The 55,827-nt window shown below is 57.2% G+C and carries 57 protein-coding genes (1 of these 57 only partly in view); 26 read left to right on the top strand and 31 right to left on the bottom strand.

From position 1 onward, the window contains the following. Positions 1–85: 85 nt before the first annotated feature. Positions 86–1,243 carry an acyl-CoA dehydrogenase family protein gene (locus ACR0DH_RS08560; RefSeq protein ID WP_480499590.1) on the bottom strand — a complete coding sequence of 386 codons (1,158 nt, stop codon included), beginning with the start codon at positions 1,241–1,243 and terminating at the stop codon, positions 86–88. Positions 1,244–1,458: 215 nt separating this feature from the next. Between ACR0DH_RS08560 and ACR0DH_RS08565 the strand changes: the two genes are divergently transcribed. The 4 genes from ACR0DH_RS08565 to ACR0DH_RS08580 all read left to right on the top strand — a co-directional run bounded on the left by ACR0DH_RS08565 (position 1,459) and on the right by ACR0DH_RS08580 (position 8,467). Continuing rightward, complete coding sequence (locus tag ACR0DH_RS08565) at positions 1,459–3,930, top strand: heavy metal translocating P-type ATPase (protein WP_480548920.1); 2,472 nt, start codon at positions 1,459–1,461, stop codon at positions 3,928–3,930. Beyond that, positions 3,927–4,316 carry a Cu(I)-responsive transcriptional regulator gene (gene cueR / locus ACR0DH_RS08570; RefSeq protein WP_480548918.1) on the top strand — a complete coding sequence of 130 codons (390 nt, stop codon included), beginning with the start codon at positions 3,927–3,929 and terminating at the stop codon, positions 4,314–4,316. Before ACR0DH_RS08565 ends, cueR begins: the two co-directional genes overlap by 4 nt. Before the next feature lie 105 nt (positions 4,317–4,421). After that, positions 4,422–5,294 carry an NAD(P)-dependent oxidoreductase gene (locus ACR0DH_RS08575; protein WP_480548916.1) on the top strand — a complete coding sequence of 291 codons (873 nt, stop codon included), beginning with the start codon at positions 4,422–4,424 and terminating at the stop codon, positions 5,292–5,294. Positions 5,295–5,401: 107 nt separating this feature from the next. Further along, on the top strand, positions 5,402–8,467 hold the full coding sequence (locus ACR0DH_RS08580) for an aminotransferase class III-fold pyridoxal phosphate-dependent enzyme (protein ID WP_480548914.1): 3,066 nt from the start codon (positions 5,402–5,404) through the stop codon (positions 8,465–8,467). A gap of 5 nt (positions 8,468–8,472) precedes the next feature. On the opposite strand, the gene ACR0DH_RS08585 is transcribed toward ACR0DH_RS08580, so the two are convergent. Both ACR0DH_RS08585 and hemP read right to left on the bottom strand, forming a co-directional pair. After that, on the bottom strand, positions 8,473–8,949 hold the full coding sequence (locus ACR0DH_RS08585; RefSeq protein ID WP_480548912.1) for a hypothetical protein: 477 nt from the start codon (positions 8,947–8,949) through the stop codon (positions 8,473–8,475). Further along, on the bottom strand, positions 8,946–9,113 hold the full coding sequence (gene hemP, locus ACR0DH_RS08590; RefSeq protein WP_170536364.1) for a hemin uptake protein HemP: 168 nt from the start codon (positions 9,111–9,113) through the stop codon (positions 8,946–8,948). Before hemP ends, ACR0DH_RS08585 begins: the two co-directional genes overlap by 4 nt. A gap of 221 nt (positions 9,114–9,334) precedes the next feature. Here hemP and gph point away from each other — a divergent pair, with 221 nt between their 5' ends. Together gph and ACR0DH_RS08600 are read left to right on the top strand one after the other, a co-directional pair. Then, entirely contained in the window at positions 9,335–9,997 is a 663-nt protein-coding gene (gph, locus tag ACR0DH_RS08595) for a phosphoglycolate phosphatase (protein WP_480548910.1), read from the top strand. Between the two features lie 299 nt (positions 9,998–10,296). Next, positions 10,297–11,112 carry an IclR family transcriptional regulator gene (locus ACR0DH_RS08600; RefSeq protein WP_480548908.1) on the top strand — a complete coding sequence of 272 codons (816 nt, stop codon included), beginning with the start codon at positions 10,297–10,299 and terminating at the stop codon, positions 11,110–11,112. 1 nt (position 11,113) lies between these two features. On the opposite strand, the gene ACR0DH_RS08605 is transcribed toward ACR0DH_RS08600, so the two are convergent. Continuing rightward, positions 11,114–11,680, bottom strand: coding sequence for a tetratricopeptide repeat protein (locus ACR0DH_RS08605; protein ID WP_480548906.1), 567 nt, complete (start codon positions 11,678–11,680; stop codon positions 11,114–11,116). 106 nt (positions 11,681–11,786) lie between these two features. On the opposite strand from ACR0DH_RS08605, the gene ACR0DH_RS08610 reads away from it, so the two are divergent. Further along, positions 11,787–12,530, top strand: coding sequence for a rhomboid family intramembrane serine protease (locus ACR0DH_RS08610; RefSeq protein ID WP_480548904.1), 744 nt, complete (start codon positions 11,787–11,789; stop codon positions 12,528–12,530). Positions 12,531–12,536: 6 nt separating this feature from the next. Here the strand turns inward: ACR0DH_RS08610 and ACR0DH_RS08615 are convergent, their stop codons facing one another. Together ACR0DH_RS08615 and ACR0DH_RS08620 are read right to left on the bottom strand one after the other, a co-directional pair. Next, positions 12,537–13,322, bottom strand: a complete 786-nt coding sequence (locus ACR0DH_RS08615; protein WP_353010537.1) for an inositol monophosphatase family protein — start codon at positions 13,320–13,322, stop codon at positions 12,537–12,539. 98 nt (positions 13,323–13,420) lie between these two features. Continuing rightward, a complete protein-coding gene (locus ACR0DH_RS08620; RefSeq protein ID WP_170536356.1) occupies positions 13,421–14,326 on the bottom strand; it encodes a LysR family transcriptional regulator in 906 nt (301 codons plus the stop codon). A gap of 94 nt (positions 14,327–14,420) precedes the next feature. Between ACR0DH_RS08620 and metF the strand changes: the two genes are divergently transcribed. Together metF and ACR0DH_RS08630 are read left to right on the top strand one after the other, a co-directional pair. Continuing rightward, entirely contained in the window at positions 14,421–15,287 is an 867-nt protein-coding gene (gene metF, locus ACR0DH_RS08625) for a methylenetetrahydrofolate reductase [NAD(P)H] (protein WP_480548901.1), read from the top strand. Between the two features lie 235 nt (positions 15,288–15,522). Beyond that, positions 15,523–16,188 (top strand): J domain-containing protein, encoded by a 666-nt coding sequence (locus ACR0DH_RS08630; RefSeq protein WP_480548899.1) that lies wholly within the window; start codon positions 15,523–15,525, stop codon positions 16,186–16,188. A 56-nt stretch (positions 16,189–16,244) separates the two neighbouring features. On the opposite strand, the gene ACR0DH_RS08635 is transcribed toward ACR0DH_RS08630, so the two are convergent. Next, positions 16,245–16,763: a YHS domain-containing (seleno)protein gene (locus ACR0DH_RS08635; RefSeq protein WP_170536350.1), complete on the bottom strand. Its 519-nt coding sequence runs from the start codon at positions 16,761–16,763 to the stop codon at positions 16,245–16,247. A 249-nt stretch (positions 16,764–17,012) separates the two neighbouring features. On the opposite strand from ACR0DH_RS08635, the gene yghU reads away from it, so the two are divergent. Beyond that, entirely contained in the window at positions 17,013–17,891 is an 879-nt protein-coding gene (gene yghU / locus ACR0DH_RS08640; RefSeq protein WP_480548897.1) for a glutathione-dependent disulfide-bond oxidoreductase, read from the top strand. 54 nt (positions 17,892–17,945) lie between these two features. Here yghU and ACR0DH_RS08645 read toward each other — a convergent pair whose 3' ends face one another. After that, the gene (locus ACR0DH_RS08645; protein WP_480548895.1) at positions 17,946–18,734 is read right to left on the bottom strand and encodes an SseB family protein; all 789 of its coding nucleotides are present in this window, start codon (positions 18,732–18,734) and stop codon (positions 17,946–17,948) included. Continuing rightward, complete coding sequence (locus ACR0DH_RS08650) at positions 18,727–19,314, bottom strand: uracil-DNA glycosylase family protein (RefSeq protein ID WP_480548894.1); 588 nt, start codon at positions 19,312–19,314, stop codon at positions 18,727–18,729. The genes ACR0DH_RS08645 and ACR0DH_RS08650 overlap by 8 nt, the downstream gene beginning before the upstream one ends. 150 nt (positions 19,315–19,464) lie before the next feature. Here ACR0DH_RS08650 and ACR0DH_RS08655 point away from each other — a divergent pair, with 150 nt between their 5' ends. Genes ACR0DH_RS08655 through ACR0DH_RS08670 form a run of 4 tightly spaced genes read left to right on the top strand, consistent with a single transcriptional unit; the run spans position 19,465 to position 24,039 of the window. Then, a complete protein-coding gene (locus ACR0DH_RS08655; RefSeq protein ID WP_353010523.1) occupies positions 19,465–20,124 on the top strand; it encodes an ABC transporter ATP-binding protein in 660 nt (219 codons plus the stop codon). After that, positions 20,102–21,688, top strand: coding sequence for a KpsE/RkpR family capsule polysaccharide export protein (locus ACR0DH_RS08660; protein ID WP_480548891.1), 1,587 nt, complete (start codon positions 20,102–20,104; stop codon positions 21,686–21,688). Before ACR0DH_RS08655 ends, ACR0DH_RS08660 begins: the two co-directional genes overlap by 23 nt. Before the next feature lie 5 nt (positions 21,689–21,693). Beyond that, complete coding sequence (gene kdsA, locus ACR0DH_RS08665; protein WP_480548889.1) at positions 21,694–22,527, top strand: 3-deoxy-8-phosphooctulonate synthase; 834 nt, start codon at positions 21,694–21,696, stop codon at positions 22,525–22,527. Positions 22,528–22,542: 15 nt separating this feature from the next. Continuing rightward, a complete protein-coding gene (locus tag ACR0DH_RS08670) occupies positions 22,543–24,039 on the top strand; it encodes a phosphomannomutase/phosphoglucomutase (protein ID WP_480548887.1) in 1,497 nt (498 codons plus the stop codon). 34 nt (positions 24,040–24,073) lie between these two features. Here ACR0DH_RS08670 and ACR0DH_RS08675 read toward each other — a convergent pair whose 3' ends face one another. Next, positions 24,074–26,026 carry an AsmA family protein gene (locus tag ACR0DH_RS08675; protein ID WP_480548885.1) on the bottom strand — a complete coding sequence of 651 codons (1,953 nt, stop codon included), beginning with the start codon at positions 26,024–26,026 and terminating at the stop codon, positions 24,074–24,076. 94 nt (positions 26,027–26,120) lie between these two features. On the opposite strand from ACR0DH_RS08675, the gene rimO reads away from it, so the two are divergent. Continuing rightward, entirely contained in the window at positions 26,121–27,509 is a 1,389-nt protein-coding gene (rimO, locus tag ACR0DH_RS08680) for a 30S ribosomal protein S12 methylthiotransferase RimO (RefSeq protein WP_480548883.1), read from the top strand. 123 nt (positions 27,510–27,632) lie between these two features. Here rimO and ACR0DH_RS08685 read toward each other — a convergent pair whose 3' ends face one another. Then, positions 27,633–27,821 (bottom strand): hypothetical protein, encoded by a 189-nt coding sequence (locus ACR0DH_RS08685; protein WP_170536329.1) that lies wholly within the window; start codon positions 27,819–27,821, stop codon positions 27,633–27,635. A 227-nt stretch (positions 27,822–28,048) separates the two neighbouring features. Here ACR0DH_RS08685 and ACR0DH_RS08690 point away from each other — a divergent pair, with 227 nt between their 5' ends. Further along, positions 28,049–28,291, top strand: a complete 243-nt coding sequence (locus ACR0DH_RS08690; RefSeq protein ID WP_480499616.1) for a CDGSH iron-sulfur domain-containing protein — start codon at positions 28,049–28,051, stop codon at positions 28,289–28,291. Positions 28,292–28,294: 3 nt separating this feature from the next. Here ACR0DH_RS08690 and ACR0DH_RS08695 read toward each other — a convergent pair whose 3' ends face one another. The 5 genes from ACR0DH_RS08695 to ACR0DH_RS08715 form a co-directional block, all read right to left on the bottom strand. Next, the gene (locus tag ACR0DH_RS08695; protein WP_480548881.1) at positions 28,295–28,552 is read right to left on the bottom strand and encodes a DUF6455 family protein; all 258 of its coding nucleotides are present in this window, start codon (positions 28,550–28,552) and stop codon (positions 28,295–28,297) included. Continuing rightward, the gene (locus ACR0DH_RS08700) at positions 28,552–28,800 is read right to left on the bottom strand and encodes a DUF6455 family protein (protein ID WP_480548879.1); all 249 of its coding nucleotides are present in this window, start codon (positions 28,798–28,800) and stop codon (positions 28,552–28,554) included. Before ACR0DH_RS08700 ends, ACR0DH_RS08695 begins: the two co-directional genes overlap by 1 nt. 34 nt (positions 28,801–28,834) lie before the next feature. After that, a complete protein-coding gene (locus tag ACR0DH_RS08705; protein ID WP_480548878.1) occupies positions 28,835–29,086 on the bottom strand; it encodes a DUF6455 family protein in 252 nt (83 codons plus the stop codon). Positions 29,087–29,155: 69 nt separating this feature from the next. Continuing rightward, positions 29,156–29,524: a YigZ family protein gene (locus tag ACR0DH_RS08710; RefSeq protein WP_480544173.1), complete on the bottom strand. Its 369-nt coding sequence runs from the start codon at positions 29,522–29,524 to the stop codon at positions 29,156–29,158. Further along, positions 29,521–30,228, bottom strand: a complete 708-nt coding sequence (locus ACR0DH_RS08715; RefSeq protein ID WP_480544174.1) for a M48 family metallopeptidase — start codon at positions 30,226–30,228, stop codon at positions 29,521–29,523. The genes ACR0DH_RS08710 and ACR0DH_RS08715 overlap by 4 nt, the downstream gene beginning before the upstream one ends. A 121-nt stretch (positions 30,229–30,349) precedes the next feature. Here ACR0DH_RS08715 and ACR0DH_RS08720 point away from each other — a divergent pair, with 121 nt between their 5' ends. The 3 genes from ACR0DH_RS08720 (at position 30,350) to ACR0DH_RS08730 (ending at position 32,063) form a co-directional block, all read left to right on the top strand. Next, entirely contained in the window at positions 30,350–30,598 is a 249-nt protein-coding gene (locus tag ACR0DH_RS08720) for a hypothetical protein (RefSeq protein ID WP_353010497.1), read from the top strand. 191 nt (positions 30,599–30,789) lie between these two features. Then, positions 30,790–31,368 (top strand): nitroreductase family protein, encoded by a 579-nt coding sequence (locus ACR0DH_RS08725; RefSeq protein ID WP_480548876.1) that lies wholly within the window; start codon positions 30,790–30,792, stop codon positions 31,366–31,368. Further along, positions 31,365–32,063, top strand: a complete 699-nt coding sequence (locus ACR0DH_RS08730; protein ID WP_480548874.1) for an EI24 domain-containing protein — start codon at positions 31,365–31,367, stop codon at positions 32,061–32,063. The genes ACR0DH_RS08725 and ACR0DH_RS08730 overlap by 4 nt, the downstream gene beginning before the upstream one ends. Before the next feature lie 6 nt (positions 32,064–32,069). Here ACR0DH_RS08730 and ACR0DH_RS08735 read toward each other — a convergent pair whose 3' ends face one another. Further along, positions 32,070–32,342, bottom strand: coding sequence for a DUF1467 family protein (locus tag ACR0DH_RS08735; protein ID WP_480548872.1), 273 nt, complete (start codon positions 32,340–32,342; stop codon positions 32,070–32,072). Positions 32,343–32,367: 25 nt separating this feature from the next. Further along, positions 32,368–32,772, bottom strand: coding sequence for a methylmalonyl-CoA epimerase (gene mce, locus ACR0DH_RS08740; protein ID WP_170536308.1), 405 nt, complete (start codon positions 32,770–32,772; stop codon positions 32,368–32,370). Between the two features lie 135 nt (positions 32,773–32,907). Here mce and ACR0DH_RS08745 point away from each other — a divergent pair, with 135 nt between their 5' ends. Further along, positions 32,908–33,627, top strand: a complete 720-nt coding sequence (locus tag ACR0DH_RS08745; RefSeq protein ID WP_480548870.1) for a response regulator — start codon at positions 32,908–32,910, stop codon at positions 33,625–33,627. Positions 33,628–33,899: 272 nt separating this feature from the next. Here the strand turns inward: ACR0DH_RS08745 and aspS are convergent, their stop codons facing one another. The 4 genes from aspS to ACR0DH_RS08765 all read right to left on the bottom strand — a co-directional run bounded on the left by aspS (position 33,900) and on the right by ACR0DH_RS08765 (position 38,147). Further along, entirely contained in the window at positions 33,900–35,675 is a 1,776-nt protein-coding gene (gene aspS, locus ACR0DH_RS08750; protein ID WP_480548869.1) for an aspartate--tRNA ligase, read from the bottom strand. A gap of 77 nt (positions 35,676–35,752) precedes the next feature. Further along, positions 35,753–36,424, bottom strand: coding sequence for a CPBP family intramembrane glutamic endopeptidase (locus ACR0DH_RS08755; protein ID WP_480548867.1), 672 nt, complete (start codon positions 36,422–36,424; stop codon positions 35,753–35,755). Then, positions 36,421–37,065, bottom strand: coding sequence for an aminotransferase class IV family protein (locus ACR0DH_RS08760; protein ID WP_480548865.1), 645 nt, complete (start codon positions 37,063–37,065; stop codon positions 36,421–36,423). Before ACR0DH_RS08760 ends, ACR0DH_RS08755 begins: the two co-directional genes overlap by 4 nt. After that, a complete protein-coding gene (locus tag ACR0DH_RS08765; RefSeq protein ID WP_480544489.1) occupies positions 37,020–38,147 on the bottom strand; it encodes an aminodeoxychorismate synthase component I in 1,128 nt (375 codons plus the stop codon). The genes ACR0DH_RS08760 and ACR0DH_RS08765 overlap by 46 nt, the downstream gene beginning before the upstream one ends. 177 nt (positions 38,148–38,324) lie before the next feature. On the opposite strand from ACR0DH_RS08765, the gene carB reads away from it, so the two are divergent. Then, the gene (gene carB, locus ACR0DH_RS08770; protein WP_480548863.1) at positions 38,325–41,669 is read left to right on the top strand and encodes a carbamoyl-phosphate synthase large subunit; all 3,345 of its coding nucleotides are present in this window, start codon (positions 38,325–38,327) and stop codon (positions 41,667–41,669) included. A gap of 52 nt (positions 41,670–41,721) precedes the next feature. Here carB and ACR0DH_RS08775 read toward each other — a convergent pair whose 3' ends face one another. From ACR0DH_RS08775 to ACR0DH_RS08785, 3 genes are read right to left on the bottom strand one after another with little or no spacing between them, the layout of a single operon-like run. Then, on the bottom strand, positions 41,722–44,772 hold the full coding sequence (locus ACR0DH_RS08775) for an efflux RND transporter permease subunit (protein ID WP_480548861.1): 3,051 nt from the start codon (positions 44,770–44,772) through the stop codon (positions 41,722–41,724). Positions 44,773–44,783: 11 nt separating this feature from the next. Further along, a complete protein-coding gene (locus tag ACR0DH_RS08780) occupies positions 44,784–45,821 on the bottom strand; it encodes an efflux RND transporter periplasmic adaptor subunit (RefSeq protein ID WP_480548859.1) in 1,038 nt (345 codons plus the stop codon). Next, the gene (locus tag ACR0DH_RS08785) at positions 45,818–46,228 is read right to left on the bottom strand and encodes a MarR family winged helix-turn-helix transcriptional regulator (protein ID WP_480499634.1); all 411 of its coding nucleotides are present in this window, start codon (positions 46,226–46,228) and stop codon (positions 45,818–45,820) included. The genes ACR0DH_RS08780 and ACR0DH_RS08785 overlap by 4 nt, the downstream gene beginning before the upstream one ends. Before the next feature lie 222 nt (positions 46,229–46,450). Here ACR0DH_RS08785 and ACR0DH_RS08790 point away from each other — a divergent pair, with 222 nt between their 5' ends. After that, the gene (locus ACR0DH_RS08790; protein WP_480548857.1) at positions 46,451–47,575 is read left to right on the top strand and encodes a beta-ketoacyl-ACP synthase III; all 1,125 of its coding nucleotides are present in this window, start codon (positions 46,451–46,453) and stop codon (positions 47,573–47,575) included. A gap of 1 nt (position 47,576) precedes the next feature. On the opposite strand, the gene ACR0DH_RS08795 is transcribed toward ACR0DH_RS08790, so the two are convergent. Both ACR0DH_RS08795 and ACR0DH_RS08800 read right to left on the bottom strand, forming a co-directional pair. Next, positions 47,577–49,370 (bottom strand): hypothetical protein, encoded by a 1,794-nt coding sequence (locus tag ACR0DH_RS08795; protein ID WP_480548855.1) that lies wholly within the window; start codon positions 49,368–49,370, stop codon positions 47,577–47,579. A 118-nt stretch (positions 49,371–49,488) separates the two neighbouring features. Beyond that, positions 49,489–49,950 (bottom strand): hypothetical protein, encoded by a 462-nt coding sequence (locus tag ACR0DH_RS08800; protein ID WP_170536584.1) that lies wholly within the window; start codon positions 49,948–49,950, stop codon positions 49,489–49,491. Between the two features lie 360 nt (positions 49,951–50,310). Between ACR0DH_RS08800 and ACR0DH_RS08805 the strand changes: the two genes are divergently transcribed. After that, a complete protein-coding gene (locus tag ACR0DH_RS08805) occupies positions 50,311–50,889 on the top strand; it encodes a thymidine kinase (RefSeq protein WP_480544189.1) in 579 nt (192 codons plus the stop codon). A gap of 25 nt (positions 50,890–50,914) precedes the next feature. Here ACR0DH_RS08805 and ACR0DH_RS08810 read toward each other — a convergent pair whose 3' ends face one another. The 4 genes from ACR0DH_RS08810 to ACR0DH_RS08825 form a co-directional block, all read right to left on the bottom strand. After that, positions 50,915–51,253, bottom strand: a complete 339-nt coding sequence (locus ACR0DH_RS08810) for a tRNA-binding protein (RefSeq protein WP_353010469.1) — start codon at positions 51,251–51,253, stop codon at positions 50,915–50,917. Next, entirely contained in the window at positions 51,246–52,061 is an 816-nt protein-coding gene (gene proC / locus ACR0DH_RS08815) for a pyrroline-5-carboxylate reductase (RefSeq protein ID WP_480548853.1), read from the bottom strand. The genes ACR0DH_RS08810 and proC overlap by 8 nt, the downstream gene beginning before the upstream one ends. Positions 52,062–52,100: 39 nt before the next feature. Further along, on the bottom strand, positions 52,101–52,601 hold the full coding sequence (locus ACR0DH_RS08820) for a type III secretion system chaperone family protein (RefSeq protein ID WP_170536283.1): 501 nt from the start codon (positions 52,599–52,601) through the stop codon (positions 52,101–52,103). Positions 52,602–52,912: 311 nt separating this feature from the next. Continuing rightward, positions 52,913–53,161 carry an accessory factor UbiK family protein gene (locus ACR0DH_RS08825; RefSeq protein ID WP_353010465.1) on the bottom strand — a complete coding sequence of 83 codons (249 nt, stop codon included), beginning with the start codon at positions 53,159–53,161 and terminating at the stop codon, positions 52,913–52,915. Between the two features lie 97 nt (positions 53,162–53,258). Between ACR0DH_RS08825 and lgt the strand changes: the two genes are divergently transcribed. The 3 genes in view from lgt to pgeF are tightly spaced (each overlapping or abutting the next) and all read left to right on the top strand, a layout consistent with a single transcriptional unit that may run on beyond the window. Continuing rightward, positions 53,259–54,146 carry a prolipoprotein diacylglyceryl transferase gene (gene lgt, locus ACR0DH_RS08830; protein ID WP_480544191.1) on the top strand — a complete coding sequence of 296 codons (888 nt, stop codon included), beginning with the start codon at positions 53,259–53,261 and terminating at the stop codon, positions 54,144–54,146. Beyond that, on the top strand, positions 54,143–55,210 hold the full coding sequence (locus ACR0DH_RS08835; RefSeq protein WP_480548851.1) for a class I SAM-dependent methyltransferase: 1,068 nt from the start codon (positions 54,143–54,145) through the stop codon (positions 55,208–55,210). The genes lgt and ACR0DH_RS08835 overlap by 4 nt, the downstream gene beginning before the upstream one ends. Continuing rightward, on the top strand, positions 55,207–55,827 hold the 5' portion of the coding sequence (gene pgeF / locus ACR0DH_RS08840) for a peptidoglycan editing factor PgeF (RefSeq protein WP_480544193.1). Its footprint extends 138 nt past the window's final position; the window shows 621 of its 759 coding nt (coding positions 1–621); the start codon lies at positions 55,207–55,209; its stop codon lies off the right edge, out of view. The genes ACR0DH_RS08835 and pgeF overlap by 4 nt, the downstream gene beginning before the upstream one ends.

Raw genomic sequence — 55,827 nt, forward strand, 5'->3', positions numbered from 1 at the left:
GTCGGCGCGGGCACCGCCCGCGCCGACCCGGCCCAACCATCACAGTCGTTTCGCCAGAAACGGCGAAGATGGGCGGGAGCCTTCCCTACACATCCAAAGACCGTGCAATGAGCTCCTTCATGACCTCATTGGTGCCGCCATAGATCATTTGCACACGCGCATCGGCATAGAGACGCGCAATCGGGTATTCCATCATGAATCCATAGCCGCCAAACAACTGAAGGCATTCGTGCATGATCTCGTTCTGCACCTCAGAACCCCAGTATTTGACCATCGAAGCGGTGGCAGCGTCTAACTCACCAGCTTCCAGCTTGGCGATGCAATCGTTTACAAAACTGCGCAGCACTTCGGCCTTAGTCTTGCATTCTGCCAGCTTGAAGCGCGTGTTCTGGAAATCCATGACGCGCTGCCCAAAGGCTTTGCGCTCTTGCACATATTTCACTGTTTCAGCGATGGCGAAGTCGATCGCACCCAAGGCCATCAAACCAATCGTCAACCGCTCCCATGGCAGCTGCTTCATCAGCTGATAGAACCCCTGACCTTCTTCCGCACCCAGCAGATTGGTCATTGGCACCTTGACGTCTTCAAAGAACAGCTCGGCGGTATCGTTGCCCTTCATGCCAAGTTTCTTGAGGTTCCGACCGCGGCGGAACCCTTCGGCCCCTTCGGTCTCAACCGCGATCAGAGAAACACCCTTGGCGCCCAGAGATTTATCCGTCTTCGCTGCAACGATCACCAGATCCGCCGACTGACCATTTGTGATGAAGATTTTTGAGCCATTGAGCTTGTAGGAATTGCCGTCCTTCTCTGCCAACGTCCGCACGGCCTGAACATCAGATCCGGTGCTGGGTTCTGTCATAGCCAAAGCCCCAACCATCTCACCTGATGCCAACTTGGGCAGCCACTTCTGTTTCTGGTCTTCGCTGCCATAAGCCGTGATGTAGTGCGTCACAATGGATTGGATGCCATAGCCCCAACCCGCATCACCCCTTGCGGTTTGTTCGTAGATGGTAACGGCATCAAACCCCATGCCACCGCCAACGCCACCATATTCCTCGGGGATTGCGCCAGCCATCAGGCCCGCTTGCCCTGCTTTGTGCCAGAACGCGCGATCTACTACGCCATTGTCGACCCAGGTCTCAATATTGGGAACAAGTTCATCGTCCATGAAACGGCCTGCCATATCGGCAAACATGCGGTGTTCATCAGTGACCCAGGCGGCGGATGAAGAAAAAAGCGACATCTTAAGCTCTCCGATAAGTAGTTATCCAAAAGCTACAGGTCTGCGTGCGTCCCGCCAATCCATGTGACGCGGCGTTTCTGGCAGTTTCAACGCTGCGTTCCTGCTTAAACCAAGTCAGATCTTGTCGTGTTTCCAAAGAAATGCCACACGCGCCCTTGACCTTCCCGTCACTGGAACCCCCAACTAAGCAGCAACATAGGACCGGGATGAGTCGGATGGCGAACGCTCAGCAGATACAGATCAAAATCACAGGTATGAACTGCGCCTCTTGCGTTGCGCGGGTCGAAGCCGCGCTATCCGGCACCGAAGGTGTCAGAACCGCGACGGTCAACTTTGCGACCCAGTCGGCGCAGGTGGCCAGCGACACGCCTGTTTCTGTGTTGACCGACGCGTTGGAACAGGCCGGTTATCCTGCCGTCCTCAATGAGATTGTTCTCAAGATCGACGGCATGAATTGCGCATCATGCGTTTCCAAGATCGAACGGTCGCTGGCTAAAGCGCCCGGCGTTATCCGCGCCGATGTCAATCTGGCCACCCAAACAGCGCGTGTTACCTATGCCGAGGGGAACGCCACGCCCACCGTTCTCGCAGGGATCGTCACAGATATTGGCTATCCAGCGCAGGTGAGTACATCGTCAGAGACGACCATCGGTTCGAACACTAGCGAGGCGACGGGCTTGGGCCGTGCCACGCTTCTTGCAGCAGTCCTAGCACTGCCGGTGTTTATCCTTGAGATGGGTGGTCACTTGGTCCCCGCCTTTCATCATTGGGTTCACGGAACCATCGGGGTACAGACCAGCCAGCTGATTCAGTTTGCACTAACCTCTGCCCTGCTGATCGGACCGGGGCGCATATTCTATCAAAAGGGTATCCCAGCGCTGCTGCGCGGCGCGCCCGACATGAATGCCTTGGTCGCGTTAGGAACGGGTGCCGCCTATCTGTATTCGTTCACGGCCGTTTTTGCGCCCGAGGTGTTGCCTCAGGGGTCGGCCAATATCTATTTCGAGTCCGCCGCCGTGATCGTGGTTTTGATCCTTCTGGGTCGCTGGCTCGAGGCGCGGGCAAAAGGCAAGACCGGCGCGGCAATTCACAGGCTGGTCGGGTTACAGCCCAAAACCGCTCGGGTTGAGATCGAGGGCGAGACCCAAGACCTCCCAATAGCTGATATAGCCGCCGGCAACATCCTGCATATCCGCCCGGGAGAGCGCATACCGGTCGACGGGCAGATACTGGAAGGCAGCGCTTATGTCGACGAAAGCATGATCACGGGTGAGCCGATCCCCGTGGGCAAAACCGCAGGTGACCCGGTTGTTGGCGGAACCGTCAACGGAACCGGTGCTTTGCGGGTCAAGGCCACACATGTGGGGGCTGATACCGTGTTGGCGCAGGTCATTCGGATGGTAGAACAGGCGCAGGGGGCCAAACTACCAATTCAAGGTTTAGTCGACCAAATCACCTATCGGTTTGTTCCTGCAGTTATGGTCATTGCGGTTGTCACCGTTGTCGCTTGGCTGTTGCTGGGTCCGGCACCCGCCCTGTCACATGCCTTGGTCGCGGGGGTGTCGGTCCTGATTATCGCCTGTCCCTGCGCGATGGGTCTGGCCACGCCAACCTCGATCATGGTGGGAACGGGCCGCGCGGCTGAGCTGGGCGTGCTGTTCCGCAAAGGCGCTGCCTTGCAGCAATTGCAGCAGGCGAAGGTGATTGCGTTGGACAAAACCGGGACACTGACCCTTGGACGTCCCGAACTGGACAGCATGACCCCCGTCAATGGCTTTGACGCGGCTGATATTCTGCGCATCGCTGCGGCTTTGGAGGCGCGGTCTGAGCATCCTGTTGCAACTGCAATCACTCGTGCTGGACCTGCCAATTTGCCGGAGGCCTCAGAGGTTCAATCACTCACCGGCCTTGGCCTGCAAGGGCGGGTCGAAGGTCAATCCGTTTCAATTGGCTCGCAATCGCTCATGGATCAGCTTGGGATTTCGGTAAGTGACCTCACACCCGAGGCCAATACCCGTGCTGCCGAAGGCGCAACACCCTTGTACGTGGCCATTGACGGGCAATTGGCGGCGGCGATCTATGTCTCGGACCCGATCAAACCCGGCACGCCCGAGGCCCTGAAGCGCTTAGGAGGAACAGGTGTAACCTTGGCCATGGTCACGGGCGACAACGCGCGCACGGCTCAGGCACTGGCGGATCGTTTGGGCATCAATCACGTCACGGCGGAGGTTCTGCCCGACGGAAAAAGAGACGCGATTGATGAGTTGCGCGACAAGTTTGGCACGGTGGCTTTTGTCGGTGACGGTATCAACGATGCGCCCGCCCTCGCAGCCGCAGATATTGGCCTTGCGATTGGTACCGGCACAGATGTGGCAATCGAAACTGCTGATGTCGTCTTGATGTCAGGTGATCTGCGCGGAGTGGCGAATGCCGTCGAAATCAGCCGCCAGACATTGCGCAACATCCGCCAGAATCTGGGCTGGGCTTTCGGATACAACATCCTTCTGATCCCGGTGGCTGCGGGCGTGCTCTATCCTTTCGGTGGACCCTTGCTGTCACCAGCACTGGCCGCCGGGGCCATGGCCCTGTCGAGCGTCTTTGTCGTTTCCAACGCCCTGCGCCTGCGCCGGGTGAGGGCCGACTTGCTGAATGCCGCGTCCGGCATATCCAAGGAGGCCCTCGCATGAATATCGGAGATGTCTCCACCCGCACAGGGTTACCTGCAAAGACCATCCGCTATTACGAAGAGATCGATCTGATCAAACCGCTGCGCGACGATAATGGGTATCGTGTTTTTCGCGCTCAGGATTTACATAAGCTGAATTTCCTGGGACGTACCCGCGCATTGGGCTTCACGATTGAGGATTGCCGGACGTTGCTTGCCTTGTATGAGGATGAAACCCGCGCCAGCGCAGATGTGAAACGCGTGGCCCGAGATCATCTGGCGCAGATCGATGCGAAAATCGCGGATTTGAAAGCCATGCGGGATACGCTTGGTCATCTGATCGATGCATGTGCTGGGGATGATCGGCCCGATTGTCCGATCTTGCAGGATCTTGGCGGCAAGTCCTGACGCGGGGTTGCCCTTTGGGCGCAGCTTTGCTTTGTCTCTGCCCAACCGGTCTTGCCTGCGGAACGTCGCCGGCCTCAAGGCCCGATATCAGAGAGGTTATTCAAAATGGCAAAAGTCGCTTTTCTAGGCCTTGGCGTCATGGGTTACCCCATGGCGGGGCATTTGCAGGCTGCCGGTCATGACGTAACCGTCTACAATCGCACCGCTACAAAGGCCCAAGCCTGGGTGGACCAACATGGTGGGTCAATGGCGACCACTCCGCAAGCTGCCACGCAGGGGGCCGAGTTTGTCATGGCCTGTGTCGGCAATGATGATGACCTGCGCATGGTCTGCACAGGCAATGATGGCGCCTTTCACGGTATGGCCTCAGGCACGACCTTTGTCGATCACACCACAGTTTCCGCCAAAGTGACCCGCGAGTTGTATGCGGCAGGTCAAAGCAAAGGTATCGCTTTTGTAGATGCCCCAATTTCGGGCGGTCAGGCCGGTGCCGAGAATGGCGTTCTGTCCATTATGTGTGGCGGGGATCAGGCTGCTTACGAGGCTGCCGAGCCCATCATGCAGGTCTATTCGAAAATCTGCCGTCGGATCGGTGACAGTGGCGCGGGGCAGATGACCAAGATGTGCAATCAGATCGCCATCGCCGGTCTGGTTCAGGGTCTCAGCGAAGCGCTGCATTTTGCCGAAAAGGCCGGGCTAGACGGCCGTTCGGTAGTCGAGGTGATCAGCCAGGGTGCGGCGGGCAGCTGGCAAATGGCCAACCGGTATGAAACCATGCTGGACGACCACTTTGAGCATGGATTCGCAGTGGACTGGATGCGCAAGGATCTGGGGATTTGTCTGGATACCGCCAATGAGACAGGGGCGTCATTGCCTGTCACGGCGCTGGTCGATCAGTTCTATAAGGATGTGCAAAAGCTGGGCGGTGGGCGATGGGATACGTCTTCTCTGTTCAAACGTTTGCGCGCCTTGGATTGAGGTTGAAGGGGGCTGTCTGCCCCCCGCCGCGCCTGTTGGCGCGCCTCCCCCCCGAGGATATTTTTTGGCCAGATGAAGGATGGATCCTTCGGTCAGAAGGATAAGGTATGAGCGATACAGCTGCTTTCTGGACAACAGCGTTGCGCGCGCAATGGGGGCTTGAGGCGCGTTTGACGCGCTTGGATGGCGAGTATGATCTGAACTTTCTGGTCGAGGCCAAAAACGGGCAGGATTATGTGCTCAAGGTCATGCGTGCAGGATGTGAAACCGGCCTTGTGGATCTGCAAATCAAGGCATTGGCGCATATCGCCACCGCTGCGCCAGGGCTGCCCTTTCCAAAGGTTTTTGCCGATCTGAATGGGGACCTTTTGCCCGAAGTTCAGGACGAAGCAGGCACCCCCCGGCTTGTTTGGTTGCTGGAGCGCTTGCCCGGTCAATGCTACGCCAAGACCGCGCCCAAAAGTGAGGAGCTGATCCTTAAACTGGGACGCGTTCTGGGCGCGACAGATCGTGCGCTGGAGGGTTTCACCCATGCCGCCTTGGAGCGGCCAAATTTCAAATGGGACCTCATGCAAGCGGGTTGGATTGAAGCGCATTTGGATGCTGTTTCAGACCCGGATCGGCGTAGGTTGCTCGCCGAGATAACACAGGGATTCAGGGCGCTTTCTGATCAGCTTATCCGCTTGCCAAAGCAGGCCATTCACAATGACGCAAATGACTACAATATTTTGGTCGATGGCGATTTTAGGCAACGTCATACGGTTTCGGGCATGATTGATCTGGGCGACATGTGCGCTGCCCCTCGGATTTGCGATCTCGCGATCGCGGGCGCCTATGTCGTTCTGGATCATCCCAAACCCGAACGCGCGCTGACCGCCTTGGTGCGCGGCTATCACGCGGCAAACCGACTGAGCGCGCAGGAGATCGATCTGGTCTGGCCGCTGCTGCGCATGCGCTTGGCGGTGTCGGTTGTGAACTCGACCCTAGTGGCTGTGGATAACCCAGACGATCCCTATGTCACGATTTCGCAGGCGCCCGCATGGCGGTTCCTGGAGAACGTATCTGTCAACGGCGGCCTGATGTCTGCGCGCCTACGCGCAGCCTGCGGCCTGCCCGTGACTGATGGAGCTGATCGTGTTCGCGCCTTCCTCGCCGATAATCGCGGTGGGTTCGCACCGATGTTCGGGGAAGACCTGAGCAATGCCCCTATGGGGTCCCTATCTGTTGAAAACTCGGTCTGGCCGCAGAACCCGTTCCACATGCCGCTGGAAGAAGCCGCTCGCGTGGGAGAGGAGTTCGGGGAAGGGCTCTGGCTGGGCTACTACAACGAACCGCGTCTGATCTATGCAGAGCCAGGGTTTCGCAAGGGTCCTTGGAAAGCCTCGGACCGGCGGACTGTGCATCTGGCCGTGGATGTGTTCGCCCCGGCCGGTACTGCACTGCATACGCCACTGAGCGGGCGGGTTGAGGTCGCAGAGAACCGCAACATGCATCTGGACTATGGCGGCATTGTAATCCTGCGTCATGAAACACCCGAGGGCGATCCGTTTTACACGCTCTACGGTCATCTGGACCCTGAGGTTTGTGAGCGGCTGCAACCCGGCGACCCGGTGGCGCAAGGGGCGGCTTTTGCCCAGCTTGGGGATGCCAGCCAGAATGGCGGATGGGCCCCGCATGTCCATTTCCAGCTGGCACTGACCACGGATGGGATGGAGAGCGACTGGCCCGGCGTTGGTGATCCCGACGAAATGTTCCTATGGCACAAGCTCTGCCCAAATCCTGCCGCGCTGCTGAACCTGCCAGACGAAAAGGTTTTCTATCAGCCTACCGACAAAACCACTGTTTTGAAGGGTCGACATGATCATTTCGGCGGCAACCTCAGCCTGACTTACGATGACCCTGTCATGCTAGTGCGGGGCTGGAAACATCATTTGTTCGATGAATGGGGCCGCCCCTATCTGGACGCGTACAACAACGTCCCACATGTGGGGCATGCACATCCTCGGATACAGGCCGTTGCTGCGGATCAGCTGAAACGGATGAATTCAAACACGCGCTATCTGCATCCGGCACAAACGGCATTTGCAGATAAGATATTGTCCAAACTGCCTGATCATTTGCAGGTCTGTTTCTTCGTCAATTCCGGCACCGAAGCCAATGAACTTGCCCTGCGACTGGCCCGTGCCCATACCGGCGCCAAAGGGATCGTGACACCGGATCATGGGTATCACGGCAACACCAACGCTGCCGTTGCAGTTTCAGCCTATAAGTTCAACAAACCCGGCGGTGTTGGGCAGGCCGATTGGGTCGAACTGGTTGAGGTGGCTGACGACTTTCGCGGATCTTTCAAGCGGGACGACCCCGACCGCTCCGCTAAATTCGCCGAGCTTGTGGTCTCTGCCATTGCAGCACTGAGTGACAGAGGCCATGGGATAGCCGGCTTTATCGCTGAAACCTTTCCATCGGTTGGGGGGCAAATCGTCCCTCCGAAAGGATATCTGCCTGCGGTTTATGAGAAAATCCGGGCAGCCGGGGGAGTTTGTATCGCTGATGAAGTACAAACGGGACTTGGCCGTTTGGGGGAATACTACTTCGGCTTCGAACATCAGAGGGCTTTGCCCGATATTGTCGTGTTAGGCAAACCCATTGGCAACGGCCACCCCCTTGGCATTGTGGTCACCACCAAGGAAATCGCCCGAAGCTTCGATAACGGGATCGAGTTCTTTTCGACCTTCGGCGGCTCAACCCTTTCCTGCCGAATCGGGAAAGAGGTGTTGGATATCGTCGATGACGAAGGCCTTCAGGGCAACGCACGAGACATGGGCGCACGGTTGATCGAAGGGCTGAAACAGATCGAATCTGATTTCGCATGCGTCGGGGATGTACGTGGTATGGGGCTGTTCCTGGGGGTTGAGCTGATCAACCCTGATGGCTCGGAAAGCACAGAGATCTGCCAATATGTCAAAAATCGAATGCGCGATCACCGCATCCTGATCGGCAGTGAGGGGCCCAAGGACAACATCCTGAAAATTCGCCCACCCCTGACAATCGAGGCCGAAGATGTGGATATGATCCTATGGGCTCTGCGGGATGTGTTGTCAGAGGTTGGAGATTATACCCCTGAACCGGCGTGCGATCATGATCACCATCACGCCGGATGCGGGTGTTGTTAGCGGGGCTAGTGCAAAACGGTTGACGGTGTCTGATGACCGGTGCTTGGCAGCGGTACAGACTTCGTCATCCGGCGCAGGGCAAACCCCAAATCCTCGGACAATGACGCCAAGGCCGGGGCAAAATCCGGACGCACGATCAAAGACGCGATCATCATCGCATCCTCGCGTGCACCATCAGCAGCCGCACCGATCATCTGCGCGAAACAGTTCTCATCGGCACCAAGGCACGCGCATCCAAGGCCATGCCGTACCAACTGGCGGCGACCGTGAGTGGCGCAAAGCGAGCATAACCGGTCCAGCGTCAGCATCGCGGCCTGTCCGTGATCCACGCCCAGCGCGATATCAAAGTCGCTTGCGGCGTCTGCACGGCCTGCGGGACCATCACCCCACAGCCGCAAATACATCACCGCGCCTGCTTCTATTGGGCTCAGGTCGGATAGCCTGCCAACGGCTGCACCGCCACGGGCTGATGCGCTGCTCATTTCGTGAGGATCAGCTTACCTGCGCGGGTGATCCGCAGCGTATACAGTTGATCCCCCAGCTCGATATGCGCAAGATTGCCGCCTTTGGTCAGATCATCGGCTTTGTAGGATGGCAAGATGGACATTGAATAAGATTGGCTGGGATTCGGGTTCTGCACATTCATCGGTCAACTCCAGAAGGGTCAAGGCAAACGCCTGATCTGTTCGCGTTTCTCAAGTTCTGGCTGACCCGAAACCGGGTTGGCTCATTGTCTTAACCCTTAATCTGATTAATTTAGTAAGGTATGTCAAGCGCCCAATACATCGTTCCCAAAGATTGACGGTTTACCGCCTAAGTTCTGGCGCGCTAGACAGTAAATCAAATGGCAAGGAAGGAATGTGACCTATGGCAGCGGCAATCATTTTCGACCTTGATGGAACGCTTGTCGACAGCCTTGGTGATATCGCAGCAGCGGCCAACCGAACGCTGGAAGACATCGAATTGCCGCCGCTACCGAAAGAGATCATTGCCTCTTTCGTAGGAAATGGGTTGCCTAAACTGGTAGAACGAATGATCCGGCATGTGGGACTTCCTGCGGAACGACACACCGAATTGACCAAACGCATGCGCGCCCATTACGACGACGCCGCCAGCAGCATGACAGTTCCTTATCCGGGCATCCCTGGTGCGTTGGAAAAGTTGCTAGCCAAGGGCTATACCTTCGGAGTGTGTACGAACAAACCCGAAGCCCCTGCACGCCACATTCTCCATGCGCTGGGTCTGTCGCGATTCTTCGATGTGGTTCTGGGTGGAGACAGCATGGCTATGCGCAAACCGGATCCTCGGCATCTGCTGGCCAGCTTCGACGCCTTAGACAGCGCAGGGCCGCGCCTTTTTGTCGGCGACAGCGAGGTTGATGCGGAAACAGCGGTCCGTGCTGACGTTCCATTTCTATTGTTCACGCAGGGCTATCGAAAAACACCCGTTGTCAACATCCCACACACAGCGGCCTATGATCACGCAGAAGAGTTGCCATCGCGGGTCGCCCAACTGCTTAAGATGAGTTGACCCCAAACTAAGTGAGGGGCCGGCCAGAAGGGGGTATAGGCCAGCCCCTCATCGGGGAAAAACTATTTGGTCGCGAAGGACCTGATAGACTTCACCCTGATACAGCATCCCAAACTGACGCGATATTGGGGGTTTCCCGTAGGGAAACAAAAAACTTAAAAAATGTTGGATTGGGGCGCCGTGTCAGGGCCTAAGTTCCATTTGATCGCACATCAACGGAGCTACTAAAAATATTTTTCGCCATATGAAAAATCCTGAATTCCACGTACCGTTCTCGCAAGACGCAGGAGGACCCGAATTTGGACATTCAGAAACGACCGCGCGGCAGGCCCAAATCGTTGTTCAAGGAAAGTTCCGCTGGGACGCTGCAATCTCTCGATCGCGCTCTGGAAGCGCTCAGCACCCTTGCACGGCTTGAACGCAGCACCCTCAGCGATCTCAGCCGCGAAACGGGAATACCCACCGCAACCACACACCGCATCCTGACCACACTCGCCAAGCACAGCTTTGTCAGGTTCGACGAAATCCGCCAGGAATGGATGATCGGGATCGAGGCCTATCGCGCCGGTGCCTCGTTCCTCAAGCGCAACAGCGTGATCGAGGTGTCGCAACCCATCATGCACCGGCTGATGAACGATACCGGAGAAACGGCGAATCTGGCAGTACCCGATGCGAGTGACGTTGTATTTGTAGGCCAGATCGAAACCAAAAATCCGATCCGCGCGTTCTTTCCGCCCGGTGCACGGTCACCGATGTATGCCTCGGGCATCGGTAAGGCCATCCTGTCAGCGATGGAGCCTGAGGCCGTTTCAAGGATACTAACCGCGAGTGAACCCGAGGCATTTACCGACCGTACGCTAAGTGATCCCAAGGCGCTGATGGTTGATCTTGAAACCACACGGCAGCGTGGGTGGTCCTATGACATAGAAGAACGCTATTTAGGGATGTCCTGCATCGGCGCGGTGATCTTCAACGAACAGAACAGTCCATGCGCCGGAATTTCTGTGTCTGGCCCGACCGCCCGCTTTAACCGTGATACGGTTGAGAACCTTGGCAGGCTGGTTGCCGAAGCCGCGCGCGATATCACCTTGGCGGTCGGCGGGCGCCCCCGATAGTTCAGATGTCCTGTCCCGGAGGGTCCAGCAAGCCACCGGGCTGCAACAAGGCGCGTTCTGACAACCATGGATTAAGCTCCAGCGCTTGTTTCAGTGTGGCCCTGGCCTCGTCCAACCGTTTCAAACCCATCAAAGACAACGCCCGCCCACTGATTGCGGCAACATGGTTCGGCGACAATTCAATGGCCACATCAAGGTCTTGCAAGGCCGATCCGAAATCCTGCTTGAGGTAGTTCACAAAAGCCCGCTGGTTATAGCCTTCGGCAAATTCCGGGCAATATTCTACCAGCTGATTAAGCTCCTCCAAAGCTCCGACCAGATCCCATGCTTCGCGCCGTGCCATGCCACGATCTAGCAGGGTCTGTGACTTTGCGTCAGGCGCATCTGTCCAAAGCTCCCACATCTGGTTGGAATACGTGCGCGCCACAACCTCAGACTCGGCTTGTTGAAGCTGTGAAATCAGATCGCTCACTCCCTGCGCATGATCCGGAGCATCCGGGCAGGTTTGCGCGGCTGCGGATGTGGTCAGAGCGACGCCAATGATCAGACCGTGAAGCATATGTGTCATACTGCAAGGATGACCCTGTTCCGCCTTCTGTCAAGTTGCAGGGAAATGACCCGGTGCGGCATAAGCTGTTCTTGACGCCGCGCCTGGAAAAGCCCAGCGTCGCGCCATGTTTCCGATCCGCGATCATAACCCCTCGGGGCGTACACCCTATGTCGTTTACGCACTCATGGCCGCCAATATCCTGATCTTTGTCAGCTATGTGGGGATCATGAATGACGCGTCGCTGATCAACCGGTTTTACTACGACTACGCGATCATTCCCGCGCGGATCACGGATGGCTATGCGTTCGAAACCTTCGTGACCTCCATGTTCCTGCATGGCGGCTGGATGCACCTGGCAGGCAACATGCTGTTTTTATGGATTTTCGGCGACAATCTGGAAGATGAGATGGGTCATCTGCCCTTTCTCCTGTTCTACCTTGTGGCCGGAGCCGGCGCCGGGTTGATCCATGTCATCACCGCGCCAGACTCGGTGGTGCCAACGATCGGCGCGTCTGGCGCAATTGCCGGGGTGATGGGTGGCTATCTTCTGCTGTTCCCAAAGGCCCGCGTCGATATTCTGCTGATCCTGATCGTCTATTTCAGGGTCTTTTCGATCCCGGCTTTTGTGATGCTGGGCGTCTGGCTGGCCATGCAGTTCGCGGGCAGTATCTACAGCAACCCCGACGAAGGCGGCGTTGCCTACTGGGCCCATACCGGAGGGTTCGTCGTCGGGTTGATCCTGTGCATTCCACTGTGGTTGAAACGCGGTGGCGCGGCATATTGGGATCGCACCCAAGGCCATCCGCCTCATCCCGAGGCAAAGTACAAGCTGTCGCAATCCCGCATCCCGCGCGTGCCTCGCAGGTAGAGGCGTTTAGCCCCGGATCACCTTGGCAAAGCTGTCAAAGATCGGCTCGTTGGCGCAGATCACTTCGCCATCGTCCAGAACGCTGCCTTCGGGATTGAGGGGCTGCACAAAGCCACCGGCCTCTTTCACGATGATGATGCCTGCGGCCAGATCCCAAGCATTCAGGCGGCGCTCCCAGAAGCCTTCGTAGCGACCGGCAGCCACATAGGCCATATCGAGCGCAGCAGCGCCCCAGCGGCGCACACCGGCACAAGCGGGCATCAGGCGCGCAAGGTCTTGCAGGGTCGCCGGCAGATCGGACCGGCCACCGAAAGGCAAACCTGTCGAGAAGATCGATTCAATCATGCGATGACGACCGGAAACGCGAATCCGCATGTCGTTCATCCAGGCGCCCTCACCTTTCTCAGCGAAAAACATCTCATCCTTGGCCGCATCATAGATTACACCGGCAACGATCTTGCCTTTGTGCTCCAGCGCGATCGAGACCGCCCAATGCGGCAGCCCGTGCAGAAAGTTGGTTGTGCCATCCAGCGGATCGACAATCCAGCGGCGGGTCGGGTCTTCACCATCTATCGAACCGCCCTCTTCAGCCAGCCAGCCATAGGTTGGACGCGCGCCCAGCAGTTCCTCTTTCAGGATGGCTTCGGCGGCGATATCGGCCTTGGACACGAAATCGCCCGCGCCCTTCATCGACACCTGCAGGTTCTCGACTTCACGAAAATCCTTGACCAGAGACCGCCCCGCCTTGCGCGCGGCTTTGATCATGATGTTGAGATTTGCACTGCCAACCATTGTGAAAAGGCTCCTGTCCGGTCAAACCGCGCGTATACTGATGCAATGCGCCCTTGCCAAGAGGAATGATGCGCATAGCAGCCCCGCCGAAAATGCTGCTACTGCGCCTGCAACTTCCGCGCCTCGTCGCGCGCCAGTTTGACCAATTCCTGCACGAAGGGTTTTTCCAGGTCTTCCGAGCGGACAGCGGCATATAGACGGCGGGTAATTCCCTCTTTCGTCAATGGTCGGGTAACGTAGTCCGAGTTGTATTTGACTTCGCGCACGACCCAATCGGGCAAGACGGAAATACCCCGGTTCGAGGCAACCAGCAGCAGGATTACAGCGGTCAGTTCAACCTGCCGAATAGCCGCCGGTTCAACCCGCGCCGGGATCAACAATTGGCTGAAAACATCCAGGCGTGTGCGCTCAACCGGATAAGTAATCAGTGTCTGACCCCGAAAATCCTCAGCCTCGATATAGTCCTTCTCGGCCAGCGGATGCGACGAGGCGGCGACAAATACAGCATTGTAATCAAAGAGTTCGACAAATTCGACACCCGGCAGATCTTCGGGGTCGGAAGAGACGACCAGATCAACCTCTTCCTTCTGCAACGCGGGCAAGGCATCAAAGGCCAGACCGGGGCGAATGTCGACATCCACATCGCCCCAGGATTTCCGAAACGATTCCAGCACCGGAAACAGCCATTCGAAACAGGCGTGGCATTCGATTGCGATATGCATGCGGCCCGTGCGCCCGTCGCGCAGCGACGTGAATTCTTGCTGCGCGGCTTCGACCTGCGGCAGGATCTGTTCGGCCAACCGCAGCAGTCGCAGACCGGCAGCAGACAGTTTCATCGGCTTCGACCGGCGCAGGAACAGCTCGACCCCGGCCTGATCCTCCAACCCTTTGATCTGATGACTCAGCGCAGATTGTGTGATGTTCAGCTGGTCGGCCGCACGCGCCAGGCCACCGCATTCATGGATGGCTTTGATGGTCCGCAGGTGCCGGAACTCGATATGCATATGTCGCGCAACTCATGTTGTTCTTGAAGAATATGAGTTTGTCTCACATCGCTTCACATGGCACAAGAGGCTCAATTGATCCTGCGAGGCCGTGATGACCAGACCTGAAATTTCATTTGAGTTCTTTCCGCCAAAAACACTTGAGGCGTCATTTCGTCTTTGGGACACGGTGCAGACACTGGCCCCGTTAGAACCCCGCTTTGTCTCGGTTACTTATGGCGCCGGGGGCACCACACGAGAGCTAACACGGGATGCGGTTGCGACGTTACACAAGTCGTCTGGCTTGCCGGTTGCGGCGCATCTGACTTGCGTTGATGCGTCGCGTCAGGAAACGCTGGAGATCGCAGACAGGTTCGCCCGAGCGGGCGTCGAGAACATTGTGGCCTTGCGCGGTGATCCACCAAAAGGGCAGAACACGTTCGTCGCTCATTCCGAGGGCTTTGCCCATTCCGTCGAACTGATCGAAGCGCTGGCCGAGACCGAGATGTTCAGCATCCGCGTTGGTGCCTATCCCGACAAACACCCTGAAGCCCGCGATATGCAGGCAGATGTAGACTGGTTAAAGGCAAAGCTGGATGCAGGCGCGGATGAGGCTTTGACCCAGTTCTTTTTCGAAGCAGAAACCTTTTTCCGCTTCCGCGATGCCTGCGTGAAGTCCGGGATCGACAAGCCCATCGTGCCGGGCATTCTGCCAATCGAAAACTGGAAAGGCGCGCGCAGCTTTGCCCAGCGTTGCGGAGCCCATATCCCGGACTGGGTCGATCAGGCATTTGAGAAAGCCGTGCGCGACGACCGCGAGGATCTGTTGGCCACAGCTCTTTGCACCGAGCTGTGTTCTGACCTGATCGAAGGTGGTGTGGACAAGCTGCATTTCTACACGCTGAACCGCCCGGAACTGACCCGCGATGTCTGCTTTGCATTGGGGATCACCCCGAAAACCGAGCTTCAGAACGTCGCCTAACAAAACCATTTCTTTTGGATTTCTGCCCGGACTGCATCGCGGTCTGGGCTTTCCATATTACAAGGCTCAGTTGTTGCCGCATTGTGGTTCTGCCCAAGGTGAGCATTGAATTCAAAAACAATCCGCAAACCATGCGCACATTGTCATCCCTGACCACCCCAATACTCTGTAAAAATTGACAAAAATGTGACGATGCCGAAACTCGGATCATGTGTTTGTAAAGAGTGTATTGAGTATGGAGACTGTTGACAAAGTTAAGGCACGCACCGACGCATTGGCGGACCTCGGGTTGGACCCAAATGCCGCTCCGGATGATATCCGGGATGCGTGGCGGCGCATTGCCTTTCACGCCCATCCCGATCACACGGGTGGGGATTCTGCAAACTTCGCAAGGGCCAAAGCGGCCTATGATTATCTGCGCAAAGAAGGCTTGACCGTCAAAGGGGACAACAACGGGCCCAGCCAACCGCGGCGACCACGTCTGCGGCGGCGCATTATCGAGCTGGAGCCCGAAGATATCGCCAATTGTGTGGCCATGTTGGACCCGAGCCGTGCCTTGCCAAGTGCGGAATCGCATAGTGCCACTGACCCTGACGCGGTCATGCTTGCGGAATCGGATCACGTTCCTGACGCAGTTGGATGCTATGGGCGCGATCTAACTTATTTTGTGCCAACGCCGGTGTGTGAAGGCGCAAATCGTATTGCTCTGCCGACCTCGGTTCTGAGCTCGTCGAGAAACAGCGAAACCGAGGTTCTGAGCTTTCAGTCAAACGACCAGGGCGCTGGTGAGGTCGTCATTCCGGATAAGATCTGCGAAAGCAAATTCCCCGGCGCGAAAAGTGTGCGCATTCGGTTCGAAGCTGATCAGGCGATCCGGAACGAGTATTGGCTCGCCAGCTGATCAGCATAAGGCCCGGCTTATGGGGGTAAGCCGGGCCTTGTTTCGTGAGTGGTCGGTTAGTTGCTAACCGGGCCTTCCGAGGTGAATTTGGGGATAACACTGGTCGACGCATCACCGGTTTCAATGCCCGGCCAGTTGCCTTCGGCCAGATTGATATTGCCCGGCACATCTTCTTCCCAGAAGCCAACCACGACATCCGTGATGTTCAGATACAGTTTGTCATCAACGATGCGCCACAGGTTCGGGTTCGCCGGAACCTTGCCACCTTTTGAGACACCATAAGCGCAGTGGCCATCGTACTGGGGCGCATAGTAGGCCGGGTTTTCCAGAAACTTGTCGCGGTTTTCTTCGGTCGAAAACGCCCAGGTCGCACCGTTGTATTCAGCGGTGATATCCGCATTTCCACGAACGCCCGAGGGCTGACTTTGGCCAACAGGAACCTGATCCAGGTTGCGATAGGCAACCACGTCATAGCCCGAGACGGCAAATCCGGTGCCGTCAACATATTGCGGGCCGGCGAAGGCCGGAACAGCCAGTGTCATGGCCGCAGCGAAAGTCAAAGCAAAGCGTTTCATATGGTCATTCCTTTTCTAGGTCATGTGCCCAAGGGCGCCGTGTTGGCGGGACTGCGCTAACAATAAGCGAATTTGTTTCCCGTCGTAGCCCTGCTCGCGCCGCTGTGACCCAGAACGAGAAATCGTGAGATGTTCTCCGGGGAATATTACAGGAAGCACCGATAGGCGGGGTTGGACTCGGAAGATTGCAACATTAGCTGTAGGAAGATCGGGCGCGCGTGCACCCGGATTTGGTAAGAAAGGCACCAGATGAGCGATCAATCCACATATACTCCCCCAAAGGTCTGGACATGGGACAGCGAAAGCGGCGGGCGATTTGCTAACATCAACCGGCCTATCGCGGGCGCGACCCATGACAAGGATCTTCCCGTTGGACGCCATCCTTTGCAGCTGTATTCGCTGGCCACGCCCAATGGCGTCAAAGTTACCGTGATGCTGGAAGAGCTGTTGGCCCTGGGTCACGAAGGTGCCGAATATAATGCCTGGTTGATCAACATAGGAGAAGGTGATCAGTTCAGCTCGGGCTTTGTTGGGGCCAACCCAAACTCGAAAATCCCTGCGCTTTGGGATCGATCCGGCGACCAACCGCTCCGCGTTTTCGAAAGCGCCTCGATCCTGTTTCATCTGGCCGAGAAATTCGACGCCTTCCTGCCCAAGTCCAGCCCAGAACGGACCGAGGTGATGAACTGGGTCTTCTGGCAAATGGGCAGTGCACCGTATCTAGGCGGCGGTTTTGGCCATTTCTATGCTTATGCACCTGAAAAATGGGAATACCCGATCGACCGTTTCGCAATGGAAACCAAGCGCCAGTTGGACGTTCTGGACCGAGAGCTCGCCGAGAAAACCTATATCGCGGGCGAAGACTACACCATTGCAGACATGGCCATCTGGCCCTGGTATGGGCAACTGGTTCTGGGCCGCCTCTATGACGCTGCAGAGTTTCTGGATGTCGAATCCTACAAAAACGTCATGCGTTGGGCCAAAGCGATTGATGCGCGTCCGGCGGTTCAACGGGGTCGCATGGTCAACCGCCCGTTCGGCGAGCTGCACACACAATTGCACGAACGCCACGAGGCCAGCGATTTCGAAACGCGCACGCAGGACAAGCTGGAAACAGCATCCGAATAAGACAGATCATATCCTTCCGCGGTGTCGCTTTGGCGCCGCGTAAAGGGTAGGTCGTCACTTCAGGATCGGTGGCTTTTCAGGGTCACTCCCCGGAGCTGGGCGTATAGTATCCGGTTTTTCCGGCTGTGGCAGGTCGAACCGTAAGCCTGTTTTCGCCAGCAGCCCAGCCGCGACATCATCCATCGCGAAGAACCCAACATCCATCGCACCCGCTTCGACACCTGAAAAGGTCAACGCCTCGGATGCGGCTTTGGCTAGAGCCGCCTCGGCCCCTTCAATCGCACCTACAAACCCCAGCAGATGTCCTGATGCACCGTGTGCTGATTTCGTCGCGACCAAATAGGCCGATTGGGCCAGCCCACCGGCAGTTGCGAGTTTTGTATCAAGTGCAGTCAGCAGGTTGTCGGGCAGCCCTTTCGGTGGCAGAAACTCAGCGATCCTTTCCTGCACTTCTTCCGGGCCGTGCTGCAAGGTCGTCGCCAACCAGCCCAGCGCCTCGGCCGGGATCAACATCGAAGACGGGGCCACCTCCAGGTTCAGACCCAGGCCGATCCCCTGCCCCGCAAGCAACGATGACAGCACCCGACCGGACAACGCAACGTAAGGCACCGGGCGGTCCGCGAACTGCGCCAGCCTGTCTTCGCGATCAAACGCCAACACAAACTGCCCGTCCGCCACGTCGAACACCTCGGGCGAGATGTTGTCGCCCTGGACCTCTTCGGTCAGCATCAGGAACAGTTCACTATCTGCTAAACGCTCGAAGAACTTCAACCGAGCTTTGTCATCGTTCGGGGCGGCGTGCATCGCGGCGTGAGCCGTATCCAATGCCGTTGTTTCAGTCATCCAGTACCTCTTGCACCCTGGCCCGCAAAACTGGCAGCAGCTCGGCTTCGAACCACGGGTTTTTCTTTAACCATGCCGTATTGCGCCAGGACGGATGAGGCAAGGGGAAGACATGTGGTGCGTGGGACTTCCAACCTTTGACCGTATCCGTAACCGAACCACGCGCGCCAAGATGGTATTTATGCGCATGGCCACCCACAAGAACCGTCAGCGGCACCCTGCCAAGCGCCTCAACCACGCGGTCATGCCATGTCTTTCGGCAAATCGCAGGAGGCGGCAAGTCCGCGCCCTTGGCGTCATATCCGGGAAAACAAAATGCCATGGGCACAATGGACAGCTTGGCCCGGTCGTAGAAGACGGAATCACCAATGCCCAACCAAGCGCGCAATCGATCCCCTGAGGGATCCGTGAACGGGCGGCCCGACTCATGTACGCGCGCGCCCGGCGCCTGCCCAGCAATCAGGATAGGTGTGTCCGGCTTAAACCAAACGACCGGGCGCGGTGAATGGGCCGTCTCAGTTTGCGCGAATTGATCGGCGCAAAGGCGGCAAGCTTGAATCTCATCGATCAGATTGACCATCGAATGTTACCTGCCCCTTCCAATCGCTGGTGCATATTGATGATTTGTTTCATAATTCGACATAATGTAGCCAACATGGACCGATAGGAAATGCACCTCATCGCCATGTGATAAGAGCGACACAATACTGGATTGAGCAGCAGAGAGCAGATGCTTGAGTTCGAGAATGTCAGCAAATCCTTCTGGACCGGGACCAGCCGAAAGGTGATCCTGGATCAGGTCTCATTCCGGGTTGAACTGGGAAAATCTCTTGGGGTCCTCGCCCCCAATGGAACCGGAAAAACCACACTTATCAATATGATGGCGGGGCTGGAAAAGCCGGATGAAGGAGTCATACGCCGCGATTGCAAAGTGTCCTTTCCAATGGGATTTACCGGGGGTGTGTCCAGCAAGATGTCGGCGCTGGAAAATGCGCGCTACATCGCCAAAATATACGGCATGGACCCCGATTATGTTGAGGCCTATTGCAGTTGGCTTTGCGGTTTGGGTGAATATTTCAACCAGCCACTTGCGACCTATTCCTCGGGGATGCGGGCGCGATTCACCTTTTCGCTGCTGCTGGCGCTGGATTTCGACATGTATCTGATCGATGAGGGGATGCCCTCTTCCACGGATGTTGAGTTCAACAAGAAAGCCGGGGACATCCTGCAGGAACGTCTGCGCACGACGACCTTGGTGATTGTATCGCACAGCCCCGAAACACTAGAGAAGTTTGCCCAACAGGCGGCGGTTCTGTTGGACGGGCAGCTTTACATGTTTGAAACCTTGGAAGAGGCAAAACAGCTATATGACTACGAAACCCAAGGTTAGAAAGTACAATCTGGGCCGCAAGCGGCAGGTCGATGCCTCGGCCGAGGCGCGCGCGGATGCTATTGCGCGCATCCGAAACGCCACGCAAAGCCCCGCCGCCGCCAATGAAACCCAGCCCGGAACGGAATTGGGCGATATCAAGCGCGAAGGTCTGACCGGGCGCCAATTGCGCATCGCAAGACGTCTTGCCCAAAAGCACGGGCTTGCCGCGTCCTCGGACTATGACGCTGTGCGCCTGCTGCGCAAAAAGGGCATTGATCCGTTCGAGCGGACAAATCTGCTGGAGCTTGCCGCCGCAAAAGAGCCGAGTGCAGATGCACAGCACGGCAGGCCCAACGACAAGGTCCGGGTTCAGCTGCCCCAAACCGCGCAGGAAAAACAGTACAGTGTTCCGGGCCCTGAAATGAGCCCTGCCGAACGGCGCAACCTGGAAATCGGGCAAATTCAGAAAGAGATCGCGCGCAGGCGGCGCATCAAACTGTTCACCCTATTCGCCAGATTGGCCGCGTTTGTTTTGCTGCCGACCTTTGTCGTGGGGTTCTATTTCTACCGCATCGCGACGCCGATGTATGCCAGCAACTCCTCCTTCTCAATCCTGCAAGCGGATGGTGCAGGCGCGGCAGTTGGTGGCCTGTTGTCTGGCACACCGTTTGCCACCGGGCCGGACTCAGTCTCAGTCCAGGACTTTCTGGAGTCAAAAGAAGCATTGCTGCTGCTGGACCGGGATGCCGGGTTTTCAGAGGTGTTCAAGCAGGATTGGATCGATCCGGTCCAACGTTTGGCCCCAGACGCAACACTGGAAGAGGCTTATAAGCTTTATAAGCGCATCGTAACGATCGGATACGATCCTACCGACGGAATCATCCGGATGGAAATCATCGCCCCGGACCCGCAGACCTCGACCGAGTTTTCCGAGCGTTTGATTTCATATGCGGAAAGCCGCGTGAACACGCTGTCTGGTAAAAAGCGTGATGACCAGATGCGCGACGCGCTTGAAAGCTTCGAAGCGGCGCAAGCGGCGCGCAGGCAAGCTCAGGAAGACCTGATCGAACTGCAGCTTCAAGGCGCGGTTCTTGACCCCGAAAACGTTCTTGCAGGTCTGCGTGGTCGGATTAACGAGATCGAGATTTTGCTGCAAGACAAACGCCTTGAGCTGGCTGCCTTGCTGGACAATCTGCGCCCCAACCAGGCCAAGGTCGACGGGGTGAACGCAGATATTACCCGACTGGAAAACGTGCTGGACGAGCTGAATGCCGAGATGCTGGATGTCTCGGCAGGCGAAAACTCGCTGGCCCGCCTGAGCGTTCGGATTCAAATGGCACAGGCTGATTTGGTCGCACGGGATATGTTGCTGCAAACCGCGATGCAGTACATGGAAACCACACGAACCGAGGCCAACCGGCAGGTGCGGTATCTGACCGTCTCGGTCAATCCTGTGCCAAGCCAAGATCCCAGCTATCCGCGCAAGTTCGAAAATACGATTTTGGCTTTCCTGTTGTTTGCTGGTATCTACCTGATGATCTCGCTTACCGCGTCGGTCCTTCGTGAACAGGTATCCTCGTAAAACACATGAAACATGTCAAAATCTCCGACCTGACGGTTGGCAACGATCTTCCGCTGACCATTATTGCCGGTCCGTGCCAGCTTGAAACAGCCGATCATGCCCAGATGATTGCGGGCAAGATGAAAGAAGCCTGTGAGGCCGCGGGCGCTCAATACGTGTTCAAGGCCTCATATGACAAGGCCAACAGGACCTCGCTGTCAGGCAAACGCGGCATGGGTATTGATGCGGGGCTGAAGGTTCTGGACGACATCCGCAAAACCATCGGCGTGCCGGTGCTGACAGACGTCCACACCGAAGCCCAATGCGCCATCGCCGCAGAGGCGGTGGATGTTTTGCAGATCCCGGCCTTCTTGTGCCGCCAAACGGATATGCTGTTGGCTGCCGGAAACACTGGTGCTGTGGTCAATGTTAAAAAGGGGCAATTTTTGGCCCCGTGGGAAATGCCGAATATCATCTCGAAGATCGAAAGCACCGGCAATCAGAACATCTTGTTGACCGAGCGTGGCACATCCTTTGGCTACAACACTCTGGTGGCCGATATGCGGTCGCTGCCTCACATGGCTAAAACCGGTTACCCCGTGGTCATGGATGCGACCCACTCGGTACAGCAACCGGGCGGCCAAGGCGGGTCATCTGGCGGCCAGCGTGAATTTGCGCCGGTGATGGCGCGCGCAGCCGTGGCAGTCGGTGCAGCGGCAGTTTTCATGGAAACGCACCAGGACCCGGACAATGCGCCTTGCGATGGTCCGAACATGATTTATCTGGACCAAATGCCAAAACTCATCGACACATTGATGCGTTTTGATGCGCTGGCCAAAGCGAACCCCATCCAGATTTAACGATTGAGTGCTGTTGTGACCAAACCTATCCCCGAGGTGTCCCCTAACACCTGGAGCTTTCTGCGCGACGCAATGATCAAGCCCACAGGGTTTCGGGAATATGACGCGCGCTGGAAATACCCAGAAGAGATCAACCTGCCCGGGATGACGGCGCTTGGCCTGGGTTTGGGCACACAAATTCAGCGGCGCGGGATCGAGCCTGTCATAGCGGTTGGAAACGATTACCGCGACTATTCCCTATCGATCAAAAACGCGCTGATCCTGGGGCTGATGCAAGCGGGCATTCAGGTCAAGGATATTGGCCCCGCGCTTAGCCCAATGGCCTATTTCGCGCAGTTCCATCTGGATGTTCCGGCTGTCGCCATGGTCACGGCCAGCCACAATCCAAACGGCTGGACTGGTGTGAAAATGGGATTCGAGCGCCCCCTGACCCATGGCCCTGACGAAATGGCCGAACTGCGTGACATCGTTCTGGGCGGCGAAGGGCAGCTCCAATCAGGTGGGTCATATGAATTCGTCGATGGCGTGAAAGAGGCCTATATCGACGATCTGGTTGGCGATTTCAAAATGACTCGCCCGCTGAAAGTGGTTTGCGCCACCGGCAACGGCACAGCCTCAGCGTTCGCGCCCGAAGTCCTTGAACGGATCGGTGTTGAAGTCGTGCCCAGCCACACCCGGCTGGACTACACGTTCCCCAACTACAACCCCAATCCAGAAGCCATGGAGATGCTGCACGACATGGCCGATACCGTTAAATCAAGCGGTGCCGATCTGGCGCTTGGCTTTGACGGGGACGGCGACCGCTGCGGTGTTGTCGATGATGAAGGCGAAGAGATATTCGCCGACAAGGTCGGTGTTATAATGGCCCGCGATCTTGCCAAACTACATCCAGGGGCGACCTTTGTTGCGGATGTGAAATCCACTGGCCTATTCGCCAGCGACCCAAAGCTACAGGCCCTGGGCGTCAAAGCCGACTATTGGAAAACCGGGCACAGCCACATGAAACGGCGCGTCAAAGAGATTGGCGCTTTAGCAGGGTTCGAGAAATCCGGGCACTACTTTCTGGCCGAACCGGTCGGGCGTGGTTACGACTGCGGCATGCGCGTCGCCGTTGAGATTTGCAAGCTGATGGATCGTAGTCCGGACCAAAGCATGTCGGACCTGCGCAAGGCCTTGCCTAAGACATGGTCCACACCAACCATGTCGCCCTACGCGGCGGATACAGAAAAATACGATATTCTGAACCGGCTGGTCGACAAGCTGGTCGCCAAAGCAGAAGCGGGCGAAAGCCTTGCGGGCCGCGCGATCAAAGAGGTGGTGACCGTCAACGGCGTCCGCGTCATTCTGGACAATGGCAGCTGGGGATTGGTGCGTGCGTCTTCGAACACACCCAACTTGGTGGTTGTTTGCGAAAGCAGCGAAAGCGAGGCCGAAATGCGCGCCATCTTCTCGGATATCGATGCCGTGATCCGCTCGGAGCCCGGAGTCGGTGACTACGATCAGACTATCTAAGGACAAGGGGCGCTGAGGCCCCAGCCCAGTCAGCTCAATCGCCGCCGAACAATTTCAACAGGCCTTTCTTGGCCTCTTCCTCCAGCTTGTTCTTCAGCGCGTCTTCAATCTGATCGCTATCAGTGACTGTTGTGTCCAGCTCTTGCCCGATCTTGTCGAACACCTTCTGTTTGGCGCTGTCTTCCAGTTCCTTGACCTTCCCTTCGGCCGCAGCCTCGATGACCTTCGTGAGATCGGGTTTGATCGAGGGGTTGCTCCACGGCCCTTCAATGCGCACCGGCACCGAAATACCATCGCCAGAATTGGCCCGAAGCGCGGTTGGCGTGAACAGATAGTCAATACTGCGCGCACCCAGATTGACGCTGCCTTTGCCATCGGCGCGGAAGTTCTTAAGCGACATCAACAGGTCATTGTTGGTCAGCACACCTTTGTCGATCACATAGCTGGCGGTCAGGCTGTTAAACACCGTTGTGCCGCCTGATCCCGTGCCGCGGCCCATAAGCCGATCCAGATCAAAGCCTGAGATCACACCGCTCTCAACATCTACGTTGCCCTTACCACTAAGTGAGCGCATGATCTGATCTTCGGTTTGCCCTACCCCCAGAAACTCGACAGCCCCTGATGCGGTACCGGACAGGCGCTCTACCCCCGCCAGTGTCGTTAACGCCTGTTGCAGATTGAGGCCGCTGGCTTTCAGGTTGCCGCCCACGGACAAGCCGTTTCGATTGTTCGCGACCACCTGCCCGTTCAGCTGACCGGAAAACAACGTCGCGGGCTGCATTTCCAACACCGCGCGTGCGCGATCCAAACTGAGTGTAAGGTCCGACGCGCCAAACTCCATGCCCGGAACCGCAATAGACTTCGCGGTCAGGCGAATTTGGCCATTCGCCAGAGACAAGGCCGATGCATCAATCGGGTCTTTGGACCAGCCCTCACTGGCTGATGGCGCGGAATCGCCGCTCGATCCTTCGACCTTGCCAGTTGCTTTGGTCAGGTCCAACGCCCCCGCGTCCAACCGGGCGACGATGTTCGGCGTCGTGGCAATCGTGATATCGGCTTCGCCCGCAAAACGGTTGTTATCAAGCTGGGCCACCATATCACGCAGTGACACCTTGCCGTCTTTTGTGTAGGTCATCTGGGTCGAGATATCCGCCGTCTGGCCCAAGCCATAGGGAACGCCGACACCTCCCTGCCCAAAAGCGGCTAACATCTTTTCAGTGCTTTGGGTGGTGATTAGTGTTTTGCCGTCCATCTCTCCGGACAGGTTGACCCGACCGTCGAACCCTATCTCGCCACCAGGCGCTTTCAATGACAGTTCCAGGGGCGTCACCTTACCAGCGGAAAACGCAGGTAGATCGGGGATCTTCAGGTCCACCTGCACCGCACCGCCCGGCACACCCATGTTGGCCTGCATGACCATAGGGGCCGACACATCAGGCCAGCTGGCCGACAGCGTCACACCCGAGAAATCCATCTGGGTTTCGCCGTTTTCAATGTAGATGAGGCGCGCATCCGTAAGCTCTAACCGTTCCAGCGTCACCGCTGCACTCGATTCAGTTGGCACTGTGCCAGAGGCGCTACCACCTCCGGACGATGCAGAAGAAGGCGCGCCCAACACCCAGTTTCCCCGCCCCTCTGACAGTTCGAGGCGCAGAACAGGATTATCTGCAAAGACACGTTTGATCTTCAAATCACCTGCCAGCAAAGCGGCGGCATCAACACCCACGGCAAGGCTTTGCGCGCTTAGCATCGGTTCGGGACCGGCCCAGTCGGCGTTGCCGAATGTCACAGGACCGGTTTCCATCCCCAGAACCGGCCAGAACGACAGGTTTACGTCACCTGTCAGGGTCAGATCACGGCCTGTTTGGGCCTTCACCTGCTCAGACAGGATTGCCGCAAGCTTGTCGCCAGGCATCAGCAGCAAGGCACCAAAGACCAGCCCAACAACAGCGACAAGAATGAACACGATGCGTATTAGCCATTTCATGTGTCTGCTCTCCACCTGCTGGCCTGTTTGATTTCATCATCCAAATGCATCGCGATATTTGCAAGGGGAAGCTTTCCCCACTATATGCCGCGCCATGACCACGAACCCGCCAAATCTACGCCCCGACCTGGCGCCCACCGCCCGGATGCCCGAGTCGTCCCGTTCAAACCAGCCAACCATTGGCATGGTCTCTTTGGGATGCCCCAAAGCCTTGGTCGACAGCGAGCGTATCCTGACCCGTTTAAGGGCCGAAGGATATGGTATTTCACCCGATTATGCGGGGGCCGATGCTGTCATCGTGAACACCTGTGGGTTTCTGGACAGTGCCAAGGCCGAGTCGCTGGATGCGATTGGCGAAGCACTGGTTGAAAACGGCAAGGTGATCGTTACCGGCTGCCTTGGTGCGGAACCGGATTATATCCGCGAACATCACCCGCGCATCATGGCAGTCACCGGACCCCATCAATACGAACAGGTTCTGGATGCGGTGCACGCAGCGGTTCCGCCGGACCCGGACCCGTTCGTCGACCTGCTACCTGCAAGCAGCGTGCAACTAACCCCGCGCCACTACAGCTATTTGAAAATTTCGGAAGGCTGTAACCACAAATGCAAGTTCTGCATCATCCCCGACATGCGTGGGAAGCTGGCCAGCCGTCCGGCCCATGCGGTGCTGCGGGAGGCAGAAAAATTAGTCGATAACGGCGTGCGCGAGTTGCTGGTGATCTCGCAGGATACCTCGGCTTATGGTTTGGATCGGAAGTACGATGTGAATCCCTGGAAAGATCGCGAGATCCGTAGCCATATCACCGATCTGGCGCGTGAGTTGGGACATCTCGATGCCTGGGTGCGTCTGCACTATGTCTACCCCTACCCGCATGTTCGCGAGCTGATCCCGTTGATGGCGGATGCCGGATGCAACGTGTTGCCTTATCTGGATATCCCGTTCCAACACGCGCACCCGAATGTTCTGAAACGCATGGCGCGCCCTGCGGCAGCTGCAAAAACCCTGGATGAGATCCGGGCGTGGCGCGCCATATGCCCTGACATCACCCTGCGTTCGACCTTTATCGTTGGCTACCCGGGCGAGTCAGAGGCCGAGTTCCAGACCTTGCTGGACTGGATGGATGAGGCGCAGCTAGATCGCGTTGGCTGTTTTCAATACGAAAACGTCGCTGGCGCACGCTCGAACGACTTGCCGGATCATGTTCCCGACGAGGTCAAACAAGACCGGTGGGAGCGCTTTATGGAGAAAGCACAGGCGATTTCCGAGGCGAAGCTACAGGCCAAGGTCGGGCAAACGATCCAGGTGATCGTAGACGAAGTGGATGCCGAGGCCGCCACCTGCCGCACCAAAGCCGATGCACCGGAAATTGATGGGAACCTTTTCATTGACGAGCGGTTCGAAGACCTTAAACCGGGCGACATTGTCCAGGTAACGGTTGACGAAGCCGGTGAATATGACCTGTGGGGCAAGATCAACTGAGCAGTGTCATTCGTGACCGGGCCGCTCGTATGTCCAAATTAAGCACAAAACAAAAAACCGCCTAGCAGGCGGCTTCATTCGCTTGGGGGACAGGCGGCCCAGACTGGACCGCCTGCAGAAAGCTTATTGTGTAACCGGGTTACAGACGGTCTCACCTGCTTCGGTCGTCGCCAGGTCATACCCGCCCGGGCAGCTTGGTGTGCCAGCCTTGTCATAGCTTGGCTGTACGTAGACAGGCGTAGGTTCTTCCTGCTGCGCGCAGGCAGTCAGGATCAGTGCGAAGGCGCCAACAGCAGCGAGTTTCAGTTTCATGTCCGTCTTTCCTCTATTACTTTTCTGATATTGCCCAGTTTTTCGGGGCCATTTTCAGGATAAAGTCAGAAAAACACTCTGGCAACAGAATCGATCACGAACCGGTGACCGGCAGCGAACCTATGCCTGTGTAACCGTCTATCTGAACGCGATTTGTATTTGCCCTACCCTTTCCAGGGCATTGCCTTACTCTTCCAGGTGACATCAGCCAAGATCGGAGAAGCCACATGTCAGACGCACCAATCATTGCCAAAAAAGAACCCGTTCCCATCGATGTTGTTGAGGGCAAGACCTATTTCTGGTGCGCATGCGGCCGATCAGCGAAGCAGCCATTTTGCGATGGATCGCATAAGGGTACGGACTTTGAACCCCTGAAATACACGGCTGAATCCAACAAAAAGGTGTTTTTCTGCTGCTGCAAGCACAGCCAGAAAGCCCCTTTGTGCGATGGATCACATTCGAAGATTTGACCGTTAGCGCAAGGCAACAAGCTGATCGGCATTTGCACAAAACTCGGGCGCCGACGTTGCGATACCTCGGTTTTTAGCCAACCAGATCGCGCATTCCTTGCTGCAGCCCGCTGCCCTGCAACGCGTCACCAATGCCGCATATCCTTCGGCGGAAAGTCGCCCTTCGGCAATCACTTCAGTGAAAGAAATGCCCATTGAACGCGCTACAGAACGTGTCAACCAGAAGTGCTTTTCAATCTGGCCCAGCATTTGACGGGGCATCAGGCGTCTTCCATCTGCGCGCGTTTCAGCGCCGCGAACCGTGCTCGATTTGGACATCTGTTAGGGACGGCTGCAGCGACTTCGCGCTCGTTCAGCCATTCAGGGCATTGCTTTGCCCACATGCAGCCACGGCAACACCGGATCATCTCGGCCCAGTCTGCCTGACTGAGATGACCTGTGCGATGCGCAGCAACAAGATCGGTGCCGGTCGCCTGACCCATCCGTAAGACCAAACGGAGGTGGGTCATGATATCTCCGAGCCGTGGCATCAGATCACCGTTGTTAGGGTCTTAGCTTGTGCAGCAACTCCTGGTTGCGGCAATATTCCGGCGCACGATCCAGCGCGTCGGCATTCTGCAACAGGTTTTGGCAGTGTATCGGGTTTGGGCAATCGGCACACCGGACAACAGCATCCGAAATCTGATCAATCGATATGCCGCCTTCGATAGCGGCCTCCTGCAGGTCGATATCCAGCATCCGCGCCATGTCGTCGACCAATCCGGCGTGCAATCGCAAAGTCTCTCGGCTGGGCATGTCCTGTCCTTTCCCTGTCGCGCCACGAGGGAAAGGTATCCGCTGGCCAAGGCAAAACCTTGATTCAGGTCAAGCAGAAGCCGCGATATGGTCCAAATAGGCGCGCGTTGCATCTTGAACACGCCGAAAACGATCACCGCCCAGCTTTTTCCCGCCGTACCAACGGGTGACGATGATCACGTGATTCTGCAGTTCTTCGCGCTCCATCATCCGCAGGATGACCATGCCCGCGCCGCTTTCCCCGTCATCGGCCTTGAGTGACCCCGTCGGTAGGGTCGCGGCCCAGGTATTGTGAGTGGCTTTGGAGTAGGACTTATCACGTTTCAACGCAGTCAGTACCGCATCGACCTGTGTACGTGACGACACCGCCGCACCTGAGACCGCGTATTTTGATCCGCGATCCGTCAGGATCACACCCAGCCGCACCAGTTCTGTCACGGCGACAGCCCTAGTTTGCGAGAGGTTTCCAGAACAATCTGAACCCGCTCGGCATTCGGGGGGTGGGTTCCCAGAAAGCTGTCTCCGGGATCTGGGATGCGATCAAAGTATTTTGCGCCAACCAACGGGTTGTAACCAGCGTTGAAGGTTATGATCGTTCCTAGTTGGTCTGCTTCAAGCTCAAAGTCCTGAACATAGGCCTGCACCCCAACCTTCGCCCCCAGCTTCTGCGCCCGCTCCACAGCGGCGTCCCCCTTACCCCGTATACGTTCCGCCTCACCAAATTTCGCAGCACCTATGCTGGCGTTCTTACTTTGTCGGGCAATGTGGTTCAGTACGTGGTGCGCCGCTTCATGTCCCATCACGAAGGCCAGTTCATCAGTGTTCCGGGTCGATTCGATCATCGACCGGGTAAAGATGATGGCAGGCCGCTTTTGATCATCCAAAGTTTGAAATGCATTTGGTGGGGCAGACGGATTCAAATCGACAAAAATGCCAAAATCACAATTCTCTGCGCTGGCGGACCGCTTGCATTGCGTACGCGCCTCCTGACCAACTTCTCGGCTCACAGCCCGAAAGGCCGCAGCACTGGCAGCCTCGTCGGGTGTCAGCCCGCGCCACTCCTCAGCAGGAACCAAACGCAACTCACCTGTTGAGCACGCCGCAAGAAACACGGCCGACATAAGCAGAGCAAAGCGATGCATGGATTGTTCCTTTTGCCGATCAGGCTTTCAGCCCAACATAGTCATACCCGACGGTCAGTACCACTGCGGTTTCGATCAGTTGCGGGTTGCATTGAGAGGCTGTGGGCTGCACTCTGACTTCATGTTTTCGATTGAGCATGAATTCGACTCGACAGTCATTACTCTGGTGGATGAAGGCCCCAAGCCTTTGCACGAGGATGTCGTCATCAACAGTTTTGCCGAATGTGTGACTCTGGAACAACTGGACCCCCGGACCGAACAAATTCAGAAGATTACCCTGTCGCCCGAACAAGTGCGTGATCTGGCGGCCGCCCTGGATTTGCCCGAAGGTGTTTACCAGATCCGAGAAACACTGGATCAGCGCGAATAAACCCTCAAACCAAACTGCCCAGCCCTAAAAAACCGCCCCGCGTTTGGGCGGCGCAGCCGGAATATTGTGCACTATTTCACTTGCACGGCACAGGTTGAGGTGAAATTGATCCGCCAAATACATTAGCACGCCCTTGAAACGCCAGCTACGCCGCCCAAGATAGACAGAGCTGATGTAAAGGAAGTTAACATATGTCCTTGAAGAACCCCGCCGCACTAGAGTTTCTGTTGTCGCGCAGGTCTCGACCTGCAAAGACGCTGGTCGCTCCGGCGCCTACGCGGGATCAGCTATTGCCTTTGCTGACGGCCGCTGCACGCAGCCCGGATCATGGCAAGCTGGAGCCCTGGCGCTTTATCGTGATCGAGAAAGGTGCGATGGCTCGTCTGGCCGCGTTGACCGAAACATGTGGTCAGGCACTCGGGAAAACTCCGGAAGATATCGCCAAGGCCCGCAATCAGTTCGACCTTGGGCATCTGGCCGTCGCCGTTGTCGAGGTTCAAAAACCTTCGGAAAAAATCCCTGCGATTGAGCAGACTTATTCCGCAGGGGCGGTTTGCCTTGCCTTGTTGAACGCCGCATTGGCGGCAGGTTGGGGGGCGAACTGGTTGTCCGGCTGGCAATCTCATGACCCCGCGTTTTGCAAGGCCGCCTTTGGATTGGATCAGAACGAACGTCTGGCCGGTCTGATTCATATCGCCACCGAAGGCCCCACTCCGCCCGAGCGCCCGCGCCCTGATGTTGATGCACTGACCGAATGGGTTTCTGAATGATCATCCTCAACGCGTTTTTTGCCGCGCTCGGTCAGATTGGTGACTCCAAGTTTCGGTCGGTCTTGCTGCGTGGAATTGGCCTGACGATCCTTTTGCTGTTCCTCGCTTGCGCGGGTGCGATCTGGATCATCAATTCTCTGTCCGGAAACGAGATATCACTACCTTTCGTTGGCGAGGTGTCTTGGCTGAATGATGTGCTGAACTATTCGGGCATCTTTTTGGTTATGATTCTGCCCGTATTCCTGATGGTGCCTGTCGCCTCGGCCATCACCTCGATCTTTCTGGAAGAGGTGGCACAAGCGGTCGAAGACAAGCATTACCCCCACCTGCCGCCCGTCCCTCGCATCCCGTTCAGCGAGGCGGTCATGGACGGTCTCAGCTTTATGGGTGTGTTGATCCTGGCGAACATTCTGGCGCTGGTCCTTTATGCCATGTTCCCCCCTTTTGCGCCCTTCATCTTCTGGGCGATGAACGGATTCCTGCTGGGACGCGAGTACTTCACTCTTGCTGCGATGCGTCGACTGGGGCGTGATGGGGCGCGTCAACTGCGTGCGAAGCATGCCTCGACGATCTGGCTGGCGGGCACGCTGATGGCTATCCCGCTCTCCGTCCCGCTGGTGAATTTGGTGATCCCGATTATCGGGGCCGCGACCTTCACTCATATCTATCATGCAGTGTCGGCCCGTACAGCCTGACACCGTTCAGCGGGGTTCCAGCTGGTTCAGCCAGTCGAAATCGCGCACAGAAATCCAACCGGACAAGATGATCCCCGCGATGATCGCCCACAAAACGAACGTGATACCGGTCGTGATCCACATCTTTTTCTTCATATGATGCACTTCCGGCGCACCTGCATGGGTGCCCGGAACGATATCGCCCAGATCGCCCTGCGTTTTTATGCGAATGGGTAGCACAACAAGCAGCGTCAAAAACCAGATGACTGCAAACAGCACCAGCGCAGCGGTGATGGTCATTTCGGGCCCTCCAGGCTAGGGGTTGTTATACCTGCTCTAGCTCGACCAGGCAGCCGTTGAAATCCTTGGGATGCAGGAACAAAACGGGCTTGCCATGCGCGCCGATTTTCGGCTCGCCGCTGCCCAATACACGCGCACCGGTTTCTTTCAGGTGATCGCGGGCGGCGATGATATCTTCGACCTCGTAGCACACATGGTGAATGCCTCCTGCGGGGTTTTTCTCGAGGAACCCGTTAATCGGACTGTCATCGCCCAGCGGAAACAGAAGTTCGATCTTTGTATTGGGCAGTTCAATGAACACGACCGTGACACCATGATCCGGCTCATCCTGCGGTGCACCCACCTTGGCACCCAGCGCAGAACGGTACTGCTCGGATGCGGCTTCAAGGTCGGGTACGGCGATGGCGACGTGGTTCAGGCGTCCTATCATAATAGTCTCCTCAGGCTTGCGTTAACTGGGTTATGGGGGCAGCCCCCGCAAAGAACAAGTGCGCCAAATCGCCCGTTAACCCTGTGTTAGCCAGAAGTTCCTAGCGTGAACCAACTGTTGGATAGGAGAGCTGCCATGGACGATTCGGTCCCCTTCGCCACCACCATCGCCGCGCCCACGGCAACGCGGCCACTGCTGGGGCAAACCATTTTGGTCGTCGAAGACAGTCGCTACGCCTGCGATGCCATTCGTTTGATGTGCCTGCACAGTGGGGCAAGGATCAGGCGCGCGGACTGTCTGAAATCCGCACGCCGCCATCTGCAGATCTATCGCCCGTCTGTCATTCTGGTGGATATGGGATTGCCGGACGGATCGGGCGCCGATTTGATCGCTGAACTCAGCGCGGCATCCCCACGGATCAGCGTGATTCTGGGCATGTCAGGCGATGATGAGAACCAGACTGTAGCTCAGAGCGTCGGGGCGGATGGCTTCCTGCCCAAGCCTTTAAAATCCATGTCTTATTTTCAGAAATCCATCCTTGAATGCCTGCCCGAAGATCGACGCCCCAGTGGCCTGCATTCGGTCCGGGATGAGGTCATTCAGCCGGACCCTCTGGCTTATCAGGATGACATGGCCCATATCGCAGATGTTCTGGCAGGACCCACCGATCCACGCACCTTGGATTATGCCGCCCAGTTTCTGCAGGGCGTTGCGCGCGAGGCCGAAGATACTGTCCTTGCGGAAGCCGCGCGCAAGCTTGCCCAATCGCGCGTTCAAGGCACCCCGATCACGGCACTGGCTGCGCAGGTTGCGGGCCTTGTTCAAACACGGCTGGAACAGCGAGAGGCGATTTGAAATGGCAACCGCGTATTTTATCACTGCATCATTACTGTTTGTCTGGATGTACCGCCACACCCGCCAAACCGCCCGATCCATTCGGGTCAACCGAAAGGGGTTGGAAAAGCTGATCGACTAGCCGCGGGTTTTCGCGCCAGTTCTATCGGCGTCGCCGCACCCTCGTCCGCAATGCGCGGAGGAGGGAATTGTGATTGCGGTTACCTGCCAGGGGCAAGTCGATCTGGGTTTCACGCTCTGCCAGCGGGTCTAAGCGATCTGACTAAAGCACCTTAATCCTGCGGAATGATCCGCAGACCTAGTTCCATCATCTGATCCGAGCTCGGATCAGACGGTGCATCCATCATCAGGTCTTCGGCCCGCTGATTCATCGGGAACATCATGACCTCACGGATGTTGGCCTCATCGGCCAGCAGCATCACGATCCGGTCGATACCCGCAGCACAACCACCGTGTGGCGGCGCGCCGTAGTGGAACGCGTTGAACAGGGCGCCAAAGCGGGATTTCACTTCGTCCTCGCCATAGCCTGCCAGCTCAAAAGCTTTCAGCATGATTTCCGGCTTGTGGTTCCGGATCGCGCCCGAAACCAGCTCATACCCGTTACAGGCCAGATCGTACTGATAGCCGCGCACGTCCAGCGGGTTGCCCTGCAACGCCTCCATGCCGCCCTGCGGCATCGAGAACGGGTTGTGTTCGAAATCGATCGCGCCGGTTTCCTCGTCCTGTTCATAGATCGGGAAATCGACGATCCAGGCAAAGGCAAAACGGTTTTTTTCTGTCAGGTTCAGTTCTTCACCGATGACATCGCGTGCCTTGCCAGCCACCTTCTCAAAGGCCTTCGGCTTGCCGCCCAGGAAGAACGCCGCGTCACCGACGCCCAGACCCAATTGTTGACGGATTGCCTCGGTTCGCTCTGGGCCGATGTTCTTGGCGAGCGGGCCAGCAGCCTCCATCCCTTCGCCCTGATCCCGCCAGAAGATATACCCCATCCCCGGCAGACCCTCTTTCTGGGCGAAAGCGTTCATACGATCACAGAACTTGCGGCTGCCGCCAGTCGGAGCCGGGATGGCGCGGATTTCAGTGCCGTCCTGCTCCAACAGCTTCGCGAAAATCGCGAAGCCAGACCCGCGGAAGTGGTCGGAGACCACTTGCATTTTAATAGGGTTCCGCAGGTCGGGCTTGTCGCTGCCGTACCACAGGGCCGCATCCTTGTAGGAAATCTGCGGCCATTCCTGATCGACCTTAAGGCCACCGCCGAACTCTTCGAACACACCGGTCAAAACGGGTTGGATTGTGTCGAACACATCCTGCTGCTCGACAAACGACATCTCAAGGTCAAGCTGGTAGAAATCGGTCGGCGAGCGATCCGCGCGCGGGTCTTCGTCACGGAAGCACGGCGCGATCTGGAAATATTTGTCGAAACCCGACACCATAATCAGCTGTTTGAACTGCTGAGGCGCTTGCGGCAGCGCGTAAAACTTGCCCGGGTGCAGACGCGAAGGCACCAGGAAGTCGCGCGCGCCTTCGGGCGAAGAGGCGGTGATGATCGGTGTCTGGTATTCACGGAAGCCTTGATCCCACATCCGGCGGCGCATCGAGGCCACGACGTCCGAGCGCAGGGTCATGTTCTGCTGCATCGCCTCGCGGCGCAGGTCCAGATAGCGATAGCGCAAGCGGGTTTCCTCGGGGTATTCCTGATCGCCAAACACCATCAGCGGCAGCTCGTCGGCTGCGCCCAGAACTTCTAGTTCGCGCACATAAACCTCGATCTCACCAGTTGGCAGTTTCGGGTTCACCAGATCGGCGTCGCGCGCTTTGACGGTGCCATCGATGCGGATACACCATTCGGACCGAACCTTCTCCAGTTCGGCAAAGGCCGCGCTGTCGCCATCGCACAGAACTTGTGTCACACCGAAATGGTCGCGCAGGTCGATGAACAGCACGCCACCGTGATCTCGGACCCGATGCACCCATCCAGAAATACGGACGGTTTCACCGACATTGGCGGCGGTCAGAGCGGCGCAGGTGTGGCTGCGATAGGCGTGCATGGAATATCCCTTCGGGCGCTGAATTCGTCGCGCCGATACACCCCGTCAGGCCCGGAAAGTCAAGGCAAGTCGCGCGGTCAGAACGGCCTTTGCACGTTGCCCGAATAGAAATAGATGCCAAGACCAACTGCAAAGATGATGTTCCCGGCAACCGCGTGCAGCAAAACCGCATAGAAAAACGAGCCGCGCTTGCGATAGGCCCAGCTAAAGAGCAGCCCACCAACAAAGGTCATGATGGCTACAATCCAGCTCCAATACATCAGATGCGCGAAGGAAAAGATGGCTGCGTTCAGCAAGTCGGCCCGGCGCCCTTCGGGTAGCAAGGCGTGATACCGGCGGAAGAATAGCGGGCGAAACAGCAATTCCTGTGGTAACGCAGATAGCAACGGATAGCCAACCCAGATGAAGGCCAGCAACTCGGGCCGGTACCGTAGAAGCGCAAAAGCCGCGTCAGGGCGTGTGACATAGATCAGCGTGATACAGAACGCAGCGGTCGCCCCTGCAAACAGCGCCAGTTCACGCAGCGACCAATTCGCCCAGCCGTATCTCAGTTCGGCCCAGCGAAACCCCGGTGTCGCGTGCAGCAGAAGGATACCCAGACCGGTGAAGGCGAATAGCGCCGGAAACATCCAGTTGGGCGGCAGGAAAACCGCGATGGCCAAAGGGGCTGCGATAAAAAACAGGCAAAACTCAAACCTTAAGCGCGTCAGCGCGACCGGAGGGGTTGTTAATGTCGCGTTTCTATTCACAGGCTCACCAACTCAGCCGGGATCAGGCCGCGCAGGGAATTCCCCATATAAACCGCCTTCGCATCCTTCAAGTCGTTCAACGTCAGTACTGCCTCAGCAAAATCCTGTTCCAGCAACTCTTCTCGCAAGATACCGGGCAACAACCCGCTCGACAGTTTCGGAGTTAAGTGACGACCGTCGGGTGTTTCAAGGAACAGATTGGTGATTGACCCCTCGCACAGCTCGCCCCGCTCGTTCAGAAACAACAACTCATCCACAGCTCTGGGCATCGACGCGCGCGCAGTATCATAGATCACACGACGGGTTGTTTTGTGGCGGAGCCAGATGTCGTCGGAACTCAACTTGATGTTAGAGACGGCAAGTCGCCAGAGTGGGGGATTGTCCGCCAGGAGGGCGGCCGTCAGATCGAACTGACCAGCGACATCCATCGTCAGCCTGCACCGAAGGGCGACATCACACTCCACCTCGGACAACATCGCCTGCGCCGCGGCATGGTCAAACGGCAAGGCCAGAGCCGATGCTGTTTGGCTCATACGGTTCAGGTGCCGATCCTCCCGCTCGAACCCTTGCCCGGGCCGAAAGCCGAGCGTTTCGATCAGACGGAAGTCAGGCTCAACTGGTGGGCAAAGCGGGCTTTCCATAATGCCTCCTCGTATTCCGATGGGGCCGTGCTGTCCCAGACCACGCCGCCGCCGACATTCAGGGTCGCTTTGCCACCCTCCGTCATAAGCGTACGGATGGCGACGTTGAACTCGGACCGGCCATCCGGCGCGGCCCAGCCAATTGTGCCGCAATAGATGTCGCGCGGCCAAGGCTCCAACTCAGACAATATCTCCATCGCGCGGATTTTGGGGGCACCGGTGATTGACCCACACGGGAAGAGAGCCGTTAGGATGTCCGACAGCCCAGCACCAATCTGCAATTTTGCCCGCACCAGCGAAACCATCTGGTGCACAGTCGCGTAGGTTTCGACTTTGAACAGTTCAGGCACATGAACCGACCCCGGCAGGGCAACCCGGCTGATATCGTTGCGCAGCAGATCAACGATCATCAGGTTCTCGGCCCGGTTCTTCTCATCGCTGGACAAGAAGTTTCGGCGGCGGGCATCCTCGGCCATATCCTCGCTTCGCGGCTGTGTGCCTTTCATCGGACGCGTTTCGATCTGCCCGACCTCATCTGTACGCATAAACAACTCGGGCGAGCGGCTGAGCAGATCGGGCAATCCGTCTTGCTGAACCAACGCCCCGTGTCCGACCGGCTGGCCCGAGGTCAGCGCCGCATAAAGCGAGGCGCTGTCGCCGTCGATTTCCAGATCAATCGGGAATGTCAGATTGGCCTGATAAATATCGCCCGCGCCGATTGCGTCATGCACGGATTTGAACGCCCGGCTGTATCGCGCCTCGTCCCAACGCGGCTGAAACTTTGATACACCGCCCGAGGCTTTGGGCAATTCGCTTTGCTTTGGCAGGTCATAGACGCCAAAGCACAGCAAAGGCAGCTTTCGCCCCTCTGGTAGTCGCGCAGCCAGACGGGGCTCAAGCGTGTAGCCAAGCTCATAGCTGGCATAGCCGGCCAGCCACCCGCCCGATGCGCGCGCCTCATCCAAGGTCGCCAGCGCATGCGGCACCTGATCCGCTCTGTCCGCGCGGATGATGTGGGATGGCCGGTCAAACCGGGTTCCCGGACCGGCAGGGCCCTGATCGAAACGAATACGCAAGTGCATCCTCATCAACAGTGCTGCGCGATATAGAGAATACGCCGCCAAAGGAAAGAGAATAAAGCGGCATTTTAGCTCCGATTTCCGATACCTCTTGCACCTTTCGGCGCGGACCCTATAACGCAGAACAATTTGGGCACTGGGGCGGTGCCGGTGACTCGTACATTGTGAAGGGGCAAAGCCATGCCGAGAAGAACCGACATCCAGTCGATTATGATCATCGGGGCGGGCCCCATTGTCATCGGGCAGGCGTGCGAGTTCGACTATTCCGGCGCTCAGGCCTGTAAGGCGCTGCGCGAGGAAGGTTATCGGGTCATTCTGGTCAACTCGAACCCCGCCACGATCATGACCGATCCTGGTCTAGCCGATGCCACCTATATCGAACCGATCACACCCGAAGTTGTCGCCAAGATTATCGAAAAAGAACGCCCCGACGCCTTGCTGCCCACGATGGGCGGACAAACCGGCCTGAACACCTCGCTCGCATTGGAAGAGATGGGCGTGCTTGAAGAATTCGGTGTCGAGATGATCGGCGCGAAACGAGACGCGATCGAGATGGCCGAAGACCGCAAGCTGTTCCGCGAGGCGATGGACAGGCTGGGAATCGAGAATCCCAAGGCTGAGATCGTGACCGCCCCCAAGAACGCAGAGGGCAAGAAAGATCTGGAGGCCGGTGTGGCGCTGGCTCTGGACACTTTGGAAACGGTTGGCCTACCCGCCATCATCCGCCCCGCCTTTACCCTGGGCGGCACCGGCGGTGGCGTGGCCTATAACCGTGAGGATTATATCCACATTTGCCGCTCGGGGATGGATGCCTCGCCCGTGGGTCAGATTCTGATCGACGAAAGCCTGCTGGGCTGGAAAGAGTATGAGATGGAGGTGGTGCGCGACACCGCCGACAACGCCATCATCGTGTGTTCCATTGAAAACGTCGATCCGATGGGGGTGCATACGGGAGACTCGATCACCGTGGCCCCGGCGCTCACGTTGACCGACAAAGAATACCAGATCATGCGCAATCACTCGATTGCCGTGCTGCGCGAGATCGGCGTCGAAACCGGTGGGTCGAACGTGCAATGGGCGATCAACCCGGTTGATGGCCGCATGGTCGTGATCGAGATGAATCCGCGCGTGTCACGGTCCTCGGCGCTGGCGTCCAAAGCGACCGGGTTCCCGATTGCCAAGATCGCCGCAAAGTTGGCCGTAGGCTACACGCTAGATGAATTGGACAATGACATCACCAAGGTCACGCCCGCCTCATTCGAGCCGACCATCGACTATGTCGTCACCAAGATCCCGAAATTCGCCTTCGAAAAGTTCCCCGGCTCTGAACCTCACCTAACCACCGCGATGAAATCGGTGGGTGAGGCTATGTCCATTGGCCGCACAATCCACGAATCAATGCAAAAAGCACTGGCTTCAATGGAATCGGGCCTGACCGGCTTTGATGAGATCGAAATCCCCGGTTTGAATGTGGGTGTCTGGGACGCAGCTGACGACAAGGCTGCCGTGATCAAGGCGATCAGCCAGCAAACGCCGGATCGTCTGCGTACCATCGCACAAGCGATGCGCCATGGCCTGAGCGACGACGAGATTTTCGGCGTTACAAAGTTTGACCCCTGGTTCCTGTCCCGTATCCGCGAGATCGTCGAGGCCGAGCAAGAGGTCCGCAAAAACGGTTTGCCAATAACCGAGGAAGGCATTCGCAGGCTGAAGATGCTGGGCTTCACCGATGCGCGTCTGGGCAATCTGAGCGGCCGGGACGAGGACAACGTCCGCCGTGCCCGTCGCAATCTGGGCGTAACCGCTGTCTTCAAACGCATCGACACCTGCGCCGCCGAATTCGAAGCGCAGACACCCTATATGTATTCGACTTATGAGGCCCCAATGATGGGCGAGGTTGAGTGCGAAGCACGCCCCAGCGACCGCAAGAAGGTCGTTATCCTTGGCGGTGGCCCAAACCGGATCGGTCAGGGGATCGAGTTCGACTATTGCTGCTGCCACGCCTGTTTCGCGCTGACCGACGCGGGGTATGAAACCATCATGGTCAACTGCAACCCCGAGACGGTCTCGACCGACTATGACACTTCAGACCGCCTGTATTTCGAGCCACTGACGTTCGAGCACGTCATGGAAATTCTGATGAAGGAACAGGAAAACGGCACATTGCATGGCGTCATCGTTCAATTCGGCGGGCAAACGCCGCTGAAACTGGCCAACGCGCTAGAGGCCGAAGGCATTCCGATCCTCGGCACCACACCGGACGCGATTGACCTGGCCGAAGACCGCGAGCGGTTCCAGGCTCTGGTGAACGATCTGGGTCTGAAACAGCCGAAGAACGGCATTGCTTCGACCGATGCCGAAGCATTGACCATTGCGGATGAAATTGGCTTCCCACTGGTGATCCGCCCCTCTTACGTTCTGGGTGGCCGCGCGATGGAAATCGTGCGTGATATGGACCAGCTGAAACGCTATATCAACGAGGCCGTGGTAGTTTCGGGTGACAGCCCCGTTCTGCTGGACAGTTACCTGGCAGGTGCGGTTGAGCTGGATGTGGATGCCTTGTGTGACGGTACCGACGTTCACGTCGCGGGCATCATGCAGCATATCGAAGAGGCAGGTGTGCATTCCGGCGACTCGGCCTGCTCTCTGCCGCCCTATTCGCTATCGAAAGAGATCATCGCGCAGATCAAGGATCAGACGTTCAAACTGGCCAAGGCGCTGAACGTCGTGGGCCTGATGAACGTTCAGTTCGCGATCAAAGATGATGAGATCTACCTGATCGAAGTAAACCCACGCGCCTCGCGGACCGTGCCTTTCGTTGCCAAGGCGACAGACAGTGCCATCGCATCCATCGCCGCGCGGTTGATGGCGGGAGAGAAGCTTTCGAACTTCCCGCAACGCCCGCCGTATCAGGAAGGTCAGGACACCAAGATCGCTGATCAGATGACACTGGCCGACCCGGACATGCCGTGGTTCTCGGTGAAAGAGGCCGTTCTGCCCTTCGCCCGGTTCCCCGGTGTCGACACCATTCTGGGCCCCGAAATGCGCTCGACCGGTGAGGTCATGGGTTGGGATCGTGACTTCCCACGCGCATTCCTCAAGGCTCAGATGGGCGCTGGCATGGTTCTGCCGGCATCGGGCCGCGCGTTCATTTCGATCAAGGATGCCGACAAAACCCCCGCGATGCTCGAAGCCGCGCAGGTTTTGTCCGCACAGGGCTTTGCCCTTGTCGCCACCCGCGGCACGCAAAGCTGGCTGGCGGAACAAGGCGTTGCCTGCGATCTGGTCAACAAAGTCTATGAGGGCCGCCCGGATGTGGCGGACATGCTGAAAGACGGTCAGGTGCAGCTGGTGATGAACACAACCGAAGGCGCCCAGGCGGTTGAAGACAGCAAGGTCATCCGTTCCGTCGCTCTTTACGACAAGATCCCTTATTTCACCACAGCCGCTGCCAGCCACGCCGCCGCACTGGCCATCAAGGCGCAGGCCGAAGGTGATGTCGAGGTACAGTCACTGCAGGGGTAACTTCCCTAAAGAGTGGAGCAAAACCCCCGGTCGTGGACCGGGGGTTTTTCATTTAAGCAGCGGATTGCTCGGCCGCCTTAAGCCGCTCATCCCGTTTGAAAAACAGCATGTAGAACACGGGTGCGGCGACCATCGTCAAGATGGTGGCAAAGGCCAGCCCACCCATAATCGTCACCGCCATCGATACAAAGAACGCATCCGTCAGCAGCGGGGCCATGCCCAGGATCGTGGTGATCGCGGCCAGCATGACCGGGCGCAGACGCGAGATTGAGGCTTCGATAATCGAGTCCTGCAACGGTTTGCCGGTCGCGCGGACCAGATCGATTTCCTCAACCAGTACAATGCCATTCTTGATCAGCATCCCCGACAGGCTCAGCAGACCCAAAAGCGCGGTAAAGGTGAAGGGCAACCCGGTGCCCAATAGGCCAATCACCACTCCGTTCACGGACATCGGTACCAACAGCCAGATTATGATCGGTTGACGGATCGCGTTAAACAACAGAACCGAGATCAGCACCATGATTAACAAGCTGAGCGGCAGTTGCCGCCCAAGGCTTTCTTGCGCATCACGAGAGTTCTCAAACTCGCCGCCCCATTCCATTTTATATCCGGGTGGCAGATCGATTGCCTCGATTGCATCCCGCACCTCAGAATGCACCTGAGCAGCCGTAAAGCCGGGCGGGATATCGGCACCAACCGTGATGGTCAGAACACGATCGCGCCGGTGCACCAGCGTGTTCAGGGATCGGTATTCAAACCCGTCGACCATCTGTTCGATCGGAACAAAACGCTGCGATTGATCGGAATAGACCACCTGATCGACGATAGAATATTCGCCATCGGCCGGGCGACGCAGGATAATCGGGATCAGACGATCCCGCTCACGTAGCACGCCTCCGGTGATCCCATCAGTGGAAAACTGCAATGTCGCCGCGATGTCTTCACGCGTCACCCCAGCCGTCTGCGCCCGTTCGGTCGCATAGATCGGTTGTACCGCAAGCTCTTGCTCACGCCAGTCATGAGAGATGTTTAACGCGTTCGGCGATGCGGCCGCCATGCGCTGCACCGCTTCGTCTGCCAGTTGCCGTAGGATCACCGGGTCGCTGCCCGAAAAACGTGCCTGGATCGGGTCGCCGCCGCCAGGTCCAAAAACCAGCCGCTTGGTCCGGAACTCACCTTCGGGGAACTGGACAGAGCCGAACTCTTCCAGATCAGCCTGCAACAGCGGGATGTCCTCCAGCGTTTCGGTACGGATGATCATATGACCATAGCTTGGGTTCGGGTCCTCAGCCGAATAGGTCAGCATAAACCGCGTTGCCCCCTGCCCGACAAAGGTTGTGACCGAGACGACATCTTCCCGTTGATTCAGCCACTCTTCGAACACGGCCATGTCTTCGGCGGTACGGGCGACGGTTGTCCCTTGCGGCAGTTTGTAGTGCACGAAGAACAGCGGTGTATTCGAATCCGGGAAAAACTGTTGCTTTACAAGCCCGAAACCGGCGTAGCATGCGACAGTGACTGCAACCAACCCGACAACAACCAGCCACCTCAACCGCAATGCGCCGCGCAGGATCGATCCGTAGATACGGAACAAAATCCCGCCATAAGCATCTACGTCCCCCTCTACGCCCTGTTTGAAGAAATAGTGCCCCAGCATCGGTGTCACGGTGATCGCCAACACCCAGCTGAGCAGAAGCGAGATCCCAATCACCGCGAATAGCGAGAAAAGGAACTCTCCGGTTGCGTCTGAACTCAGGCCGATACCCGCAAAGGCCATGATCCCGATTACCGTCGCACCCAGCAGCGGAATTTGCGTTTTTGAAGCGACCTCTTCCGCCGCATCGCGAGAGGATTTGCCACGCAGCATGGCAATCTGCATCCCCTCAGCAACAACAATGGCGTTATCGACAAGCATTCCCATCGCAATGATCAATGCGCCAAGCGAAATCCGCTCCATCTCAATCGAGAACATGGACATGAAAAGCAGCGTGCCGACCACAGTCAGCAACAGGGTTGATCCAACTACAATGGCGGCGCGCCAGCCCATGAACAGGCCCAGCACTGCCACCACGATGGCCACAGACATCGCCAGATTCACCAGAAAGTCATTCGACGCCTGCTCAACCACAACATGCTGCTGATAGATCGGCAGGATGTCGACGCCATAGGGGATTGCGATATCAAGTTCAGCAAATTTTGCGTCTACGCGTTTGCCGACTTCGACGATGTTTTCGGTCGACAGACCCGCAACGCCGAGCGTGAAGGCTTCGACCCCGTCGAACCGGATGATTACGTCCGGGTCGGTCTGCCGCGCGCGGTAAACGTTGGACATATCAAACAGGTTGATCACCTGCCCCTGAGAGCCAACCGATAGCCCGGCGATAGCGGAAACGCTGTCAGACCCTTCAGCCGTTAGAATCGTGGTACGGTCATCGGCCGACCGCACCGAGCCCGAAGCATTGACGGAATCAGCGTTCGAAATCGCCTCGTTAATCGCCTGAATCGGGACGTTTTGATTGACCGAAATTGCGAGGTCGGGCTCGATAAAGATTGCCTCTTGCGGCAGGCCCTGAACCTCGACATCCGCAACGCCAGAGACGGTCAGCAATTCGCGCCTCAGAAAGGTCGCCAGTTCATGCTTTTCTGCGTCCGAAAACCCCTCGGCTGTGACCGCATAGAACAGACCGAACACATCCCCAAAGCCATCGTTGACGAAGGGCTGGTCAACCCCCGAGGGCAGCCCACGCGCCGCATCGCGTATTTTGGCGCGTAATCGGGTCCAAACGGCAGGCAATTCGCTGCCATCATAGGTGGATTTGATCTCAACCTCGATCAGGGATCGCCCGGGCTGATTGACTGACGTGATCGTGTCCACCTCACCCATCTGCTGAATGGCCGATTCAAGGGGCTCGGACACTTCCAGCGCCACCTGTTCGGCCGTCGCACCGGGATATTGCGTGACAATGACGGCGTTTTTGATGGTAAAGGCCGGATCTTCCAAGCGACCCAGAGACAGAAACCCCCAGATACCGCCGAACAAGGCAATGAGGATGATCAGCCACGTATAGATGGGCCGATCAATCGAGGCGCGCGCGATGTTCATATCTCAGCCCCTCAGTTGGCGAAGCCGGAAAAGCGGCGCACCGTCTGACCATCTGTCAGCACGGCCCCTCCGGCGACGACAATCTCGTCGCCGCTGGACAAGCCAGTCAGCACCCGAACATCGCCTGACTGGGTTGGCTCGATTGTGACGGGCACACGGCGCACTGTGCCCTCATCGGCGCCAGCAGGCGAAAACACCATCACTGAGAGCGCGCCGCTGGCGTCAGAGACAATAGCGGTTGCGGGAATTGTAATGCCCCGATTGTGATCCTGCACCTGCGCAGTCACGGTCACAGAAGACCCAGGCAGAATCTGCAGGCCCTCGGGCGGGGTCAGGCCGAACTGAATACGGAAGGTCTGCCCGACGCTGGAGGACTCGGCATCAAATTCTCGGATCTCCAGCGGGAACACTTCATCGCTGACCGGGAACTTCGCGGTCAGGACAATGTCATCCTGCTGCCCAGTACGCTGGAATAATATCTCTGGCACGTCTACTTCGATCCGCAGCTCGGACATATCGTGGATCCGCACAATAGGCGTTCCCGAAGAGACAGTTGTAAAGGCTTCGACCGCGCGGCTGGACACCAGCGCATCGAAGGGAGCGGTCAGAGTTGCATGTTCTAGCTCGTATTCCGCATCGCGCAGGGCGATAGCCGCTAACTGTGCTTCAGTCACGGCGTCATCGACGGCAACCTGGCTGGCAGTTGTTCCGCGCAGGCGTGACAAACGGGCTTCGGTCCGGTCTGCCTGTTCCTTTTGCAGCTTTGCCCGATCCAAACGCAGCTGAAAGGGTTCCTGATCAAGGCGGGCAATCAGCTGGCCCTTGGGGATGACAAACCCTTCGGTGACCGGCATTTCGACAATTTGACCTGACACCTGAAAGGCCAGATCGACGGTCTGCCGCGCAGCGACACGCCCGAAGAACTGGCGCGAAAACCCCGGCATCGTCTCCTGCACCAGCATCAACTTAACTGGCTTGGCGACATCCTGTGCAGCCAGCGGTGACGAAAGAACAGTCAGGGCAAGGCCCAGAAAAGTCAGCAATTTCATTTCTTCAGCCCCTCGGGTATTCCCGTTTTCAGAATGGTATCACGGATTTTATGCGCCAGTTGCGCGAATTGAGCGGTCTCGTCCGCATTCAGACCCGAGGCGCGGTGGAACAGTGCCCCGGCTTCTGCGACCAGCATGTTTCGGGCATCTTCGCCTTTCGGGGTCAAAACTAACAACCAGGCACGCCGGTCCATTGGGTCACGCTCCCGCTTGAGGTACCCCGACTTCTCCAACGCATCTGCCGTCGCAGTGATCGTGGACGGAACGGTCAGCATATCAGCCGCCAGAACGCCCATACGCTTGGGTTGATCCAGCTTGATCAACATGTGGCATTCGGGATGGCTCAGCTCTGTTTCGATGCTCTCAAACGCCTCTTCCAGTTTCCAGTACAGGGCATAGACTCCCATTATCGACTGAATTTCAGGACTCAGGCGGCAAAGCCTTTCGCTGACATCTTCTGACAAAGGATTTCTCCACTTAGGTGGTCGCCATATACTTCATTATCTGAACTATTCAAGTTATGAAGCTGCATTAAGACAAGCTTGCGCTCATTCCCTTGGGTCAACTCCCCTTGATCAAAACCCCCGGTGACTGCATTTTAGGCGGATTCGAAACTTTCAGGACACGTCATGCATACGCCCGCCATCACCGGTACTGGTGTTTTCACGCCAGAAAACGTCATCACCAACGCTGAGCTTGTCCAAGCGTTCAACGCCTATGCTGATAAGCAGAACGCCGAAAACGCCGAAGCCATTGCCAATGGTGAGATGGAGCCGATGCAGCATTCATCGGAAGAGTTCATCGTAAAAGCCTCCGGCATCGAAAACCGCTATGTCATGGACAAAACTGGCGTACTTGATCCGGACAAGATGTACCCCGCACTGCGTCAGCGCAGCGACGATGAACCGGGTATCATGACGGAAATGGCCATCGACGCTTGCAACAAAGCACTGGCGCAGGCCGGGCGCACGGCCGCGGATGTCGATCTGGTCATTTGCGCTGCTTCGAACCACGAACGGGCCTATCCCGCGGTTGCGATTGAAATCCAACAAGCCCTGGGGATTGACGGGTTCGGGTTCGACATGAATGTCGCCTGCTCATCGGCCACATTCGGTATTCAGGCCGCAGCTGACATGGTTCGGTCTGGTTCAATTCGGGCTGCGCTAGTTGTGAATCCCGAGATATGTTCGGGTCATCTGGAATGGCGAGATCGGGATTGCCACTTCATCTTCGGCGACGTGGCAACGGCAACCCTGATCGAACGGATCGAGGACGCACAAGGGCCACATTTTGAGATTCTCTCGACCCGCTGCGCCACAACATTTTCCAACAACATTCGCAACAACAACGGCTTTCTGCGCCGTTCGCGCCCCGACGGGATGGATGATCGACGCGACATGCAGTTCATGCAGAACGGTCGCAAGGTCTTTAAGGAAGTGCTGCCCATGGTCAGCAAACATATCAGCGATCACATGAGCGCCGAGGGCGTGGGCAGCGAAGACCTCAGACGTCTCTGGCTGCATCAGGCCAACAAGACCATGAACGACTTTATTGGCAAAAAGGTGCTGGGGCGCGAGCCCGAAGCGGATGAGCAGCCCAATATCCTTCAGGATTATGCCAACACCTCATCTGCCGGTTCGATCATCGCGTTTTCCAAACATTCGGACGACTTGGAAGACGGAGATGTCGGGCTGATCTGTTCGTTTGGCGCTGGCTATTCGGTCGGATCGGTGATCGTAAAACGGCACACCTGACCTAAGACCCCGTCGCATCCTGCACGCGGAAAATCTGGAACACCGCGTCGGCGCTGGTGGGTATCTCCACCACGTTTTCTGGCAGCTTGCCCTGGATCATACCTGCCGGGAACCCATCGCCGTCCGAGACACTGGACCAATAGGTGGCACGTGGGTGCGATTTGCAGATCAATATGTAGTCCACACCCAGTTCGTTAAGACGCGGGCCCGCATCGACCGATTCGGACCGGAACAAGTCAATCTGCGCCAGCATACCGGCCTTGTTCCGATGGTAATTCCCCGCCAAAACCGAATGATCCGTATGCCGCAGGATCTGAGCGGCATAGTCGAAATCAGCGATGATGAAGCCCGGCTCAAGCTCCTGCAGCGGACGAATGGCCTGCTGGGTGTTACATTCAAAAGCCGGTGCCGCTGTTTGCTCAGCCCCCGCTACGTTCGAGGTCACTTGAGGCGCTATACGATCCTCAATCGCGGAACCCGTTTTCGGCGACATGAAGACGACAAACAGAATCATCAGAATCCCAAGGGCCGAACGGCCCTCGGCCCTATATCTGCGATACAGCACGGCTAAGACCTGCGCCTGCACGGCAACCAATGACATGGTCAGGAACGTCATCAGTCGGGACTGATACAAGAACAGAACAAGCCCTGCAGCAATCAGGCACAGAAACAGAGTGTATTCGATTTTCGCATCGCTCCTTCGGATGAACATCACAGATGCAAGGATCAGGAAAATCGATATCAGGATCAGGGCGATCGTCTCACCTGCATGTCTTTGCAGAACCACCAGAACGTTCTGTGACTCGGTGATCTGGCTAAGCCAGAATTGCCTGATGGCCAGCGGCATTTGATCAATTGGGTTTCCAAGACAATAGGGTGCATAAACATACGCCGCAAACACCGCGACGGCTGCAACCAACACAAGGCTTGTGAAACGCCCCCAGACAGCGCTTTGTGAGGTTAAGGCAGCCGCAACAAGCAATCCCAGCGCAGCCAGGCTAAGTGGTAATGCGACGCTGAGCGTCAGAGCATCGCAGCCTGGATAGAAGAAACTGGTGCGGCTGGCCGTCGCAAGGATTGCCACGAGCAAAGTCGCCAAAATCCCAAGGCACATCGCGATGGTTCTGCGCCGGGCCTCGGACCCCGTCAGGGCCCAGTCGAGCGCTGCAAAAACTGTGATCAAGGCGATCTGTGCCAGCGACTCAGTGCCGATCGACAGAGACAGTGCCAGACACGTGCCCAACCACAACCCGGCGTACCGCCTGTCTTGCCGTTGCGCAAAGAACATTAACGCCGCGGCAAACAGCAGAATCTGCAAACCGTGGTGATCAAAGGAATACTGATCGAACTTGCCTGAGTTCAGCAGGGCCAAAACGCCAAAAAGCAGCGCTGCAACCGCCCCTTCACGCCCGCCCAACGCGCCGCCTGTTGCTGCAAAAGCCCAAAGGGTGAGACCCGCCAGCAAGGTAGGCCAGACAAAGCCGGTAACCGCAAAGGCGGCTTCAGACGGCAAGAACACAGCACTGAGTTCATATAGTGCCAGAATCGGTGCATCCACGAACCGGGACCAATGCATCAGCGTCCCCTCGCCTGGACCCAAACGATGCTGATAGGGGTCGAACCACCCCTGCCCGTTCCGCAAATCCTGAACCGAGACCCAGCGCATGAAGTCATCCGGCCCTTCAATCGGGCCCGCCAAAGTCATCAAGGCGACAAGGATCACCAAAGCAAACCAGTACAGGCGGAAAACCAACCTGTCGGACAGGATGCTATACGCCTTATGCCGTGTGTTCATTTTGGATTGCCTTTGACCGACCTGTCTTGGACGCTTTCATATCGACCAGAAATGACGGAATTGAGGCACCAGGCATCCGCACCAGAGCCTTGACGCATCACAGGGCTTGGGCCCTTGCTCAGCTGACGCTTTCTTCTTCCAGATGCAACTTCATCTCGATCAGAACCTGTTGTAGAAGGCTGGTTTCTTTCAGCAAACGCTTGGCTTCGTTCACGGTGATGATACCGTCTTCGATGGCGGCCTGGTATTCTGTCATCAGCATCGCAAAACGCTGGCTCAGGGCTATGACATCCGAGTTTACGCCGCCAGTACGAGGGGCATCAGTGTTCCGCCCATCATAGGACAGCGTGATGTTTTTGAGATCAGCCAACGCCGATGTGACATGTGGATAGGATGCGGCGTTTTCAAGTCGGGCGACCGCATCCACGGGCATGAACCGGTCGGCATGTTCCGCGTTGTCGGAATAATACCGGCCAAGTGTCGCCTTGGATTTTCCGGTAATCTCACAGGCCGCTTCGATTCCCACGTCTTTGACCAGCGCCTCGGTGTGTTTCTTCAGATAAGCCCCGATATCTGCCATTGTTTTACCTTTGTTACCTGCATCCGCTGTTCCACCGCCAGTATTGGGGGAAAGCGCCGGGAAATTTCCCATAACAGAGTCATAATTGAAATGTCATACATTGGCTATCCCTCAGATATGCGGGGGATTTTGTGAGTGAGTGGCGGCAGTTCCTGCCGGTAACGAGTGAACGTGAGGCAAGATTATTGGGTCTCACGCTGTTCAGGCCTAATGAAGGCCGATAGCGTCGCTGTTGTAGGCGCAGGGGTTCCATCCCCAAAGAGCCTGTGCTCGACCTTTGCAACTGCAATGGCGGCGTCTATTTTTTCAGGTGTTTTTTGAAGCCTTGTTCCGTCCGCCGATGCGATTTAGACCCGGCTCATGGCAAAGCTGTATTTTAACTATTCAACCATGAACGCGGGCAAATCGACCGTGTTGCTGCAGGCCTCGCACAACTATCGTGAGCGCGGCATGGAAACTTATCTGATGACGGCAGCCGTTGACGGGCGCGACGGCCAGGGACGTATCGCATCGCGTATCGGGATTTCGGAACAGGCAGACACCTTTCGACCCGATGATGATGTGTTTGTGATGATTGATGCCCGCCTAAAACGCGGCGCCGTCGCCTGTGTGTTTATTGATGAGGCTCAGTTTTTGTCTGAGGATCAAGTCTGGCAACTGGCCCGCGCCGTCGATGACCTGAATGTCCCGGTTCTGGCCTACGGGTTGCGCGTCGACTTTCAGGGTAAGTTGTTTCCCGGCTCTGCCGCTCTATTGGCCCTGGCCGATGAAATGCGCGAGGTTCGCACCATCTGCAAATGCGGGCGCAAAGCCACTATGGTGATTCGTCAGGACGCGAACGGCAACGCAATCACCGAAGGCGCGCAGGTGCAGATCGGCGGGAATGAGACCTATGTCTCACTTTGCCGCAAACACTGGCGCGAGGCTGTCGGTGACTAGTTTCAGACACAGACCCAAAGTGTGTTCAGTGCATACGGCCGCCCAAAGGAACCTTCCCATCCGGTCCGATCAGCATGATCTCACCGCTTTCATCTGGCAGACCCAGAACCAGAACTTCGGACATAAATTTGCCAATCTGGCGCGGCGGAAAATTGACCACGGCCATGACCTGCTTGCCCACCAAAGTAGCGGGATCGTAATGGGCTGTGATCTGGGCCGAGGTTTTTCGCTCACCAATCTCATCACCAAAATCGATCCACATCTTGATCGCGGGCTTGCGGGCCTCGGGATAGGGTTCGGCACGGATGACCTCACCAACCCGGATATCCACTTTAAGAAAATCATCAAAGCTGATTTCACGCACGAGATAATTCCTTTGACCGGTCCGTCGCGGCTTTGACCGCGCGGTGCAGAAGATCGGGGAAGCCGTCCTTTTCATCCATCAACACCTTAAGCGCAGCCTGAGTGGTGCCGTTGGGTGAGGTGACGTTGACGCGTAGCTGCGTCGGGCCGTCTTCGGCAGCGATGGCAAGCGCCCCTGCCCCGGCAACCGTAGACTTGGCCAGTTTCATGGCCAGATCATCCGGCAACCCTTGCGCTGCACCCGCAGCCGCCAGTGTTTCAATCAAATGGAACACATAGGCCGGACCTGAACCGCTGACACCGGTGACCGCATCAATCTGCGCCTCTTCCGACAGTCGGACGGTTTCACCAATCGCGGCAAGAAGGTCCTCGGCCAGTTTCTGTTCCTCCTCGCTTACATGCGCATTGCCAATCATCGCCGTGATCCCCCGCCGGATCGCCGCCGGTGTGTTGGGCATGGCGCGAATGATCGGGGTGCCTGCGCCCAAAACACTCTCGAATGTTGCAATCGACGTACCCGCGGCGACAGACACGAACAGGCTGCCACCACCGCCCAGCACCTGAATGGCAGGCAGAGCATCCCCCATCATCTGCGGTTTAACGGCAACCAGAACAACAGCAGGCGCGTTCGGCAATGTGGTGTTGATATGAACGCCCTGCGCCCGCAGCCAATCTGAGGGATAAGGATCGATCACCCAAACGGATGAGGCGGGCAGACCGTGTTCCAGCCAACCCGCCAACATCGCGGACCCCATCTTTCCGCAACCCAAAAGCACCAGGCCGTTTTCGGCCACGCGCGACATGTCCATGATTGCCCCTCCCCTTACATATCGGTTCGGGGCAAAGCTTTACGCCCGGCCGTATGCCTCTGCAATGGCAACCTGTATCGCATCTTCCGGATCGCGATTGCCCCATGTGACCAGTTGAATTGCGGGGTAGTAGCGTTCAGCGCTCATGACTGCAGCTGATATCATGGTGTTGATCTGATCCGGGCTGGCCATCTGGCCACCAGCCAAAACCAAGCCATAGCGGTAGACCATCAGTTTCTGGTTTGCCCAGTAGGTGAATGCACCGGCCCAGCACTGATCGTTCATCTTGTTCAGCAGTTCATAAAGCTCGCTCTCACGCTCGGATGGGGGTTCCATCTCGAACGAACAGACCATGCGCAGTGTTTCGTCATAGTTCGACCAGGCCAACGTGATCGAATATGTCCGCCACTGCCCTTCAACCGCCATAGCAATCTGATCGTCCCCAATACGATCAAAATCCCAGTCGTGATGTTCGGCCAGGTGTTCAACAATATCGATTGGATGAAGGTCTTCTTCGAGAAACTGCTCGGAAAGGGCCATAATGCCACCTCACTAATCTCTAGCATGTTGGGGCTGGCAGCGCCCCAGCGCTAGTTGCCTGCTCTACAAGCCGGGCTTCCCCCGTAGGCCTGTACTAAATATGGTGCGACGCGAGGCGAGTTCTGGCAACCCTATTTCTTGGGGATAACAGCAATAAGTTGTGGACAGCTGGCAACGACGATCAAAATATTGGCGTTGGATGCAGCTTTGTCTTGATTAAATCCTGCAAGGCGGCAAGATACACAGCACCGCACAAACCGGGAAAGGTCTGCGCGGTGCTCGGTGTTTTCAGAAAATCAAACGTGTGGGCGCTATTTGTCCAGTTTCGCCTCAAGCGCGGCGATGCGAGCTTCGAGCGCCGTGTTCTCCTCGCGCGCTTTCTGAGCCATCGCGCGCACCGCATCGAACTCTTCCCGCGTTACAAAATCCCGGTCTGCCAGCCAGCGGTCCAGCATTGATTTCATCGCGTTCTCGGCCTCTTCCCGCGCGCCCTGCGCCACGCCCATGGCGTTGGTCATCAACTGAGAGACATCGTCGAGGATCTTGTTGCGGGTTTGCATGGCTTTACTCCGATAACGCTGTTGCTCTCTATATGGGGGATGATTGGCGCAGGCTCAAGGTTGACTTGCCATGCAAACCCCGGGCAATGAGACGCACATGCAGGCTGTTCTGAATTTCCCCGATCTGTCACCCGAACTCTTCTCGATCTCATTGTTCGGGATGGAGTTCGCTCTGAGGTGGTACGCATTGGCCTATATCGCGGGCATCCTGATCGCCTGGCGAATGGCTGTCATTGCCTTGCGGCGGCCTGCATTGTGGCGCAACGATGCACCGCCGATGCAGCCCGAACAGTTGGAGGACCTGATGACCTGGATCATTCTAGGCGTCATCCTCGGTGGGCGCCTTGGCTTCGTTCTGTTTTATCAACCAGCCTACTACCTAGCGCACCCGGTGGATATTCTGAAAGTCTGGCAAGGCGGCATGGCATTTCATGGCGGTCTGTTGGGGGTCATCGTTGCGTCTTACCTCTATGCGCGTCGTCATGCCCTGCCGATCCTGTCGCTGGGTGATCTGGTGGCCTATGCTGTGCCGCCCGGCCTGTTGCTGGGACGTTTGGCCAACTTCACCAACGCCGAATTATGGGGTCGCCCGAGCGAGCTGCCCTGGGCCGTGATCTTCCCCGGCACTGCCGCGCAGGATTGCCCAGGCGTCGTTGCGGGCTTTTGCGCGCGTCATCCATCGCAGCTTTATGAAGCCGCACTTGAAGGGTTGATCTTGGGTGCCGTGCTTCTGTGGCTGGTCTATCGCCGCGGTGCCTTTCGCAAACCCGGCCTGATCATGGGCGTGTTCCTCGCGGGCTATGGTGCCTCACGGTTCATTGTCGAGTTCTTTCGGCAGCCGGATGCTCAGTTCGTCTCACCCGGCAACCCGTTGGGCTTGGCCTGGCAGGTCGGAGGCTACGGCCTGACAATGGGCCAGGTATTATCGCTTCCGATGATCGCCATTGGCCTGTGGTTTGCCCTGCGTGCCCGGCGGGCGGCATGACGCTAAAGGACCATCTGATCGGTCGCATTCACCATGATGGCCCGATGAGCGTGGCTGACTTCATGTCTGAATGCCTGCTGCATCCCACGCTGGGTTACTACAGCACGCGCGACCCGTTTGGGGCGCAAGGGGATTTCATTACCGCCCCCGAGATCAGTCAGATGTTCGGAGAACTGATCGGTCTGTCACTTGCACAAAGCTGGATGGATCAAGGTTGCCCGAGCCCGTTTACATTGGCCGAGCTTGGCCCCGGACGCGGGACTTTGATGTCCGATATACTGCGCGCCACCCGGCAGGTTCCAGGGTTTCACGAAGCAGCACAGATGTATCTGGTCGAAGCTTCGCCCGCGCTTAGACAGGTTCAGGCGAAAACGCTGGGCCAGTACACGCCCAATTGGATCGGCGCTACCACCGAACTGCCCGAACAGCCCCTGTACCTGGTCGCTAATGAGTTCTTTGACGCCCTGCCCATTCGCCAGTTCATCCGAGAGGGCGAAGGTTGGCGAGAACGACGGATTGGCGTGACTGAAGACGGCCTTGCATTCGGTCTGGGGCCTAACACGCCTCAGATTGCCTTGAACGACCGGCTGGGCGACACCAACGATGGTGACCTTGTCGAAATATGCGTGGCCGCAACACCGATCGTGACGGATATCGCCACCTGCATCACCTCCTATGGCGGAGTGGCTTTGATCATCGACTACGGCGATTGGCGCTCGCTGGGCGATACGCTGCAAGCCGTTAAAGCGCATGAGAAGGTTAAACCGTTGGACAATCCGGGTCAGTCTGATCTGACCTCGCATGTTGATTTTGAGCCGCTGGCAATGGCGGCCCGTGCTTCAGGATGCGCGCATACCCGGCTGACGCCACAAGGCGTGTTTCTGGAACGATTGGGGATCACCGCACGCGCGCAGGCATTGACAAAAAACCTGAACGTGCCAGAGCAGAAACGCCTTATCAGCGCACATCGCCGGTTGACGCATCCTGATGAAATGGGAAACCTGTTCAAAGTGCTGGGCCTGTACCCTGCACAATCAGCACCACCGCCGGGACTGGAGCCATGACACTGGAAATCTTGACCTCCGACATGCTGTCGCCCGTGCGGCACGGGTTCTTTACACGACGAGGCGGCGCGTCTTCTGGTATCTTTGCCGGTTTGAATTGCGGGCACGGATCGTCGGATCAGACACAAGCTGTTGCGCTGAACCGAAACAGGGTCGCGGCAGCCATGGAAGTGACGCCTGAGCGGCTGATTGGCATTCATCAGGTCCATTCACCAACCGTTCTGACAATTGATGCGCCGTTACAGGGCGAGAAACCCAAAGCTGATGCAATTGTTACCGCAACTCCCGATCTTGCGCTGACCATACTGACCGCCGATTGCCAACCGGTTCTTTTTGCCGATCCCGAGGCTAAAGTAATCGGTGCCGCCCATGCCGGATGGCGTGGGGCGCTGGACGGCGTGCTGGAAGCAACGCTTGACGCGATGGAGGCGTTGGGCGCGCAACGTGCAAACATCCGCGCCGCAATCGGACCATCCATCTCGCAGCGCGCCTACGAAGTCGGCCCCGAGTTTCTGGATGATTTTCTGGCAGAGTCCCCGAATAACAGCCGTTTCTTTGCAAATGGGCAGGAAGATCGGATGCAATTTGACCTGCCAGCATTTGGGCTTCACCGGCTG

The organism is Ruegeria sp. I1 (assembly GCF_056532675.1).

Coding starts and splice junctions, on each gene's coding strand:
- ACR0DH_RS08675 (WP_480548885.1), bottom strand. CDS start 26,026: ATGAAATGGCTAATACGCATCGTGTTCATTCTTGTCGCTGTTGTTGGG.
- ACR0DH_RS08660 (WP_480548891.1), top strand. CDS start 20,102: ATGACTACGAAACCCAAGGTTAGAAAGTACAATCTGGGCCGCAAGCGG.
- ACR0DH_RS08745 (WP_480548870.1), top strand. CDS start 32,908: ATGGACGATTCGGTCCCCTTCGCCACCACCATCGCCGCGCCCACGGCA.
- ACR0DH_RS08720 (WP_353010497.1), top strand. CDS start 30,350: ATGTTTTCGATTGAGCATGAATTCGACTCGACAGTCATTACTCTGGTG.
- ACR0DH_RS08560 (WP_480499590.1), bottom strand. CDS start 1,243: ATGTCGCTTTTTTCTTCATCCGCCGCCTGGGTCACTGATGAACACCGC.
- ACR0DH_RS08630 (WP_480548899.1), top strand. CDS start 15,523: ATGGAGACTGTTGACAAAGTTAAGGCACGCACCGACGCATTGGCGGAC.
- cueR (WP_480548918.1), top strand. CDS start 3,927: ATGAATATCGGAGATGTCTCCACCCGCACAGGGTTACCTGCAAAGACC.
- proC (WP_480548853.1), bottom strand. CDS start 52,061: ATGGACATGTCGCGCGTGGCCGAAAACGGCCTGGTGCTTTTGGGTTGC.
- ACR0DH_RS08785 (WP_480499634.1), bottom strand. CDS start 46,228: ATGGGAGTCTATGCCCTGTACTGGAAACTGGAAGAGGCGTTTGAGAGC.
- carB (WP_480548863.1), top strand. CDS start 38,325: ATGCCGAGAAGAACCGACATCCAGTCGATTATGATCATCGGGGCGGGC.
- ACR0DH_RS08735 (WP_480548872.1), bottom strand. CDS start 32,342: ATGACCATCACCGCTGCGCTGGTGCTGTTTGCAGTCATCTGGTTTTTG.
- ACR0DH_RS08705 (WP_480548878.1), bottom strand. CDS start 29,086: ATGCCCAGCCGAGAGACTTTGCGATTGCACGCCGGATTGGTCGACGAC.
- aspS (WP_480548869.1), bottom strand. CDS start 35,675: ATGCACGCCTATCGCAGCCACACCTGCGCCGCTCTGACCGCCGCCAAT.
- ACR0DH_RS08575 (WP_480548916.1), top strand. CDS start 4,422: ATGGCAAAAGTCGCTTTTCTAGGCCTTGGCGTCATGGGTTACCCCATG.
- ACR0DH_RS08775 (WP_480548861.1), bottom strand. CDS start 44,772: ATGAACATCGCGCGCGCCTCGATTGATCGGCCCATCTATACGTGGCTG.
- ACR0DH_RS08650 (WP_480548894.1), bottom strand. CDS start 19,314: ATGGTCAATCTGATCGATGAGATTCAAGCTTGCCGCCTTTGCGCCGAT.
- ACR0DH_RS08715 (WP_480544174.1), bottom strand. CDS start 30,228: ATGCATCGCTTTGCTCTGCTTATGTCGGCCGTGTTTCTTGCGGCGTGC.
- ACR0DH_RS08645 (WP_480548895.1), bottom strand. CDS start 18,734: ATGACTGAAACAACGGCATTGGATACGGCTCACGCCGCGATGCACGCC.
- ACR0DH_RS08615 (WP_353010537.1), bottom strand. CDS start 13,322: ATGGTTGGCAGTGCAAATCTCAACATCATGATCAAAGCCGCGCGCAAG.
- mce (WP_170536308.1), bottom strand. CDS start 32,772: ATGATAGGACGCCTGAACCACGTCGCCATCGCCGTACCCGACCTTGAA.
- ACR0DH_RS08695 (WP_480548881.1), bottom strand. CDS start 28,552: ATGCCCCGTCAAATGCTGGGCCAGATTGAAAAGCACTTCTGGTTGACA.
- ACR0DH_RS08820 (WP_170536283.1), bottom strand. CDS start 52,601: ATGGCCCTTTCCGAGCAGTTTCTCGAAGAAGACCTTCATCCAATCGAT.
- ACR0DH_RS08690 (WP_480499616.1), top strand. CDS start 28,049: ATGTCAGACGCACCAATCATTGCCAAAAAAGAACCCGTTCCCATCGAT.
- ACR0DH_RS08635 (WP_170536350.1), bottom strand. CDS start 16,763: ATGAAACGCTTTGCTTTGACTTTCGCTGCGGCCATGACACTGGCTGTT.
- ACR0DH_RS08825 (WP_353010465.1), bottom strand. CDS start 53,161: ATGCAAACCCGCAACAAGATCCTCGACGATGTCTCTCAGTTGATGACC.
- ACR0DH_RS08565 (WP_480548920.1), top strand. CDS start 1,459: ATGGCGAACGCTCAGCAGATACAGATCAAAATCACAGGTATGAACTGC.
- ACR0DH_RS08725 (WP_480548876.1), top strand. CDS start 30,790: ATGTCCTTGAAGAACCCCGCCGCACTAGAGTTTCTGTTGTCGCGCAGG.
- ACR0DH_RS08765 (WP_480544489.1), bottom strand. CDS start 38,147: ATGCACTTGCGTATTCGTTTCGATCAGGGCCCTGCCGGTCCGGGAACC.
- ACR0DH_RS08580 (WP_480548914.1), top strand. CDS start 5,402: ATGAGCGATACAGCTGCTTTCTGGACAACAGCGTTGCGCGCGCAATGG.
- ACR0DH_RS08610 (WP_480548904.1), top strand. CDS start 11,787: ATGTTTCCGATCCGCGATCATAACCCCTCGGGGCGTACACCCTATGTC.
- ACR0DH_RS08800 (WP_170536584.1), bottom strand. CDS start 49,950: ATGGCAGATATCGGGGCTTATCTGAAGAAACACACCGAGGCGCTGGTC.
- lgt (WP_480544191.1), top strand. CDS start 53,259: ATGCAGGCTGTTCTGAATTTCCCCGATCTGTCACCCGAACTCTTCTCG.
- ACR0DH_RS08790 (WP_480548857.1), top strand. CDS start 46,451: ATGCATACGCCCGCCATCACCGGTACTGGTGTTTTCACGCCAGAAAAC.
- rimO (WP_480548883.1), top strand. CDS start 26,121: ATGACCACGAACCCGCCAAATCTACGCCCCGACCTGGCGCCCACCGCC.
- ACR0DH_RS08585 (WP_480548912.1), bottom strand. CDS start 8,949: ATGAGCAGCGCATCAGCCCGTGGCGGTGCAGCCGTTGGCAGGCTATCC.
- ACR0DH_RS08700 (WP_480548879.1), bottom strand. CDS start 28,800: ATGACCCACCTCCGTTTGGTCTTACGGATGGGTCAGGCGACCGGCACC.
- ACR0DH_RS08795 (WP_480548855.1), bottom strand. CDS start 49,370: ATGAACACACGGCATAAGGCGTATAGCATCCTGTCCGACAGGTTGGTT.
- ACR0DH_RS08605 (WP_480548906.1), bottom strand. CDS start 11,680: ATGACACATATGCTTCACGGTCTGATCATTGGCGTCGCTCTGACCACA.
- ACR0DH_RS08685 (WP_170536329.1), bottom strand. CDS start 27,821: ATGAAACTGAAACTCGCTGCTGTTGGCGCCTTCGCACTGATCCTGACT.
- ACR0DH_RS08835 (WP_480548851.1), top strand. CDS start 54,143: ATGACGCTAAAGGACCATCTGATCGGTCGCATTCACCATGATGGCCCG.
- hemP (WP_170536364.1), bottom strand. CDS start 9,113: ATGAATGTGCAGAACCCGAATCCCAGCCAATCTTATTCAATGTCCATC.
- ACR0DH_RS08780 (WP_480548859.1), bottom strand. CDS start 45,821: ATGAAATTGCTGACTTTTCTGGGCCTTGCCCTGACTGTTCTTTCGTCA.
- kdsA (WP_480548889.1), top strand. CDS start 21,694: ATGAAACATGTCAAAATCTCCGACCTGACGGTTGGCAACGATCTTCCG.
- ACR0DH_RS08805 (WP_480544189.1), top strand. CDS start 50,311: ATGGCAAAGCTGTATTTTAACTATTCAACCATGAACGCGGGCAAATCG.
- ACR0DH_RS08730 (WP_480548874.1), top strand. CDS start 31,365: ATGATCATCCTCAACGCGTTTTTTGCCGCGCTCGGTCAGATTGGTGAC.
- ACR0DH_RS08655 (WP_353010523.1), top strand. CDS start 19,465: ATGCTTGAGTTCGAGAATGTCAGCAAATCCTTCTGGACCGGGACCAGC.
- yghU (WP_480548897.1), top strand. CDS start 17,013: ATGAGCGATCAATCCACATATACTCCCCCAAAGGTCTGGACATGGGAC.
- metF (WP_480548901.1), top strand. CDS start 14,421: ATGACCAGACCTGAAATTTCATTTGAGTTCTTTCCGCCAAAAACACTT.
- ACR0DH_RS08760 (WP_480548865.1), bottom strand. CDS start 37,065: ATGGAAAGCCCGCTTTGCCCACCAGTTGAGCCTGACTTCCGTCTGATC.
- gph (WP_480548910.1), top strand. CDS start 9,335: ATGGCAGCGGCAATCATTTTCGACCTTGATGGAACGCTTGTCGACAGC.
- ACR0DH_RS08620 (WP_170536356.1), bottom strand. CDS start 14,326: ATGCATATCGAGTTCCGGCACCTGCGGACCATCAAAGCCATCCATGAA.